Genomic DNA, 57671 nt, shown 5'->3' with positions numbered 1-57671 from the left:
TGTGGTAATTTAAATTGCACTTACACTGGTTTTGATATTTCAAGGGACAAACATTACCAATTGAGCAATAGAGTTGCATTTGCTTGGAAATTGAAACAACTTAATATTCCAGTAGTTTTATTGTATCTTGGATTTACTGGAGATGAATATTTTAAAGATTTTTTTAAAGACCACTCTCATTGGGAACAAGAATTTACAAATTATATAAAAGAAGTTATACCAGTTAATTTTATAAATAAAAATCAATCAGATTTTTTATTTATTCACTCATCTTTAGCTATTAAATAATGGAGAATTTAGTCAAAAGGATTAATGATATTATTGAAATTTGCTGGGAAAGTTTTTCTGCAAAAATTGGTTGTGGTTTAATTGAAATCAATAAGGAAGCTTCAATGCAATTGAACTTTGCTTATTTACTTAAAAATACAATTGATTTGGCTATTCATCATGAAGACGAAAAAATCACAATCGAACTAGAAACTACCATAAATGTTAATGGTAAAACTAAAGAATGTGATATTGTAATTAAAATTGAAAAAGAGGACAAAATTCTTAAGCTTCCAATTGAAATGAAGTGTTATAAAGAATTAGCTTCAAGTGGAGGAAAGCGTGGCGCTTTAGATATATTTTTTAAAGATGTTCATTCTGATATTGAGCTACTAGAATCCTATTCAAAAAAAGAAAATTTCTTGATGGGAATAATGTTGGTAATGACAGATTTTAGAACCGCTATATTTCCCAACAAAAAAAGTGGTAAATTATGGGATTATGATATTTCTCATGGAAGTGAGATAAAAGGAACTGTTATAAAAAATACCGCAATTGGTGGTATTCCTGTAAATATTAAAATTGATGGTAATTACAGTTTCGACTGGAAGGAATACAATAAATTTTATTTTTTAAAATTAGAAACTAACCTATAATGGCAAAAGGCATACATACAGAACTGACCTTTGAAAGAGCAATAGAAGAAGCTTTATTAGAAAATGGTGGATATACTAAAGGTTATTCAGAAGATTTTGATGAACAAACAGGGTTGTTTCCTACCTATATCATAAATTTCCTTAAAGAATCTCAACCTACTTTTTGGGCAAAACTTGCCAATATCCACAAAGATGAAGTAGATAAAAAAGTAATTCAACGCCTTATCAAAGAAATAGATTTACGTGGTGTTTTGGACGTTATACGCAATGGTTTTACAGATTATGGAGTAAAGTTCCAGATGGCATTTTTCAAGCCCGAAAGCACCTTAAACCCTGATGCAGAATTATTATACAACAAGAATAATTTATCAGTCATAAGACAGGTGAATTATGAACGTGTGGGCAAAAACTCGCTTGACATGGTATTTGCATTAAACGGACTTCCTATTGCCACTATAGAGCTTAAAAATCAGTTTTCTGGTCAATCGGTAGAAAATGCTAAAAAGCAATATGTGTATGACCGTGAACCCGATGAACCCATTTTTTTATTCAAGAAAAGAAGTTTAGTTCATTTTGCTGTAGATGCAGATGAATGTTATATGACAACCAAACTAGACGGAAAACGCACACGCTATTTGCCTTTCAATCTAGGAAATGATAACGGAGCTGGAAACCCTTTGAACAAAGAAGGCTACCGCACTTCCTATTTATGGGATAAACTTCCTGATGGAAACGCAGGAGTATGGACAAAAGACAGTTTCATGGACATCATAGGTAAATTTCTTCACCTTAGTGTGGAAGAATTTGAAATGAATGGAATTAAAAAGAAAAAGGAAAGTATCATTTTTCCGAGATTTCACCAGATGCAAGTAGTACGTAAAGCTACTGAAGATGCAAGAAACCATGGAGCTGGAAAAAATTACTTGATTCAACATTCGGCTGGTTCAGGAAAATCGAATTCAATTGCGTGGTTGTCCTATCGTTTATCCAGTCTTCACGATGATGCGAACAACCGAATATTTGATTCGGTAATCGTAATCACAGATAGAAAAGTTTTGGATTCACAGTTGCAAAATACCATCTATCAGTTTGAGCATAAAGATGGTGTGGTTCAAAAGATAGACAAAGACTCTCAACAATTAGCAGATGCTTTGACAGCTGGCTCTAATATTATCATTACTACTTTACAGAAGTTCCCTTTTATATTAGAAAAAATTGGAGAAATCCCAGCTCGGAAATATGCTGTGATTATTGATGAAGCTCACTCTTCTCAAGGTGGTGAAGCAACCAAAAAAATGAAAGAAGTATTGTCATCCAAATCACTAGAACAAGCTGAAAAAGATGAAGCTTACACAGGACTAGAAGAAGATGCTGAGGATGAGATAAGAAAATCAATGTTGGCACGTGGCAAACAAGATAATTTGAGTTTCTTTGGATTTACAGCAACACCAAAACCCAAAACAATTGAAGTTTTTGGTACAAAAGGAAGCAACGGAAAACCTGAGCCTTTCCATTTGTATTCCATGAAACAAGCTATCGAAGAAGGATTTATTTTGGACGTGCTTAAAAATTATACGACTTATAAAACCTATTTCAAGTTATCCAAAGAGATTGAAGACGACCCCAAAGTAAACAAGAAAAAAGCATCCAGAGCCATTGGACGTTTTATGTCGTTACATCCTCATAACTTAGCCCAAAAAACAGAAGTAATGGTGGAACACTTTAGACAAGTAGTTTCAAAAAAGATTGGAGGAAAAGCAAAAGCCATGGTAGTAAGTAGCTCCAGACTTCACGCTGTTCGCTACAAAGAAGAATTTGACAAATACATCAAAGAAAAAGGATATACGGATATAAAAACCATTGTTGCTTTTTCAGGAAAAGTAATTTATGATGCTTCACCTGAGGGAGTAACTGAAGTAGAACTAAATGGCTTTGCTGAAAAAATGCTACCAAAGAAATTTGCTTCTGATGAATACCAATTGCTATTAGTAGCTGATAAATACCAAACAGGTTTTGACCAGCCTTTACTGCATACCATGTACGTAGATAAAAAATTATCTGGAGTAAAAGCGGTGCAAACACTATCACGATTAAACAGAATGTGTGCTGGTAAAGAAGATACTTTTGTGTTGGATTTTGCCAATGAAACCGAGGATATTTTAAATTCGTTTCAACCGTATTATGAATTAACATCCATAATTGAAAATTCAGACCCTAACCATTTGTATGACCTGAAAGCACAAATAGATGCCTCACAAATCATTTGGCAATCTGAGGTAGATAATTTTTGCAATGTGTATTTTAAATCCGCTAAATCACTCACTGTATCAGACCAAAAGAAGTTGTATTCTTTTATAGACCCAGCAGTTGATAGATTTAAAAAGCTCCCACAAGAGCAGTCAAAAGAAAACACAATTGTAATAGAAATAACACAAGAAGACTTAAAAAACACGTTACAGGTTTTCACCAGAACCTATTCATTTTTGACTCAAATTATGCCCTTTTCGGATATTGATTTAGAAAAACTATTTACTTATACTCGATACTTAATCAAAAAATTACCTCGTACCAGTCAGGACGACAAATTCAAATTGGGTGATGAGGTTTCATTAGAATATTACAGACTTCAAAAAATAACCGAACAGGATATTTTGTTAGAGAGTCAGGGCGTTTATGAACTTGAAGGTGGGGGTTCAGCAGGAATTCGAATGAGTCAAGAGGAAGAAACGGCTTTATCTGAAATCATCAATGTACTGAACAAACGATTTGGAACTGAATTCAGTACAGCAGATAAGTTGTATTTTGACCAAATTTATGAAGAGTTGATTTTAGATGAAAACTTAGGTCTTCAAGCTAAATCCAATACAATGCAGAATTTCAAATACGGTTTTGAAGACAAATTCATGGACACCACCATTAGCCGTATGGAACAGAATCAGGATATTTTCACCAAAATGATGAATGACAAAGAGTTTGGAAACATCGTCAAGGATTATATGTTGAAGAAGGTGTATCAGCAATTTAGGAGATAGATTATATGTAAAATAACTTTTTATTTTTTCAAATTGAGAATCTTAATCAGCTTTTACTTTGTTTGATTTAGTTTTTAATTTTAAGATACGAGCTAATAAGTAATCGTTGTAAGTTGGATTAAGAATAGTTTTATAGGTGAGAATAAAAAGTAAGAATAAAGTTTATTTTCTTATTTTTTAGTCCAAATTACAACCCAATTTATGTGTGTTTTATCGATTATTGTTGCAGTCGAATTATTAGTTGTGTTTAAATTTATTGTAGCGATATTTCCATTAAGAGTATAAGTTCCTTTTTGATTTCCTGCGGAATAATAAAAAGTAAAATCGCTATTGAATTGAATTGTTAATTTTTGCCCCCCTATTTCATCATTTTTCCAAATTCCAATAAACGCATTGTTTCCACTTGTATTTGTTCCATTATCGTCATTTGAGCAAGAACTTAGAAATAAAAATAGGCAAAAAATTATTACTTTTTTCATAATAGTTAAAGTTTAAGATTAATATGCGACAACATTATAACTAAATAATTAATAATCTTTACGGAAACCCGTAAAGAGCTATAATAAATACAACAATACATACACTTTTTAAGATTGCCAACGCTTTTGAAATCGAACCAAAAGAGCTTCTAAATTTTAAGATTAAAAATTAAACCTGTGTTTTCTTAAAAGGTCTGAATATTGCTTTAGGTTCTTAAATACATTTTGTAAAATCGGATTCATCTTGTCGTAATCATAATCGTGCAGATAAAACGACAGCTCTAACATATAGTCTTTTAAAACACCTAGCTCCTCCGAATAGTCTCTATTCTGGACTCTTAATGTAGGATGGTTTTTCGAACTTAATTCTAATATTATATCATCGATAGCTTTATCTTTATAATCTATTCCTTTCTCTAAAAGCTCCTTATTGATTATCTCTGAAGAAGAATAAATATTGATTAAGTCTCCATCTTCATTTACATAGCTGTTGTTAATTCTATTCTTAATTAAAAGATTGAACTTTTCCTCCAGAGGAAGATTGATTTTTATGGATATTAACATGGTAGATAATTTAAGCAGTTGTAAGTTGTTGTTGCTGTTTCCAATGTGCTTTTAATTTTTCTGCATATTCTTTGGGTGTAATTTTAATATATCCTAAAAATTGTTTTTCGGTCAAATGTCCAGTAATTTTCATGATGGTAAGGGTGTCAATTTTACCATATAGGAGTGTGGCAAATGTTCTTCTGCAAATATGAGAGGACACTAATTCGTGTTTTGGGTATTTGCTAAAAGTTTTCCTGTGTATTGTTTCTTTCTTGCCATTAACCTTAATCTCTATTTCTGCCATTTTTGCTCCTTCGGTTTGCTCATCCAATCCCGCAATTTTTGCCACTTCTTTAACGTAAATATTAAATTTCTGGTCGCTTATCTGACGTGGAAAATTTCCGTTTCTTTTCTTTAGTATTTCTTGTACTTGTTTATGAATAGGAATAATTACTGGAAATTCAGTTTTTTCAGTTTCTTTATAAATGAATTCATCATCAATATGCTCTTTTGTTAGTTTTAAAAAATCTGAAATTCGTAATCCAGTTCGAAGCCCAATTATAAACCAATCTCGAGTATTGTCTAGATAATCTTGCTCAAATTTGGTGTTGAATATTAAATCAATTTCATCCTCTTTTAAATAAATATCCTTTGTTTTGTTACTGGGAGAATAAAATTCAGTAAGTTTAAATTCTTTGGCAACTCTTATTCCTTTTTTGTCTGCATTACTGCAAAATAATTTTATATCATCCACATATCCCCCAATAGTATTTTGATTGAGTTTTTGCTCATTTTCAAGATAAGAAATGAAATCGTTATGAAATGTTAAGTCAATTTCAGTGAGTTTTAATTTAGTACCTACGAATTTTTCAAAAGCAATTACCTTGTTTAATGTGGTGTTGTAGTGTTGTATTGTTCTTGGCTTTATTGGTGTTCCTTTGCGGTTTCTTTTGGTCTTAGATTCTTCAATAAAAGAAGTGATATAGTTTGTAAAAAACAGGTTTTCGTTAATTTCTTCATTTTTGGTTTCACGATTAAAGAAAATGTCTATTTTTTCTTTGAGCCATTTAGAATTTATCAGAATTAATTTTTCGGTAAGTTTGGTGTCTTCATATTCCTTGCTGATATAGGCTTTAAATTCTTTAAGCTTTACATTTATATCTTTGAAGCTAACTTCTTTTGTAGTCAGGATTTCTTGTTTTATATCGCTCCATCTTCCTTTGGGTACTTGTATGCTCGTAGAAGTTTCGATGTCGAATTGTTTTCCCTGTTTGAACCTAAAAAAAATTGTGTTCCAATCATTATTAGTCTTCAATCTAAACTTGCCAGTTGCCATAATTTATCTTTTTATCAAAGATAAGAATAATATTCTATTCCCCTAAAAACTACCCTAAATTTAGTTAATGAATGTTGATGTCGTGAAATTAATCTAAATTAACTTTGTTTTAAAGCACTGTATTTGTGGAGTTTGTGTGGATGTTTGAAACTTTGCTTAATTTAGTGAATTGTAAGGTGGTACTCCTATTATCCGCACAAAAAAAGCTTCTCAATCGAGAAGCTTTTTTTATACCAATTATTGAAAATTATTTGTTTTCAATCCACGCATTAATTTTATTTTCCAATAATGCTAATGGCATTACCCCAGATTCCAATACTTTTTCATGGAATTTTTTAATGTCAAATTTAGAGCCCATTTTAGTTTCCGCTTTTTTACGCAGCTCCATGATTTTTAATTGACCAATTTTATACGACAATGCTTGTCCTGGAATCGCCATATAGCGTTCGATTTCGGGAATAATACTGGCTTCACTTTCGGCTTCGTTTGCTAATGAATATTTGATGGCTTGCTCTCTGGTCCAACCTTTGGAGTGTAATCCCGTATCAACTACTAATCGTACCGCACGGTGCATTTCATTGCCCAGCATCCCAAAATATTGATACGGATCTTGATATAATCCCAATTCTTTTCCTAAACTTTCCGTGTATAGAGCCCAACCTTCGCCATAAGCGCCAAACCAATTGAATTTTCTGAAGTCAGGAAGACTTTGATTTTCTTGTTGCAGGGATATTTGAAAATGATGACCCGGAATCGCTTCATGCAAAAACAAATCTTCATCGCCATACATATTATAATTCGCTACATCTGGTATCGGAACATAGAAAATACCAGGACGTGTGCCGTCCGCAGTTCCTTGGTTGTACTCCGCACTGGCAGTTTTTTCTCTAAAAGCTTCCGTTCTTCTGATTTCAAATTTAGTTGTGGGTTGCAATGCGAATAATTTATCAACATTTGGTTTAATGCGCGCATAAATGCTTTGAAAATTAGCAATAACTTCTTCTGGTTTCGTGAAAGGTTTTAATTCTTTTTTGTTTCGAACCTCTTCAAAGAATTCCAATAAAGTGCCTTTGAAGCCTACTTGGGTTTTTACCTTTTCCATTTCTGCATTCAATCGGGCTACTTCTTTTAATCCCAATTCATGAATTTGTCCGGGAGTCATTTCGGTAGTGGTCCATTGTTTTACATATGTGGCGTACAAATCCTTTCCAAAAGGCAAACTTCCTATTCCACTTGTCGCTCTGGAGGCAGGAAGGTATTCATTGGTTAAGAAATCGGCCATTTTTTTATATTGTGGAATCAGTTTGGTATTGATTGTCGCAGTATATTTTGCTGTTAAATCTTCTTTGATGCCGTCAGGAAAAGAGGCAGGCATCAATTTTATAGCCGAGTAAAATAAATTATCTTCTATGTTTGGTGTCGCCATTTCTGCAAATTGTGGAATCAGTTTTACCGTTAACGATTTTGGTAATACAACACCTTTTGCGATTCCTTTTTTCATATACACCATCGCTGAATCTATCCAAACGGAATATTTGTCCATTCTTTTCAGGAAATTGGTATAATCTTTTTCAGTTTTAAAAGGTTGCGCACCGGTTCCTCCCGCAAATTGTCCCATCGTTAGGTGTGTACCCCAAAACTGATGAACAGGAAGCAAATTTATAGGTTGTTTCAATAGGTCTTTACCAATCTCAACTTCCCATTTAATAATTTCGTAACTGTTTTTTTCTTCTTCGGATAAGTCTTTAACAGCGATGTTTTGCAATTCAGATTGGTATTTGTTAAAGAAAGCTTCTTGCGATTTTCTGAAACTGTCCGTCATTTCAAATTGCAGCTGATCGTTGTATTGGTTTTGACCATTTTGAGTCGCATCCAGCGGATTCATAGCATTTTTGTCGTCAAAGTAATTTTTTGTCAGACTGCTGAAGTCTTGTTTTTTTTCTTCCGATTTACAATTAAACAGCAATAATGAAGTGGCTACGGATAGTAAAAGTGTGGTTATTTTTTTCATATGAATATTTGGTAATAGAGTGAGCTAATTTATTGTTTTTTTTTCAATTTCAAATGTAAGGGTAATTTTTCGTTTGTAAAAATATCTTTGTTTGTCATAAAATTTAGTTAACGCGCCATCGTACCCCTTGTTTTTAATAGATTTCTGCTAAATTTACTAATCTAATTAATTACACCTAAATGAGAAAAAAATCCTTTTTCATTTTGTTAGTCATTGGGAATATGCTAACAATTGAAGCACAAGAGAAAAAAGAAAACACGACTATGAATCCATTTTTTCAAGCTTACGACACGCCATTTAATGTGCCGCCTTTCGACAAAATTAAAAATGAACATTTCAAACCGGCTATTTTAGAAGGAATCAGTACCCATCAAGCTGAAATTAATGCAATTGCAAATAATATGCAGCCGACCACTTTTGAGAATACGATTCTTGCCATGGAAAATGCCGGGGAATTATTGTCGAATGTGAATACGGTTTTTTCTAATCTGAATTCGGCGAATACCAATAAAGAGATTCAGAATATTGCCAAAGAAATGGCGCCAAATCTTTCCGCGCACAGAGATAATATTTACCTGAACGAGAAATTATTCGCAAAAGTAAAAACGCTTTGGGACAAAAAAGAAACGCTAGGCTTAAATTTGGAACAAGCTAAAATTTTAGACAATGCGTACAAAGATTTCGTTCGAAGTGGAGCCAATTTATCAAATGCTGATAAAGAAATATTACGTAAAATAAACGGAAATCTTTCGCTGACCAGTTTGAAATACGGCCAAAATATTTTGGCGGAAACCAATTCTTACGAAATGGTTATTGATTCCAAAAAAGATTTAGCGGGATTGCCACAAGGATTAATTGATGCTGCTGCAGTTGATGCCAAAGCAAAAGGCGAAGAAGGAAAATGGGTTTTCACCCTTTCTAATTCCAGTGTGATGCCATTTCTTCAATACAGTGCTAATCGAGAATTGCGCAAGCAAATTTGGAATGCGTACCAAACAAGAGGCAATCAGGACAATGAATTTGATAATAAGAAGAATGCAGTTGAATTAGCAAATCTTCGTGGGCAAAAAGCACGGTTGTTAGGTTATAAATCACATTCCAATTATGTCTTGGAAGAATCAATGGCTAAAACTCCCGAAAATGTGAATAAGCTGTTGAATGATTTGTGGAAACCAGCTTTGGAAATAGCAAAAACGGAAGCCTCAGATATTCAGAAAACGATGGCTAAAGAAGGCATAAAAGGTGCGGTGCAACCGTATGACTGGAGATATTACACAGAGAAAATCAGAAAAGAACGTTTTGATTTAGACGAAGAAGAGTTAAAACCGTATTTTAGTTTAGAGAATGTTAGAAAAGGCGTTTTTCAGGTAACCGAAAAATTATACGGAATACAATTCAAAGCGTTGACTAACGTTCCAAAATACCATGAAGACGCAACCGTTTGGGAAGTGACAGAAAAAGATGGTACGCATTTGGGTGTTTTATACATGGATTTTCATCCGCGTGAATCAAAACGTGGAGGTGCTTGGATGACCTCGTACAGAAGTCAGAAAACGGTTGATGGAAAACGTGTTGCGCCAGTAGTTTCGATTGTTTGTAATTTTACAAAACCTTCAGCAAATGCTCCGGCACTTTTGACTTTTGATGAAGTAACGACTTTCTTTCACGAATTTGGACATTCGCTACACGGATTGTTGTCGAATGTGACCTACAAAAGTTTAGCGGGAACAAGTGTTCCGAGAGATTTCGTGGAACTTCCTTCTCAAATTATGGAGAATTGGGCAGCAGAACCGGAAGTGTTAAAAATGTATGCAAAGCATTATAAAACTGGCGAAATAATTCCAGAGGCGCTTGTAAATAAATTAAAAAAAGCAGGTACTTTTGATCAAGGTTTTGCTACAACGGAATATTTGGCGGCTTCGTTATTGGATTTAGAATACCATTCTCAAACCAAAGACATCACCGTTGATGCAAATACTTTCGAAAAAGCAGCAATGACAAAAATTGGATTAATACAATCCATAATTCCAAGATACCGCAGTACATATTTCAGTCATATATTCTCTGGAGGATATTCTTCTGGCTATTACAGCTACATCTGGTCAGGAGTTTTGGACACGGATGCTTTTGAAGCATTCAAGACAACTACTTTATTTAATCCTGAAAAAGCCAAATTATTCCGTGAGAATGTATTGGAAAGAGGAGGGACCGAAGATCCTATGGTTCTGTACAAACGTTTCCGTGGTGCTGAACCAAGTATTGAACCGCTGTTGAGAAAACGTGGTTTGAACAAAAAATCAGAACCGCTTAAAAAATTAAAAGGATAATTATAATTTTCTTTTAAAACGAAAACCCTACAACATAAATAATGTGTTGTAGGGTTTTTTATTGTTCTTCAAAAAGGTATTATCCGTGATATACTCGGGAAGCAATTATTTTATCTTCTCTGATGTCCAGTACTTCCGCCACCAGCAAATCCTCTTCGCCGGTAACTGTTCTTATATATTCCATGAAAACACGGTCTCCATTGGCAGTAACCGATTTTACTTTGTAATTCAAGCTTGGTAAACGCTCAAAAGCATCTTTCCACCATTCTCGCAAGGCTTCTTTGCCAATGACAAAACCGTTACTTTCCGGTTTGTACATTTTTAGTTTTGGACTAAAATGGACGGCATCTTCGTCGTACAAAGACAATAGTTTTTCTAATTCTTTATTATTGAAAGTTTCAAACCATTTAAATGCAATTGATTGTAATTTTTCGTGTGTCATACTAAGGTAGGATTGAATTTTGAATTAAAAAAATCCCATTTCGCTATGCGAAAGGGATTTCATTTTTATAATTTCAAAGAAAGATTAGACATTCTTCAAATTGATGATTTCTTGTTCAGTAAGCAATCTCCAGTTTCCTCTTGGTAAATTCTTCTTAGTCAAGCCAGCAAAAGAAACCCTGTCAATTCGCAATACATCATAACTAAAATGTTCAAAAATATTACGAACCACTTTCACGTTAGCGGATCGTAGTTGCAAACCGATTTCACTTTTAGCTTCACCATCAATGTAACTTACATCTTCCACAAAAACGCGGTGTCCGTCAAGAGTCAAACCTTTGTTTATTTTTTCTAAATCCTCAAATTTTAAGTTTTTGTCTAATGATACTTGGTATATTTTTGATGATTTTTGACTTGGTAACGTAAACTTACGAATCATATCCGTGTCATTCGTGAACAATAGCAAACCTGTTGTATTCTTGTCCATTCTCCCTACCGCACCAATTTTTGCAGTTGTAGAACCTTTTACCAGTTCTAATACATTACGATATTCCTGACCTTCGTCCATCGCAGTTGTAAAGTTTTTTGGTTTATTTAGTAAGATGTACACTTTTTTCTCCGGAGTCAAAGTGGCACCGTCAAAATTCACAACATCTCCAGGTTTTACCATATATCCCATTTCGGTAACAGGAATTCCGTTTACTTTCACAGTCCCGGATTGAATATAAATATCAGCATCACGACGCGAGCACGCACCAGAATTAGCAATGTATTTATTCAAACGAATTTCGTCTTTTACTTTCGGTCTCTTTGGTGCTTGATTTGGTTTTTTCTCTACTTTATCAGTAGCGATATCGGCAACTTTAGTATTTACTTTAACTTTTTTCGGCCCTTGAGCGCGCTTCTGCATGGCAGGTTTTGGCTTATTCGAACTTGGTCTTGAGCTAGCTGCTCTTGGACCACTTTTCTTATTATTGCCTTCCTTGTTATTCATAATATTCCAGTAATTTGTGCAAAGATACTATTTATATAGTTGACAATCAATAACAGCCAATTATAAAAACGCTAACTATCTAGTTAATAAGCTGATTAATATGTTTTACATTGTTTTTTTGGAGCTATTTCCCGCTTTCCACTTTATCTTTTTCTTTTTAAAGTAAAAAGAAAAAGGATGCCGTTGCAATCGGGGCTAAGCCAATCGGGGAATCCGTGAGCCTTGAAGGGAATGGTTTTTTATCCTCTTTATAATAGTAATAAAAGGCAAAATTATACCATCAACAATCTTTTTCCATGCCACAAAACACTTGGATTAATCAATACAATGCAAAAAACGCCAGTCACGATCAGAAATTTTAACGTGTTGTGAAGCAGCAGGAATTGTGTTTTTGTTGTCGATTTCCATAAGTATAGCAAAAAGAAAATCAGGATAATCAGGCAAGAATAAAAATAAATATCCATGTAACCCACTTCATAAATATCGATTAAAGCGTATACTGGAAGAATTGTCAGAATAGTCAAAAAGGTAATGATTTTTTTTGAAATTTTTTCTCCGTAAACAATAGGAATCGTTTTATAATCATTCGCTAAATCTCCTTTTAGATTTTCTAAATCCTTTACCATTTCCCGAATCAACAATAGCAAAAATAAAAAAGCAGCATGAGAAAAAATGACGCCTAATTGTCTTTTATAATTTTCAATTTCTTCAAATGGAATCCGAGTGTAAAAATACAACAGGATTGCAAAAAAAGGCAAAACAGCCAGTAAAGCAGCAGTCAGATTTCCTATTATTGGGTATTTTTTTATTTTGTGGGAATAAAACCAGATGAAAAATATATAGCCCGAAAAGAATAAAAATACGCGCCAAGAAACAAATAAAGCCATCAAAGCCACAATACAATTGAGCGTAAAATAGACATTTAGTTTAGTTTTTTGACTCACCAATCGATCCAGCATCGACTTATTTGGCCGATTGATTAAATCCTTTTGACTGTCATAAAAGTTATTGATGATATATCCCGAAGCAATCGTAAGGGATGAAGCGAAAACCAGAATGAATAATTGGAAGTCAAGCAGAATATCCAACGCTCTTTTTTCAGGAGCCAAAATAAATATGGCCGAAAGGTATTGCGCCAAAATAATGACGGGAATGTTATAGCCTCTAACCACAGAGAACAAACTTGCAATTTTCATTAGGAGAAGTTTGTGCTGCCTGCTTAACATTTAGATTTATTTAAGAATGTGATCCCAATAATAAGGATGCTATTTTAGCTTTTCTCCTCCCTCTACTTTGGAGAGGGTTGGGGAGAGGATGTTTAAAACTGATAAACGACCTCAAGTTTATAATCTTTTAGCGATGCTTTTGCTTTTTCTAAATCTTCGGTGAAACCTAAGATGTAACCGCCACCGCCAGAACCGCATAGTTTTAAATAGTAATCATTGCTGTCAATTCCTTGTTGCCAAATTCCGTGAAATTGTTCCGGAATCATTGGTTTGAAGTTATTCAAAACTACTTTTGATAATTTCTTGGTGTTCATGAACAATGATTTCATGTCTCCGCCAAGGAAATTTTCTACACAAGCATCTGTATATTTCACAAATTGATTTTTCAACATGGCACGGAAACCTTTGTCTTTCAAGTTTTCCATGAAAATATTCACCATTGGAGCCGTTTCACCTACAATTCCAGAATCTAATAAAAATACTGCGCCTTTTCCGTCAAAGCTTTGTGTTGGAATTCCGGTTGCTTCAATATTATCTTTAGAATTAATCAGAATCGGGATACTCAAATAACTGTTCAAAGGATCTAAACCAGAACTTTTCCCGTGGAAAAAACTCTCCATTTGAGAAAATATATTTTTTAACTGCAATAATTTTTCACGCGTTAAATTCTCGAGAACCGTAATTTTATTTTGTGCATATTTATCGTAAATGGCGGCTACAAGTGCGCCACTACTACCTACACCATAGCCTTGAGGAATACTGGAATCAAAATACATTCCGGTTTCCACATCGTTTTTCAACGTTGCTAAATCAAAAGTAACTAAATCGGATTGTTCATTTTGTAAGGTTTCTAAATACGTTACAAAACGTCTTAAGTTACCATTAGATTTAATGGCTTCTTCAGTTGGATTTTCATCCCTTTTAAGCGCGCCATTGTAAAAATTATATGGAATTGAAAGCCCTTTTGAGTCACGAATAATTCCGTATTCTCCAAAGAGTAATATTTTTGAATAAAATAAAGGTCCTTTCATATAGTATTGTAAATTAGCAATTTGGGGTTGATAATTAGGTATTTGTAAAGTGCTTTTTATAAATCAACTTGGTCGCCGCGATTTGCTTCTTGGATTCCCAGATCAATTTGTTCTTTTTGTTCGGGAGATAATTGTTTCCAAACATCTTTTTTCTCTGATTTCAAAATGTTTTTTACAGCCTCAATTATAACTTTGTCATTTGTTTTTAACAACATTTTTATCAATTCTAATTTCTCTGATTGAAGATCCATAATTTCAGCTCTTTAAAAAATAAAGATAGGAAAAAAATAAATCAAATCAACACAGCGCCATTTCCAATTTCGTCACAAATGTACTGACCATTTTGACAATAGCCAACTAATTCGTTCTTAATAAATTGTAAAACTTTTTCGGCTACATTTTCAGGGTATAAAACATGCACATTTGCGCCGGCATCCAGCGTGAAACAAACTGGAATTTTAGTTTTATTTCTAAATTTCCAAATCGCATTTATAATCTCCAACGTATTCGGTTTCATTAATATAAAATAAGGCATCGAAGTCATCATCATGGCATGTAAAGTTAAGGCTTCGCTCTCTACAATTTTGATGAATTCGTCCAGATTTCCACTTTCGAAAATTGAAATCAATTGGTCTAAATTTTCGTGCGCCTGTGCAAATCGCCTTTCGGCAAAAGGATGGTTGTGCATCAAATCATGTCCCACGGTACTTGAAACTTGTTTCTCACCTTTGTCAACTAGTAAAATAGTATCTTGAAAATTCTTCAAATTAGCATGTACCGCATTTGGAAATTCCACGCCAAATAAATCCGAACTTCCGGAGATATTTGCATGATTTCCCCACACTACAACTTGTCCTTTTACACTTCTGCAAGCGCTTCCTGAACCCAAACGTGCTAATAAAGACGCTTTCTGATAGAAATATTCATCGGTCATTTCAGGATTTAATACTTTTTCTAAACTCATCAAGTTCATCGCCAAAGCTGCCATTCCAGATGCTGATGAAGCAATTCCCGAACTGTGCGGAAAGGTATTTTCAGTGTCAATCGTAAAATGGTAGTCTTTCAAAAACGGCAAATAGATTTCGATTCGCTCTAGGAATTTTTGGATTTTTGGCTTGAAATCTTCTTTTGATTGTCCTTCAAAAAGTAAGTCAAAAGAAAAATCATCTTTTATGTTGAGCGCAGTTGAAGTATTTTTTTTGGCGAAAGCCAATTTCGTAATCGTTTTACAATTATTCAACGTAAAACTCACCGAAGGATTCGCAGGAATTTGATTGTCTTTTTTCCCCCAATATTTTACAAGGGCAATATTGCTGGGAGCGCTCCATTGAAAATTGCCTTCTTCAATCGAATGTGTATATTGTGATGGAATAAAATCGGTTGCTGAAATCATGAATGTATAAATTTATGCAAATATACTTTTTTTGGTTTATTTGTTTATTCGATTGGATAGTTAATCGTTAGAAAGATTTGAGTAAATTTGGCTCACATTAGAAAAATATAAAAATGAATAAAATCACCCGAATATTAGCTGTTGTTGTCACCTGTCTTGCCATTGGTTATTTCTCTGGAACGGTTACTCGTTCTGCTATTACCACTTGGTATCCTACTTTGATAAAACCAAGTTTTAATCCGCCCAATTGGATTTTTGCACCAGTCTGGAGTATGCTATATGTGATGATGGGTGTTGCTGCCGGATTAGTTTGGGACCGAATAGAAATAGAAAAAGAAGCTGTAAAAAAAGCATTGATTTTCTTTGCGATACAATTGGCACTAAATGCATTGTGGTCATATTTATTTTTTGGCTTACACAACCCGATGTTAGCTGGATTAGAAATTATTGTATTGTGGTTGATGATTTTTGAAACGTACATTCAATTTGCCAAAATCAATAAAATTGCGGGCTATTTATTTCTTCCATATTTGGCGTGGGTAAGTTTTGCCGCGGTGTTAAATGGAAGTATATGGTGGCTGAATAGAGGATAGTGTTCAGTCTTCAGTTTTACATTGATCAGTTTGCTGAGTAAAAAAAGTTGTATAATTTTTTAAAGCCTCATAACTTCTTAAATTCAATATTCTTGGTAGATAAAAAATCCATCAGCGATAAAATATTACTATTTTCTGTAAGTGTTTTCGATTTTGGGTCAGCATCACAAAATTGAAGAAAAAGGGCTATTTCTTCTGGTTTTAATTTTAAAGTTTCAACATAAAATTTTTGATCGCAGGTAGTTGTAGCCAATGCTTTAAATTCAATCTCAGTACCCTTTTTTTTAACTGCCTCTTTTTCCTTTAAGAATAGCTTTAGAATCATTTTGCCAATTCGAATCAGATCCATTCCGTTTTCAATACTACCATTGTATACGCCCGTTTTTAAACTTCTTGCTGACTTTTCTACAGCTAATTGGTCAATTTTTCCTTGTTCGTATGCTTTGTCAGTACTTAGTTTTATTGACGGCATTTTTGTAATTAATACTTCTTCTAATTCTTCCGGTTTAAGGATCAATGAAATTACAAGATTGTTTCTGATAATGGTATTTTGATCTATTACTATTTTTTTTATATCGTGGTTTTTTGAAATAAATATGAGTTCATCACCCGCTTTTACTACCAAATAAAACTCCCCAGCTAAGTTTGTAATGCTAACTTTTTTAGAACTGAAATTAGCAACTTCAACTTTTGCTACAGGAAATTGTTCGTGTACAACTTTGCCTTTAATTAATTTTTCAGTTTGTGAGAAACCAGATTGAAGTGTAAAAAAGACTATGGAAACAAAAAAGTAGTTTTTATTCATTCGTAATATTTTAATTACAAACATATTTAAACAATTCCAACAAAATGAAAATAGAATGGTAAAGTCTTGTTAATGAAAAACCAAAACACTCTTAATTAAAGTATTGTACTATAAAAACTTCGCTCTAAACAGCACTCGCCACAATAAACCCACTAGTCCACGCATTTTGAAAGTTGAATCCGCCTGTAATCGCATCAATATTTACGATTTCACCAGCAAAATATAAGTTTTCATGTAATTTGCTTTCCATGGTTTTGAAGTTGATTTCCTTTAAATCAATTCCGCCGGCAGTTACAAATTCTTCTTTGAACGTACTTTTTCCATTCACTTGAAAAGTGCCATTCGTCAATTGATTCACAAGATTCTGCAATTGTGTTTTAGACAAATCGGCCCATTTCGTCTCCGCTTCAATTCCTGAAGCGAGCACCAAACTTTCCCATAATCTATTGGTTAATTCGAAAGGAGATTTCTTTGAAACCGATTTTTTTGCGTGTTCTTGTTTTAAATCTTTTAGCTTTTTCTCTACATCCGCAGTATCTTCATCATTCAACCAATTTACAAAAATGGTAAACTGATAGTTTTTATCATGCAAGATGCGGGCTCCCCAAGCGGAGAGTTTCAAAATAGCCGGTCCGCTCATTCCCCAATGGGTAATTAACAATGGTCCTGTTGCGCTGAGTTTGGTGTCTTTTACTTTTACGGTTACTTGTGCCGCAACTCCGGGTAATTCTTTTATTCTGGAATCTTTGATATTAAAAGTGAATAGGGAAGGAACCGGGCTGACAACAGCGTGTCCAAAAGTCTGCAGCATTTCCCATATTTTAGGATTGCTACCTGTAGCTAAAACGAGCTTCTCGGCTATGTAATTTTCGCTTTGGGTTTCTATTTTCCAAAAAGCCTCTTTCTTGAAAATTGATTGTACACTTTGTCCTGTAAGTACTGTAATTCCCAGTTTTTGTGTGGCTGTTAGGAAACAGTCAATAATTGTTTGTGAGGAATTCGAAACGGGAAACATGCGTCCGTCAGGTTCAATTTTTAATTCTACGCCATGTTTCTCAAACCATTCAATTGTATCACCAGAACCAAATTGATGAAAAGGACCGCGTAATTCTTTTTCGCCACGCGGATAGAATTTCACTAATTCATTCGGTTCAAAACAAGCGTGTGTTACGTTGCATCTTCCACCACCGGAAATGCGAACTTTTTGCAACACTTCAGCTCCGCGTTCTAAAATCGCAACTTTCAGTTTTGGGTTTTTCTCTACAATACTAATGGCTGTAAAAAATCCTGCTGCGCCGCCGCCTACAATTATTATATCAAAATTTGAATTCATTTTTTTAAACCATTAAGTAAGTTAAGATTTTTAAGTTTAATCATCAGCTAGCCTTGTGAAATATTAGTTAATTAAAGGTTTGGAGGATTTTGTTATGTTGGTAGAGTTAAAATTAATAAGCAACCCTTGTGGAATACTCAGTAGTTTCATATATGTTAATAATTTTGCTTCATCAATTAGATGGAATTTTTCAACTGTTTTTAACTCAACAATAATACAATCGTTTACTAATAAATCCAATCGTAGTGGATGCGTTAGCTCTAAATCATAGTAATCGATTGCTACATTAAATTGTTGCTTAACATTATATCCATTTTTTTCTAGCTCATATTTTAAGCATTCTTCATAAATTTTTTCCAATAAACCGGGTCCTAGTTTTTTGTGAACTTTTATTGCATAACCAATAATTTGATAGGATAATTGCGTTACTTCTTTTTTTGTCATAAACTAAATTATTTACCTCGTTTCTTTATTAACTTAATTCACTTAATGGTTTAAAATAAAATCGGATTTGGAACAACGGCTATTATTATATCAAAATTCTGGTTCATATTCTATTTGGGAAATCAGTGATGATTCCGTTTACGTTGAATGTTTTTATTTTTTTAATATCTTCTAATTCATTTATAGTCCAAGGGAAAACCTGCAAGTCTTTTTGTTGCATTTTCGCCGTGTTTTCTTGTGTCAATAAATGAAAATGCGGGTGAATGGATTTAGCCTGAATGAATTTGGCGAAAGCCAAAGCCAAGTCTAAATCGGTTTCCGTTAAAACGCCAATTGGAATTTTATCATTTAAAAATGCCACTTGTTGCAGTGCATTCCAATCAAAACTGGAAACTAAAAAACGGTCGTATTTCCATCCTTTTTTGGTAACGTATTTTTCAAGTAGCGAAACTACTTTTTCTGTAACTTCATAACTTTTGAGCTCAATGTTGATAAAACAATTTTGGTTTACCAAATCAAAAACCGCTGCCAGCGTTGGAATTTCATGTGTTCCATTTATTCGAAAAGCTTTTAATTCGTGCAAAGATAATGCATTTACAAAACCTTTTCCATTGGTCGTTCTGTCAATAGTTTCATCGTGAATAACGATTATCTCGCCATCAGCACTCAAATGCACGTCGAGTTCAATTCCGTCCACTTGCATGTCTAATGCTTTTTGGAACGAAACGAAGGTGTTCTCAGGTTCGTATCCTTTTGCTCCACGATGTGCAATTTTTAGCATTTTATTTTATTTTTTGGTAAAGATAACCATAAAAAAACGCCTTCATTTCTAAAGGCGTTTGGTTGAAATTATTTTGAAATTAACCGATTGGATATAATTCAATTTAATTGATTTTTTTAACCACATAGGAACATAAATCATAAATTTTGAAAGCCGTTGCAGTTTTTTAAAGAAAACCATAGCTATGTATACCCAAGAATTGGGCTGTCCTACTCTTTTTCTATGTTTCTATGTGGTTAGTTTTTTTTTAATATTAATTGAAGTTTTATTAATTAAATTCGACGAGTTAAAATTATTTTTTCAATTCCAATAAAACGATGTCGAATTCAGAATCAATACTTACTTTTCCATTGGAAACTATGGCCTCTTTACCGGAATAGGTATCTCTGACTTTAGTTCCATCTTTAAAAATAGAAGCGACATCCAATTCTTTTTGTCCTGATGGTAAATCCAATGCAACGACCACCGCATCATAATAATTTTCTTTAGAGAATGTTCTGGAAAAAGTATAGGGTTGAGCCGAAATTTGCTTATGAATCCCTGCTCCAACGGCTGGATGATTTCTTCTGAACTGCCCTAATTTTTGCCAATGCAACAGCGTTTTTTGGGTTGCAGGATTTGATTTTATGGCTTCCCAATTCATGAACGAACGCAAGGTAGCATCGCCTTGTGTTCCCTCGATTATTAAGGAACGAGCGCTTTCATCCCCATAATACACTTGAGAAAGTCCGGGGCTCAGTAATAATTTGGTTCCACTTTCTATAGTTTTGGTGCGATTTCCATCAAAAGGTCCGCCATCATCATGAGATGACAAATAATTCAAAACGCTATATCCTTTCAAGTCATTGTTCAGCTTGTCAGAATATTTTGAGAATATAAATTCATAGTCTTTTTGCGCATCCCATTTAAATTCAAAATTGATCATGTTGTTGAAACCATTTTTGAAATAGTTTATCTTTTTGTCTCCAAAATCAAAATCTTGTCCTCCACTAATGCCATAATTGTAAACTTCGGCAATCGTGTAAAAAGGGTTGTTGTCTAAAACCTTTGTTGGATTGTTTTTCTTCCAAGTTTTAAAAGCATAATCACATTGGGTTTTAAAATCGGCCCAAACGGTTTCGTCTGTATGTTTTACGGTGTCGCCTCTGTACCCGTCAATTCCGTAATCTGCAATATAATCCGTTAACCATTTGATGATGTAATATTTTGGTGCTCTTGGATATCCGGTACGAGTAAAAAAGGAATCCAGTTCTTTCATTTCTTGTTCGTAACGCCCTTCTTTTTTCCATTTTTCGATTAAAAAAGGAGGTAACGCTACAGCTTGATTGCTTTCTGTTTTTATATCCGGAAGATTAGAAACCAATGTGCATGCGGTTGTGTTTTCAAACGATTTGTAATCACAATTGGGTCCTGTTCTCACCCAATCATTAGGCCAAACGGTATCTTCGGAGGTTACGGGACCGGTATGATTGATCACGCCATCAAGAATGATTCGGATTCCGTGCGCATGTGCTTTTTGAACTAATGCAGCCAAATCTTCTTTTGTTCCAAAGTTAGGATCTAAGTTCGTCCAGTCTCTTGCCCAATAGCCATGAAAACCATAACTCAAACCGGTTCCTTCATCAACACCATCGTGAATTTGTTCCACTACCGGTGTAAACCAAATGGCATTTATGCCTAATTTATCAAAATAACCTTCATCAATTTTTTGAGAAATGCCTTTGATATCGCCACCTTCAAAACCACGAAGTTTCCCCGTTTCTTTGGTTCTGTTGAAGTTCCTGTCATTTGAAGAATCACCATTATTAAAACGGTCTGTCATTAAAAAATAAACATTCGCTCCTTCCCAAACGAAAGGTGTTTTGTCATGCTGTGCAACCGTTTTTGTACTGGAACAACTACTCAAAATTGTCATGATTAAAAGTAAAAGGGGGATTGAATATTTTTTCATTTTTTTTAGCATTAGGGATTGTTTTGTTAGCTGTTTTTTGTGCTTTACATTACTTTAACTCTAAAATCAAAACCGATTTAGGTTCTATTGTAATTTTGTTTGTAACGTCAAAGGTAAGTTCAGAAATAACATCTTTTCCGGTTTTAAAATCTTTGATGTTTTCTTTAAAACGATTTGTGTTTACTGTTTTGCTTTCAGTACTATTGTTCATTAAAACCATAATTGTTTCATTTGTATTGTATCGGAAATAAACGTAAATGTTATTCTCCGGAATGTAATGTGTCATTTTTCCAAAATGTACCGCCGCTTTCGTTTTCCTCCAGTTAAATAATTTAGAAGTAAAATTAAAATAGTCATTCTGTCCCGAAGTTCTTCCTTCTTTGACGAAAGCATTGTTTTTATCGCCTTCCCAACCGCCGGGAAAATCTTTACGAATGTCCGCATCTCCTTTGTTTTTGTCGCCAGCCATACCTATTTCGCTTCCGTAATACAATTGTGGAATTCCACGAACGGTAGCCATAAGAGTCATTGCCATTTTGTATTTTCTAATGTCGTTTTCGTAGGTTTGATTGAAACGATTGGTGTCGTGATTTTCTACAAAAATCAACATATTATTGATATTTGGATACAGAAAATCATTCGTAAAATTGTCATATAATTTCACCATTCCTTTGTCCCATGAGCCGTCATCTTCATTAAAAACTTTGCTGGTTGCCTCATACAAGGTGAAATCCATTACACTTGGCAAATACGAGTTGTAATTTTGTATTTCAGCAATTTTACTGTCTTTTTGCCAATATGCCATTTGCGCTTGACTTTGCATCCAAACTTCCCCTACAATATTAAAATTTGGGTATTCATCCGTAATGGATTTTGTCCATTTTGCGATTCCTTTTGGATCTGAATAATTGTAGGTATCAACTCTGAAACCATCCAAATCAGCGTATTCAATCCACCAAATTGCATTTTGAATCAAGTACTTTAAAGTCAAAGGGTTTTTCAAATTTAAATCGGGCATTGTGGAAACAAACCAGCCGTCTATCGTGATTTTTTTATCAATTTCAGATGCATTAATGTCATGGATGACTGTTCTTTTATGATTGGTTTGTGTAAAAGTATCAAAATGATTGATCCATTCCTTTGTAGGTAAATCTTTCATCATCCAATGTTCAATTCCCCAGTGATTTGTCACATAATCCATCACCAGTTTCATATCTTTTTTGTGCATTTCGGCAGCCAATCGTACATAATCATCATTTGTTCCAAAACGAGGATCTATTTTATATACATCAGATTGACCGTACGTATGATATGAATAAGTAGCATCATTATCCTCATTAAGTGGCGTGGTCCATATCGTTGTAGCTCCTAACGATGCTATGTAATCCAAGTTTTTTATAATTCCTTCAATATCGCCACCGTGTCTTCCGCCCGGTAATTCTCTATTGTATTTTTCTTTGATCGAATTTTCGCTGTCGTTGTTTCTGTTTCCATTGGCAAAACGATCTGGCATCAATAAATACATCATATCCGAAGAGTCAAAGCTTTTGCGTTGCGCTGAATTTTCTCTTCTTTTCTTTAAACTGTATTTGTGTGTAAACGTTTCTTTGTTGTTGTTGTTGTTTTTAAAAGTAAAAACGAAATCAGATGCAGCCACTTTTTTGGTGTCAATGGAAACAAAAATGTAGTTGGGATTTTCCGTTCTTTTAACGTTGGTTATTTTTATGCCGTTAGAAACCGTGACTTGGTATTGAGAAATGTCTTTACCGTAAAAAAGAATCTGCAGTTCTGGATTTTGCATTCCTGCATACCAAAAAGGTGGTTCCACTTTGTCGATTTGAGCGTGTAACGTTACAGACATAAAAAAAAGGAATAAGGTTATTTTTTTTAGAAAACTCCCGTTTTGGAAAGGTAAATAAATAATTTTATTCATGGTATAATACATTGATTACATTAAATTTTAATGTGGGTTATAAAAAAGCACTGCTATTTCAGGGAATTATGTATTAAATAATTCGAATACGAATCAGTGTTATATAAACAATCCCAATGTGTATTGGGATTGTATTTTACTTGTTAAAGCGTGGATCAAATGATAAAATAACTTACTAGTTTTAGTAATTTATTCTAAACGGTAGCTAAACTTTTTTGTGTTACTAGAAGGGATTTTCCGTTTACTACGATTGCCAAATCGGTGTCGCCAACAATTGAGAATGTAGTTTCCTTATGATTGATTGCTACTTTCAAAATTTGGTTTCTAAAATTAATCTTAAACGAATAGCCTTCCCATTCTTTTGGGATTTTTGGAGAAAAATGAAGTGTGTCGTCCTTAATTCTCATTCCTCCAAAACCCTCTACAATGCTCATCCAAGTTCCGGCCATTGAGGTAATATGACAACCTTCTTCCACTTCTTTGTTATAATCATCAAGATCCAGACGCGAAGTTCTTAAATAGAATGTGTATGCCATATCCATTTTGTCTAAAAGTGCTGCCTGAATTGAGTGTACGCATGGCGAAAGCGAACTTTCATGAACCGTAAAGGATTCGTAAAATTCAAAATTATTTTTTAGTTCCTCTTTCGAAAAATGATCTTCAAAAAAATAAAAACACTGCAAAACATCGGCTTGTTTAATATACGGCGAACGTAAAATTCGGTCCCAAGACCATTTTTGATTGATGGGTCTTTGGCTTTTATCCAAATCAGCTACGCGAACCAATTCTTTGTCCAAGAAACCGTCTTGTTGCAAGTACACATTATGTTCTTCCGAAAAAGGGAAATACATATTTTCCGAAACTTTTTTCCAAGACTGTAATTCGGAATCCGTGATTTTTACTTTTTCGCTAATTCTTTTGTGATCCGAAGGATATTCCAGAGACACTTTTTGGATTTGTTCGTAAGTATATTCCAGACACCATTTGGCAATGTAGTTCGTGTAGAAATTATTGTTTACGTTGTTCTCATATTCGTTTGGACCCGTAACGCCAAGAATTACGTATTGGTTTAAATTAGTCGAAAAATTCGCTCTTTGATGCCAGAAACGTGCAATTGCGATTAATACTTCCAATCCTTTTTCAGGAATGTAGCTGTAATCGCCGGTGTATCTGTAAAAGTTATAAATGGCAAATGCGATGGCTCCGTTTCTATGAATTTCTTCAAAAGTAATTTCCCATTCGTTATGGCATTCTTCACCGTTCATCGTTACCATTGGATACAAAGCAGCGCCATTTGTAAACCCTAACTTAGCAGCATTTTCAATGGCTTTGTCCAATTGATTGTAGCGGTACGTCAATAAATTTCTGGCTACTTCCTGATCTTTGGTCGCCATGTAAAACGGAATGCAATAGGCTTCGGTATCCCAATACGTAGATCCACCGTATTTTTCTCCTGTGAAACCTTTAGGGCCAATATTCAAACGGGAATCTTTTCCTAAATAGGTTTGGTTCAACTGAAAAATATTAAAACGAATTCCTTGTTGCGCTTTTACATCCCCATCAATCGTAATATCTGACATTTCCCAAATTTTTGCCCAAGCATTAACCTGGTCCTGCAACATTTGATCATATCCTAAAGCTAAAGCGGACTGAATCACTTTCTCCGCTGCAGTAATGGTATTTTCATGGTTTAAAGAAACGGTGTAACCGCCAATTTTTTGGATCGATGATTTTTGGCCTTGCCCTACAATTACATCATAACTAAATTGAATTTTATCAGCAGTTGCATCAATATTAGAAGGAGAAATAGCCGTTTTTTCACCATTATTCAAAATGCTATTGTGCATGAATGTGGTTACTTTAAAATGTGTTTTAAATGTTTGTGCCGTTACAAAAGCTTCATTTCCTGATTTTTTCACATCCAATGGTTCCCAGAATTTTTCTTCCCAGTTGGCATCTTCATTTGTTACGCCAGCATCGATATATGGTTTGTAAACTATTTTTGAATCTTTGTTCAAAGGTGTAATTTCGTAATTAATCACGCCCACTTCGTCTAGGTTTAAAGAAAGGAAGCGACGTACACTGACGGAAATTTCCGTTCCGTTTTTCAAAGTAGCTTCAAAAGAACGATTGTACCAACCTTCTTTCATATTTAATTCACGACGAAAATTTCTAATCTCTGAACAGGTATTCAAATCGAATTTTTCACCATTTATTTCAATGTCAATTCCAATCCAGTTTGGCGCATTCAAAACTTTGGCAAAATTTTCCGGATAACCATTTTTCCACCAGCCCACTTTAGTCTTGTCAGGATAATAGATTCCGGCAATGTAACTTCCTTGAAATGTTTCTCCAGTGTAAGCTTCTTCAAAATTAGCACGTTGTCCCATGGCACCGTTACCAATACTGAACAGACTTTCAGACGATTTTACGCACTCGGCATCAAATCCTTCTTCTATGATAGACCAATTGTCTGGTTTTATATAATCTTGATTCATTCTTTTCTAATTTAAAAAATTCAATGATTTAAAAATTGAAAGATTGTTGTGGGTCGCATACAATCTGATCCTTTTTTGCTTTTTTGAATCTTGTTTTTTTATTCTTTAATTAATTCTTCTATAAAGTGGGTATCGATAGCTGTAAAATCTTTGAAGATGTGTTTTGCTTCGTGCAAAGTGCTTGCATCACCTATTCCTATACTGGTCATATTACCAATATTCGCCGCTTGAACTCCTGCTACTGAATCTTCAAATACTATTGAGTTTTCGGGAGTAGCGTTCAGTAATTTGGCAGCCATCAGGAATACTTCCGGATCTGGTTTAGCATTAGTCACATCATTTCCATCTACAACCGCGTCAAAATACGAGAGTAGTCCTGTTTTTTCCAGAATAGGTCTGGCGTTTTTACTGGCAGAACCCAATGCGATGGGTTGGTTGTTTTCTTTTAAAAATTTTAAAATTGGAAATACTCCCGGAAGAATTTCGCTTTCATCCATATCGACTAAATAGGATAAATAGTCTTCATTTTTTTGAACTAACCATCGGTTTTTATCTTCTTGTGAAGCGGTTACTTTTCCTAATTCTAATATAATATCCAAAGAGCGCACGCGGCTTACTCCTTTTAATAATTCATTATGTTCGTGCGTAAATTCGATATTTAATTCATTTGCGATTTTTTGCCACGCTAAATAATGGTATTTAGCCGTGTCAACAATCACTCCGTCCAGGTCGAATATAAATGCTTTTTTAGTCATTGATTGTAATTTTCGATTCATCATTAATTGTAAGTGCAATTATTCCGGCAAGAATCATTGAGAACCCTCCAATTAGCAGCGCATAAATTGGTTCACTGTTAAAAAATTGAGAGACCAAAAACCCTAAAATCGAGGCGGCAACTAATTGTGGAATAACAATGAAAAAGTTAAAAACCCCCATATAATATCCCATTTTATTTGATGGTAACGCTCCGGAAAGCATCGCATAAGGTATCGATAAAATACTAGCCCAAGCAATTCCAATTCCAATCATTGGCAACCATTCCATATTGAAAGTACTCGGATCTTTTATAAAATAAATAGAAATAAGTCCTAATCCTCCCAGCGTTAATGCCAAGAAGTGAGTAAATTTTCTGCTGGTTATTTTTGCTAATAAAGGAAGCAAGAAAGCGGCTAGTGCGGCTATCAGATTATAGTTTGCAAACATTTCTCCAACCTGATTTGCACCCGTATTGTAGGTTGCTGAAGTAGTGTCTGTTGTGCCATAAATATGTTGTGTAACGGCCAAAGTGGTATAAATCCACATTGAAAAAAGGGCGAACCAAGAGAAGAATTGAACCCATGCCAATTGTTTCATGATTTTTGGCATGAATTGAAAATCATTCATAATGGTTACAAAACCATTTTCGGTATTATTTGCTTTTTGCATTAATCCCGAAATAATCATAGCCAGACCACCCAATGCGATTAAACCAAGTGCCAGTACATATAAGTCTTTCTTTAATTCAAAATGGAAAATTGCAAAAGCAAATAGTATTCCGATAGCAAAGAAAATCAGTCCTTTATTTAAGTGTGATTTGCCGTTGTTTTGGTACCATTCCGTAGAATAGTTTTCTTTTTCAAAAGTGTCTTTTTTGTGGTTTTCAAATGCTGCAAGTTCTTCAGGCGAATATTCTTTAGAAGTAATTACCGTCCATAGAACTGCAATCAGAAAAGCAACTCCACCTATATAAAAGGAGTATTTTACAGAATCAGGAATAATTCCTAGCGGTGCGGTATTTTCGACACCGTAATGTGTTAAAATTAACGGTAATTTTGAAGCAAAATAAGCGCCAATTCCTATAAAGAAACTTTGCATGGCAAATCCCATGGTGCGTTGCTTTTCAGGAAGGTTATCGCCTACAAAGGCACGAAACGGCTCCATCGAAACATTGATCGAGGCGTCCATTATCCATAACATTCCTGCTGCAAACCATAAAACAGGTGAATTGGGCATGATGAATAAGGCTGCGGAAGCAAAAATAGCACCCGCTAAAAAATAAGGTTTTCTTCTTCCTAATTTTGTCCAGGTTCTATCGCTGAAATAACCAATTATGGGTTGAATGATTAAACCTGTCATTGGCGCGGCAACCCACAAAATAGGAATGTCGTCAATGTCTGCACCTAAAGTTTGAAATATTCGGCTAACATTAGAATTTTGCAGCGCAAAACCCATTTGAATTCCCAGAAATCCAAAACTCATATTCCAGATTTGCCAGAAACTTAATCTACGCTTTTCCATTATCGTAATTTAAAAAATTAAACGATAAGCGCTATGCTTATCAAAACTCATCTTGTTTTCGAAGTAAAAGTTAAGGTTTGATGTCGTAAATATAAAAATATATTTCAAACTATTGTTTTTCGAAAACAAATAATGAGAAATATTTCTAACTACAAGGTTGTAGTAATGAATATAATACAGCTGTTTTAAATATTAGTCGCAGTTTTCAGTCGCAGCTTTCAGAAAGCGACTGAAAACTGATAAATTTTAAGAAGTAGATTCTCTTTCGATCAAATGCGTTTCTATTACGTCGGTTTTATAATTTTCGTCTTCTTCATCTTCTGCGGATTCGAGTCTTTCAATAAGCATTTTTGCCGCTTTGTTTCCCATTTTTATTCCGTTTTGACTAACGGTGGTAATTGTAGGTGTTGAATATTTTGAAATGATGCCATCGGTAAAGGCAATAACAGCTAGATCTCGAGGTACATTAAGGCCTATTTTGTTGGCGGTTTTGATTATGGTAACGGCAAACAATTCATTTACTGCAAATACAGCATCAATGGCTTTGTCTTCTAATAATTTTCCAATAGTGATTTCGCAAGTATCAACATCTTCAATTTTGATTATTAGGTTTTCATTGAAAGGGATGTCATTGTCCAGAAGAGCTTTAATGTAGCCGTCAGTACGAAGTTTACCAACGCTCACGTAATCTACTGTGGTTACTAATGCAATTTTTTTTCTTCCTTTATCAATCAAGCTTTGAACAGCTTCATAAGCTGCGTATTGATCGTCTATAATTACTTTGTCGCAAAGAATATCATTGGTAACGCGATCAAACATCACGACTGGCATTCCTTGATTGATCACCTCAGTAATATGATGAAAATCACCTCTGAATTGGGTTTCTTTAGAAAGAGACATAATGAAACCATCAATACTACCGTTAGCAAGCATTTCCATATTCAAAACTTCTTTGTCAAAGGAATCGTCCGATAGACAAATGATTACGCTGTATCCATTTTCATTCGCCACGTGTTCTATTCCGTTAATCACGGTAGAGAAGAAATGATGAACAATTTCAGGGATAATAATTCCTATGGTTTTGGTTTTTCTGTTTTTTAAACTTAGTGCAATATTATTGGGTTTGTAATTGTAGAATTTAGCGAAAGCCTGTACTTTAAGTCTGGTTTCTTCGCCGATCTCGAGGCTGTTTCTTAATGACTTGGAAACGGTAGAAATAGAAACGTCTAATTCTTTTGCAATTTGTTTAAGCGTTATTTTCCTTTTCATGTGAAGAAGTAGTAAAATTTTATTTCGTAATAAAGATAAAATTAAATTTTACAAATGGTAATTAAAGGGATAAAAATTTAAATAAATCAGAAAGTTTTCAACACTATTACGTTTTCGTAACCCAATTAAAAAGGGCTGTCGTCGAAGGTGACAAAATTTACATAAATTTAACATTCGAAGTAATGGTTAAGCTTAAAAATTCAATAAAAATTAAATTAAATTAAACAAAAAGTATGAAAACAATTTATAAAAAGTTGTTAATTTTAGTACTGCTACTCCCTTTAAGTGTTCTGGCTCAGAATACTGTTGGTGGGACTGTTCTTGATAAAGTGTCAGGACAGCCTATTCCGGGTGTAAATGTAAATGTACAAGGTGCCACTAATGGTGTTTCTACTGATTTTGATGGAAAATATCAGTTGTCCAATGTAAAAAGAGGTGATAAAATCGTTTTCTCATACATCGGTTACACGAATACTGTTGTGGATTATGTTGCTCAAAATTCATTAAATGTATCTTTACAAGAAGATGCGAATCAATTGCAAGAAGTGATAATTCAAGTGGGTTACGGTACTGTTAAGAAGAAAGATGCAACAGGATCTGTAACGGTTTTGACTACAAAAGATTTTAATAAAGGGCCGGTAACGTCTGCGGATCAAATGATCCAAGGAAAAGTAGCAGGATTGCAAATCATCAATGGAGGCGGATCTCCAGGTGAAAGTGCTACAATAAGAATCAGAAGTGGTTCGTCATTGTCTGCGGGAAACGATCCTTTATATGTAATTGACGGTGTTCCGGTTAACAACGGCGGAATAGAAGGTGGTAAAAATCCTTTATCTACTATCAATCAAAATAATATTGAGTCCATTACGGTATTGAAAGATGCGTCGGCGACAGCTATATATGGCTCTCGCGCTTCGAATGGGGTAATTATCATTACTACCAAAAAAGGAAAAGCGGGTGAGATTCAAGTAAGTTACAATGGGAATTTACAAGTTTCTGAAGTTACTAATAGAGTTGATGCTTTATCAGCAACTCAATTTAAAGATTTTGTAGCGGCTAATGGTTCTGTTACTCAGCAAAAACTTGTAGGTGCTGCTGATACTAATTGGCAAGATGAAATTTATAGAACTGCGATTGGTACGGATCACAACATTGCTTTAAGTGGTGGTGTTGATAATGTAGTTTACAGAGCATCTGTTGGGTATGCTAATTTAAATGGTATCTTAAAAAGAGATAACATGGAAAGAAGTACGCTTGGTGTTAGTGTTACAGGAAATTTCTTGGACAAGCATTTAAAAATTGAAGTAAATAACAATACTTCTTTAATCAAAAGTAATTATAGTAATAGAGGAGCTATCGGTTCAGCAATTAATTTTGATCCTTCACAAGCAGTTAGAAATGCCGATGGTACTTATTTCCAATGGTATGCTTCACCAACGGAAATTAATCAATTGGCGGGAAGAAATCCGTTGTCTTTGATTAACCAACAAAATAATTTTGGCAATTCATACAGAAGCATTGGAAACATCCAAACCGAATATAAAATGCATTTTTTACCAGCATTGAAAGCGGTTGCTAATTTTGGTTACGACCAGTTAAGTGGTACTGGAAGCGGAGGAACTAACGCTGAGTTCCTAAATGGGCTTAATGGTTCAGGATATAATAATACCTACAAGAATATTGAATCCAGAAAGAACAAAGTAATGGATTTGTATTTGAACTACAACAAGAAAGTAGATGCGATTAATACAATAATTGATCTAACAGGTGGATATACTTACCAAGATTTTCAAGACTCAAAGAACAAATCTAATTATAACTTTCAAAACGATGTTACAACGATAGAGTCATTTACTCCTTCTCGTATTAACTTGCAATCCTTTTTTGCCAGAACTAATATTACTATTGCTGATAAATATATCTTGACTGCTTCTTACAGACGTGATGGAACTTCTAGGTTTACGCCGGATTACAGATGGAGTAATTTTCCTGCTGTCGCAGTAGCTTGGAAATTGAATGAAGAAAGTTTCTTGAAAGATGTAAGTAGTATTTCTACTTTGAAACTTAGAGGAGGTTGGGGTATTACAGGACAGCAGAATATTGGGATATATCCTTCTATTCCGTTATACTTGGCTTCAAATAATACAGCGCAATACCAATTAGGAAATACATTTTATACTACTTACAGACCACAACCTTATAACAGTAACTTGAAATGGGAAGAAACAACTACTGTTAATGCAGGTTTTGATTATGGATTGTTTAACAATAGATTTACGGGTAGTGTTGACGTTTATAAAAGAACTACTAAAGATCTACTGTTGAATACGTTTAATCCATCTTTCTTTGGATTTTCAAATAAAGACAATTATAATATTGGAAATATTGACAATAAAGGGATTGAATTGTTAGCCGAAGTTATTCCGGTTCGCACAGCTGATTTAGAATGGACAATTGGCGGGAACGTTACTTTTCAAGACTCTAAAATCACCAAGTTAACTACAACGCAACCGAATACTCCAGGTATTGATGTAGGAGGAATTGCTGGAGGAACAGGAAACTTTATTCAAAATCACCAAGTAGGTTATGCTCCAAATTCATTTTATGTATATGAGCAAGCTTATGGTGCTGACGGGAAACCAATTGATGAGGTTTTTGTTGACAGAAATAAAGATGGCCTTATTACAGAACAAGATAAATACCGTTTTCACAAACCAGCGGCTGATGTTTTTTACGGTTTCAATACAAGTGTTACCTATAAAAACTTTGACATGGGCATGAACTGGAGGGGATCTTGGGGGAATTATATGTACAACAATGTAGATTCTAATTTTGGAACGTATAATAATGTACTGTTAAGACAAACGGATTTATCTAATGGTGTTGCTAATCTTTTAGAAACAGGTTTTACTAAATCGAATGACCTTCAATTGCATTCTGATTATTACATCCAAGACGCTTCTTTTATAAGGTTAGATAATGTGAATGTTGGGTATACTTTTAATCAAAAGCCAAATTCAACTTCGTTAGTTAAATTGACATTATCAGCGCAAAATGTTCTACTCATTACTAAATATGAAGGGTTAGATCCAGAGATTTCTGATGGTATAGATAATAATTTATATCCAAGACCAATTACTTTCACGTTAGGTTTAAACGTTAATTTCTAATACAAATAATAAGAAAAATGAAAAAGACACAAATAAAATTATTGGGTATTTCATTGTTGATGATGGTGTTTTTGTTTCCGTCATGTACTAATGATTTGGTCCAATCGCCAGAAGCTGGTGACGCCATTGCGGTTGACCAATTTTTCAGCACACCGGAATCGTATAAACAAAATCTAGCTAAATTATATGCAGGTTTTGCAACTTCGGGACAATCAGGTCCTTCTGGAACACCAGATATATCTGGAATAGATGAAGGAGAAAGTCAGTATGTGAGAGGATATTGGTTGTTACAGGAATTAACTACTGATGAAGCGGTTATTGCTTGGAATGACGGAACAATAAAAGACCTTCACTCGCAAACATGGACTTCTTTGGATCGTTTTGTAACGGCTGTTTTTGCACGTTACTCTTTTCAGATTGTAAACTGTAATGAGTTTTTACGTCAAACTACTGATGAGAAATTGACTGCAAGAGGAGTAGATGCTACTTTGAAAGCGGAGATTGCTACTTACAGAGCAGAAGCGCGTTTCTTAAGAGCAATGACGTATTGGCATTTAATTGATATGTTTGGTGGCGGTTCTTTGGTAACGGAAGATTCTCCAAGTACGTTCTTTTACCCGGAATATGCTACAAGAGCAGAATTATATAAATTTGTTGATGAGGAGTTAACAGCTATTACTCCATTATTGAAAGCACCAAAAGCTAATGAGGCGTATCGTGTGGATCAAGCTGCTGCATGGATGTTGCAAGCTAAATTGTATATGAATTCAAAAGTATATACCGGTACGGATCATTATGCTGCTGCTGTTGCATTAATTACAAAAATCACGGGTTCAAGCTATAAATTGCACACTAATTACAATCAATTGTTTTTTGCAGATAATAATAAAAATGGTGCACAAAACGAATTTATTTTTGCAATAGGCTTTGACGGTCTTCATACACAAACGTATGGTGGAACTACTTTCTTAACGCACGCTCCTGTTGGAGGTAGCATGAATGCAGCTTCATTTGGTATCAATGGTGGTTGGGGCGGTATAAGAACCACCTCTGCATTTGTCGATAAATTTGACGCTAATACTATAGATACACGTGGACAATTCTATAAAGATGGTCAAACTAAAGAAATCAAAAACATTGGTAATTTCACTGATGGTTATGCGATTCAAAAATTTAGAAATGTTGATGTGAATGGGAAACAAGGTTCAGATAAAGCAGGGAATTTCTCTGATTCTGATTTTCCTATTTTCCGTTTAGCTGATGCTTATTTAATGTATGCTGAATGTGCTGTAAGAGGTGCTGGTGGAAGCTTAGCAACAGCAACTACTTATGTAAATGCATTAAGAACAAGAGCAAAAGGCGCTGCTGTAAATCAAGGAGATTTAAACTTAGATTTTATTCTTGACGAAAGAGCGAGAGAACTACACTGGGAAGGACACAGAAGAACGGATTTAGTTCGTTTCGGAAAATTTTCTGGAGGTAGTTATTTATGGCCATGGAAAGGAAATGTTGCTGGAGGATCTCCAACACAATCGTACAGAGATTTATTTCCTATTCCTGCAACAGCATTATCATCAAATAGTAAATTACAACAAAACCCTGGATATTAATAATTTAAAAAATAAATAAAAATGAAAAATATAACTAAATCAATAATTGCTTTATTTGCAGTAGTTGCTTTGTCTTGTAGCGTAGAAGATGTTCAGGACAGACCAGTTATCGAAGGAATAGATTCCCCGGTATTAACAGCTCCAAATTCTGGTGCTGCATATGTACTGTCTCCTACAAATGCAGCTGTTCAAGCAGAACGTTTTACATGGAAATCAGCCAATTTTGGAGGTGATGTACAAGTTAATTATGCAGTAGAAATCGACAAAAAAGGAAATGCATTCAAAACTCCTCAGTCTATTGGCTCTGTAATTTCAGCAAATCAAGTTTCTGTAAGTGTTGAATCTATGAATAAAGCTGCTTTATTATTAAAAGCAACACCTTTTGCTCCAAGTGAATTTGAAGTTAGAATAAAAGCGAGCGCTGGTGCACTTGCTGCAATGTATTCTAACATAATCGGAATAGTGGTGACGCCTTACACTACAGAAAATCCTAAATTATGGGTTCCTGGTGGTTATGCTGCTGCTTCAGGATATCCTAAAGATTGGGATCCCGCTACATCTCCACAACTTTCTGCTTCAGGATTTGGTAAAGTAGATTTTGAAGGATATATTAATTTTAATGATGCTAACGCTGAGTATAAATTCACAAGTTTTCCAGAGTGGAAAGGTGAATATGCTGCGGGAGCGACTGCAGGAACATTAGCGCTTACAGGTCCAAATCTTAAAATTCCTGCTGCAGGTTACTACTTAATTGTTGCTGACACTGAAAAGTTAACTTATAAAGCTACTGCAACAGCATGGGGAATCATTGGAGATGGAACTCCCGCAGGATGGGACAATAGTACTGCTATGACTTATAACAAAACGACTAAAGTATGGACTCTTACTGCTAATCTTACTCAAAAAGAGATGAAATTTAGAGCAAACAATGCTTGGGATTTAAATCTTGGTGATACTGGAGCAAATGGTACAATGGAGTATGGCGGAGATAACATCAAAGTTCCTTCTGCCGGAAATTACACCATTACCCTAGATTTAAGTTCTCCAAGAAATTACAAATATTCGCTTACAAAAAATTAGTATTTTTTTACTGTTAATAGGGCTATCTCAAGGATAGCCCTTTTTTTATAAAACCAAAAAGCTATGAAAAAAACTATACTTTTATTATTAATTTTCTGGTCACTAGTCTCTTCGGCCCAGCAACAAACAGTAATTAGCACTATAAGTCCTAACCCTTTTGAAGAAACAACAGCGATTACAATAACTATTAGCGGAAGTTCTGTAGATGAAACTGCCTGGGGAATTTCTGATCATTCTTTGTATCTGTGGGCTTGGTCTTATGATACGAATGATGCCAACAGTTTAAATTGCCCAACGAATGGTTCATGGACAGCATCTAATGAAGCTAATAAATTAACGTATACCGCAGGTGCGGATATCTATAGAATTACATTTACCCCAAATGCTTTTTACAATAGAAATGGAATTGGCAGAATAGGTTTTCTTGTCAAAGCAAAGGATGGAACTGGTGATAAAAAGTCCCAAGACAACTTTGTTGAAGTTGGAGCATATCAAGTTAGCTTAACAACTCCAGTTGAAAATAGCGCAACAATTATTGCTTCAGGTGGAAGTTTAAGTATTGCGGCTACTAATACGGGTGGAAATGCAAGCTATGTATTGAAAGCAAACGGAAACAATATAAATACCAATACAAGTACATCCAGTTATAGTTTCAACCATACAAATATTACCGGGAATCAAAATTACGAATTGCAGGTAACTCAAGGAACAACTGTAATCACTAAAAAGTTCAGTGCAATTGTTAATCCAAATGTGGTTAGTGAGATTATGCCGGCTGGATTATTGGACGGAATCAATTATAATACGGTTGATGCGACAAAAGCAACTTTAGTGCTGGATGCGCCGTTCAAAGATTTTGTATATGTAGCAGGAAGTTTCAACAACTGGCAACCTACAAGTTCTTTCGCAATGAAAAAGGACCCTGCTTCGGGCAAGTTTTGGTTAGAATTAACTGGATTGGTTTCGGGAACTAATTACTCATATCAATATTGGGTAGTTGACGCAACGCCTATTGCAGGCACGCCTTCTTTAGTAAAAACTGCCGATCCGTATTCCACTTTGGTTTTATCCCCTTTTGATGATCCGGGGATTTCATCTGTAAATTATCCAAATATCCCCGTGTACCCTGCAGGTCAGGAACGTGAAGTTACGGTATTACACACTGGGAAAACGGCTTATGCCTGGAGCGCGGCAACGACTAATTTTATTAAACCGGCTAAAGAAAAACTGGTAGTTTATGAACTGTTAGTGCGTGATTTTGATGCTAACAGAAGTTATCAGGACTTGATTAATAAAATCGACTATTTTAAAAATTTAAAAATAAATGCGATTGAGTTGATGCCTGTAATGGAGTTTGAGGGTAATGAAAGTTGGGGATACAATACCTCTTTTCACATGGCTTTAGACAAATTTTATGGTACTTCTGATAAGCTAAAGGAGTTTATTGATTTATGCCATCAAAACGGAATTGCCGTTATTCTTGATGTTGCGCTGAATCATGCTTTTGGCAGAAATCCAATGGTTCGTATGTGGATGAATGATGCGGACGGCGATGGTTGGGGTTCTCCTTCTGTTGAAAATCCGTATTTCAATACCACGGCTATGCACAGTTATAGTGTAGGAGAGGATTTTAATCATCAACAGCCCAGAACACAAAACTATGTGCAGCGTGTCATTAAACAATGGGTAGAGGAATATAAAATTGATGGTTTCCGTTGGGATTTAACCAAAGGATTTACTCAAAATTGTCCCTCTAATGTTGCTGGTGGTCAGGATGCCTGTACCGGGGTTAAACAACAAGATCGTGTTGATGTTTTAAAAAAATATGCCGATTATTCTTGGAGTTTAGATCCAAATCATTATGCTATTTTTGAACATTTAGGGAATGATGATGAAGAACAGCTTTGGGCTAATTACAGACTCAATGAAGCACCAAGTAAAGGAATCATGATGTGGGGAATAATGACCAGTCAATACAATGAATTGTCTATGGGTTACACCGCAAATATTTCTCGCATGAATAGTTCTAGCAGAGGTTTTGTCGCTCACAGGCTGCTCGGTTATGCCGAAAGTCATGATGAAGAACGACTGATGTATAAAAATTTGCAATTTGGAAATACTTCTAATCCTGCGCATAATGTAAAAACATTAAATGTTGCCTTATCTCGAATGTCAGCGGTTGGAGCCGTTTCTTTGTTGGTTCCGGGACCAAAGATGATCTGGCATTTTGGCGAATTAGGTTGGGAAAATTCTATTTTTGCCTGTAATAATGGAACGGTAAACACTCCGTCAGATGCAACAGCGGGTGATTGTAAATTAGATACTAAACAACAACCACAATGGGTCAATAATTGGCTTGGAGATACCAATCGAAATAAAATTTACAACGATTGGTCCAAAATGATTACGATGAAATCTGCAGAACCAGTTTTTTCAGGAACTGCAATCATCTCCAATTCAAGTTCATTATATCCAAATATCCAAATTACCAATAGTGCTTTGGCTTCAAGCCAGCTTAAAGATGTTTTGATAATAGCCAATTTCAATGTAACTACTCAAAATGTAGCTACTGGTTTTCCGTACGCAGGTACTTGGTATAATTTGATGGATAATACAACGATTACAGTTATCAATGTAAATGAACCGATATCAATTGCGGCAGGTGATTACCGAATCTACGGTAACAAAACAGCTTCTTTGGCGATAGCAGATTTCGAAAAGGCACCAACGATTGTTTTGTATCCAAATCCTGCATCTAATTATTTTACGTTGAATGAAACGACGTATAAAGTGCAGATTTTTTCTATCACAGGACAACTAATAAAAAGTTTTGATGCGAATCAATCTGCGGGCTATCAATTTTCGGTTAGTGATTTGAACCAAGGTCTTTACATTGTGAAAACATTTGATGAAAATAATGGAATCAAGGTATTGAAACTATTGAAAAATTAAGAATACGTTGAATTAGTGAAAAACGGCTGTTCCTAAAAAGACAGCCGTTTTTGTATAAAAAAACTGCTCCAGAAATGAAGCAGTTTTTCAATAACAAACTAAAACTAAAAACTAAATTTTACCGTCTTTGATTTCATCTACAATTTCAGGATTCAATAATGTTGACGTATCGCCAAAATTAGAATAATCACCTTCAGCAATCTTACGCAGAATCCTACGCATGATTTTTCCCGAACGGGTTTTTGGTAAACCGGAAACAAACTGGATTTTATCTAGTTTGGCAATTGGTCCAATATGATCGGATATGTGTTGGTTAATCTCTTTACTTAGGTTTTCTCTATCGCGATATTCTCCGGTTTCTTTTAAAATTACAAAACCGTACAACGCATTTCCTTTGATGTCATGCGGGAAACCTACAATGGCTGATTCTGCAACTGCAGGATGCTCATTGATGGCGTCTTCTATAGGTGCAGTTCCCAAATTGTGTCCAGAAACGATAACTACGTCGTCTACACGACCAGTGATTCTGTAATAACCAACTTCATCACGCAAAGCGCCATCGCCAGTGAAATATTTACCTGGAAAGGCAGAGAAATAAGTCTCTTTATACCTTTGGTGATCGCCCCAAATGGTTCTGGCAATTCCTGGCCAAGGAAATTTAATACACAAACTTCCGGTAACCTGATTGCCTTCAATTTCGTTGCGTTTTTCGTCCATCAAAACGGGTTGAATTCCTGGTAAAGGTAACGAAGCGTAGGTTGGTTTTGTTGGGGTTACAAAGGCAATTGGCGAAATCATAATTCCTCCGGTTTCTGTTTGCCACCATGTATCCACCACAGGACATTTTTTGTCGCCTACGTGGTTGTTGTACCAGTGCCAAGCTTCCTCGTTGATTGGTTCTCCTACTGATCCAATTACTTTCAAAGAAGTCAATTGGTACCTTTGCACGTATTCGATGCTTTCTTTAGCCAAGGCTCTAATCGCTGTTGGCGCCGTGTAAAACTGGGTAACTTTATGCTTTTCGATGGTTTGCCAAAAACGACTGAAGTCAGGATAGGACGGAACGCCTTCAAAAATTACCGTCGTAGCTCCGTTCAATAACGGCCCGTAAAGAATATAAGAATGTCCGGTAATCCAACCAATATCAGCGGTACACCAGAAAATATCATTGTCTTCATAATTAAAAACGTTCTTAAACGTATACGCAGAATACACCATATAACCCGCCGTAGTGTGTACCATTCCTTTTGGTTTTCCTGTTGAGCCGGAAGTATAAAGGATGAATAAAGGATCTTCGGCATCCATGATTTCAGCGACATTATTATCCGAAGCTTGGTCTAAAAGAGGCTGCAACCATTGGTCACGACCTTCTTTCATGTTGATAGTTGAGTTGATTCTTTTAGCCACCAAAACGTTCTCCACACAAGGACAATTCAATAAGGCTTCATCGACGATACTTTTTAAATCGATGGTTTTGTTTCCGCGATACCCACCATCAGAGGTGATGACCATTTTGCATTCGCTGTCGTTTATTCTTGCTGCTACTGCCGAAGCGGAAAATCCTGCAAAAACAACCGAGTGGATTGCTCCAATTCTGGCGCAGGCCAAAGTGGTAATCGCTAATTCAGGAATCATTGGTAAGTAAATACAAACGCGATCTCCTTTTTGTATGCCTTGTCCTTTTAAGACGTTTGCCATTTTGCAGACACGTTCGTACAATTCATTGTAAGTGATATGTAGCGCTTGTTCTGTTGGGTCATTTGGTTCAAAAATGATAGCTGTTTTATCTCCTTTTTTAGCAAGATGCCTGTCGATACAGTTTTTTACAATGTTTACTTTAGCATTGGTAAACCATTTTATTTCGGCTTCAGCCATATTGAAATCAACGACTTTGTCCCATTGCTGGTACCATGTAAAATTCTCAGCGGCTACTTTGTCCCAAAATTTTCTAGGCTCACGAACTGATTTTTTGTAATGTTTAAAGTACTCTTCTAAATTATTAATTTTATAGTAACTCATGATTTTGGTAAATTTTAAATATTATAAACGCCTATTTTATACTTTTGTAATGTTGCAATGATTTCTTCCACAATGGATTCGTCATCAATGGTGGACGGAATTTGGAATTCCTCACCATCTGTAATGCTGCGCATCAGTTTTCGAAGGATTTTCCCCGAACGTGTTTTTGGTAATCGCTGTACAATTACTACATTTCTCAACGAAGCAACAGCCCCAATTTGCTGACGAACCACTTTAATAATTTCTTGTTCCAATTGATAATGTTCGATTTCATCTCCTGATTTGGTTACCACCAAAGCCAAAGGAATTTGGCCTTTTAACTCATCGTGAATTCCAATAACGGCGCATTCAGCAACAGATTGGTGGGAAGCAACAACTTCCTCCATTTCAGCAGTTGATAATCGATGTCCCGCTACATTTATGACATCATCCGTTCTTCCGGTGATGAAAATATAACTGTCTTCATCTTTATAACCACCATCGCCAGACAAATAATAACCATCAAATTTGCTGAAATAACCGGCTTTGAAACGCGCTTCGTTTTCCCAAATTCCCAACATATTTCCCGGAGGCAATGGCAGTTTTACGACAACTAAACCTTCTTCATTTGCGTTTAATTCTTCACCATTTTCATTAAAAATTCGAATATCATATCCACAAACTGCTTTTGTGGCAGAGCCGGATTTCACCGGCATTTTTTCAATACCAAGAGAATTAGCAATCATTGGCCAGCCTGATTCTGTTTGCCACCAATGGTCAATTACAGGAATAGGAATGTGTTGTTGGTACCATTCTAGAGTGGCATTATCACAACGTTCTCCCGCCAAAAATTGATTTTTAAGATGGCTTATATCATATTGTTTGATGAATTCTCCATCAGGATCTTCTTTTTTGATAGCTCTGATGGCGGTTGGAGCCGTAAACATGGTGCCCACTTTATGCTCTGAAATTATTCGCCAAAACGTACTTGCATCGGGAGTTTTTATCGGTTTACCTTCAAAAATTATGGTAGTATTTCGGTTTAATAACGGTGCGTAAAGAATATAGCTGTGACCAACTGCCCAACCCATATCCGATGCTGCCCAAAAGGTCTCATCTTCTTTCACATTGTAAATGTATTTCATCGAAAATTTCAATGCCACGGCGTATCCACCGGTATCTCTTACAATTCCTTTTGGTTTTCCCGTAGTTCCGGATGTGTACAAAATATACAGCGGATGATTGGAATTCACAGGAACACAAGGCGTTTCTTCTGAACCATAAACCAAGGCATCATAATCTACATCGTATTTCTTAAACGGAATTCGGGCGCCCAATTTTCTGTTGAAAACGATTACTTTTTTTGGTCGGTGTGAAGCAAGTGCTATGGCTTCATCCACTAAAGGTTTGTACGCAATTAAACGGTCAACTTCAATTCCGGAGGAAGCGGTGATAATCACTCTGGGTTTGCAATCGTCAATTCTAATTGCCAATTCATGTGGCGCAAAACCTCCAAAAACAACCGAATGAATCACGCCAATTCTCGCACAAGCCAACATCGCAAATGCAGTTTGAGGAATCATTGGCATATAAATTATAGCGGTGTCGCCTTTTTTTAATCCCAGTGATTGCATACCTCCTGCGAGTTTTGCCACTTCTGTTTTTACTTCCGAAAAAGTGTATTTTTTCACGGTTTGTGTTACCGGAGAATCATAAATAAAAGCGACCTGATCTCCACAACCATCTTGAATGTGTTTGTCTAACGCCAGATAACAAATGTTCAATTCTCCATCTTTGTACCAAAGTGGATATCCATTTTCATCTTTTGACAAAATCATTTCCGGCTTGTTGTACCACTCAATTGCATCAGCCTGTTCTGCCCAGAATTTTTCTGGGTGCTCAATGCTGTTCTCATAAATTTCCTTGTATGTCATTGTGTTGAATTTGTTTCTTATTGCATTAATTCATGAACTTGATCGACCAGTTTTTTAACTGAAAAGGGCTTTACAACATATAAATTGGCGCCTAATGAAAGTCCTTTTTCAATATCTTTTTCCTTGTTTTTTGCCGAAAGGAAAATAACCTTACAATGCCTCAGCCGTTCGTCTTTTTTTATTTGTTCCAATGTGGCAAAACCATCCACCATGGGCATCATGACATCCAGAATAATGACATCCGGAAGTTGTTTTTTTAAAATATCCAGTGCTTCCTGACCATCACGCGCTATGAAAACTTCAAAATTGTTCTTTTTGAAAGTATATTCCAGCGACATTACAATGTTTGGTTCGTCATCTACAATTAAAATCTTCTTCATTTTTTTAACTATTTTCTGCTGTATTATAATTGGGTAATGTAAAGATGAAAGTGGCTCCTTCTTTTACATTATCTTCGGCCCAAATTTTACCTTTGTGATGTTCAATAATTTGTTTACAAATGGCTAAACCTAGTCCGCTTCCTATTGGTTTTTTTACGTTTTGATTTCGGGATTGATAAAATTTATCAAAAATAGCTTCAAAATCTTCCTTTTTAATTCCCTTGCCGTTGTTGTGTATTTTGACTTCGATATTGTCTTTATTTTCATCAATGGAAATCACTATGTTCCCATCTGTTTCCGAACAGAATTTTATAGCATTCGATACTAAATTATGAATGACCTGAATGATTCTCTCTTCGTCATAAAAAGCTTTTATTTCTTTGGATGCATCCTTAAATTCAATATTGATATTTCTATTTTTTATTAATTGTTGGAGAGAATCCAATGTGTTTTTGATTGTTTTTGTAATGTTGTTTTTGGACAAATAAATCTTTTGTTTTCCGGTTTCAAATTTTTCTAAATCCAAAATTTTGTCAATCAGGCGGTTTAATCGATCGGACTCTGAAATGATGTTTTGTAAAAACTGCTTTCTTAATTCTTCGGGAATGTCATCATCGTCATGAAGGATTTCGCTTGCTGCACGGATGGCGGTTATCGGAGTCCTCAATTCATGGGTAACAGTGTCAAGAAATTCATCTTTTTGAATATCTTTATTTACTAATTCCTGATTCGCATTTTTGAGTTGTTCCGATATTTTTTTTAATTCATTTGAAGTGTCGGTCAACTTCTTGTTAATGATTATGTTTTCTTTGGATTCCTCCAAAATTCGTAACACTTCCGGCAAACTGATTTTGTCTTCTTTGATTACGCTCGATATTAATATTTTGGCGGAAGCCGTACCAATGTGTCCCGTTAATAAATCCTCTGCAAATTTTATAAATCGGGCATCAGCAGTAGTGATATTTTTATCAATGTTGTATTTTAAATTAAAAATAGTCAATGCGCGCTTGGTTCTTTCTTCGCCAAGAAATCGCTGTAATACTTTTTGAATATCAGAGATGTATGCCGTTCCTTTCCAAACAAAAGCATTTTCATGATTGGTGATGTATTTGTCAATATCCACAAACATTTCGGCATAATTGCGTTCTCTGTAATTGCCTTTGAAACTCACTGAAACCGCAGAATAACTTAGAATATTAACCAATAAACTCCAAAAAACGGCATGCGGTATGGGGTCTAAATAATCCAAACCAAAAAGCTGAAACGGTTTTAGCAATTCAATTCCCCAGGGTCCTTCCTGAATAAATAGACTGGTAGATTTTGTAATTCCAATAGCGTACGGAATTAGCAACGTGTAAAAACAGGTTAAAAACCCAAGAATAATTCCGGTTAGCGCACCATATTTAGAGCCTCTTTTCCAGAATAATGCACCAAAAAAAGAAGGTGCCAGTTGGGCTATAACGACAAAGGAAACCAGTCCGATGGAAACTAATGAGTAATTCAGAATAAAAATTCTATAGATGGCATACGCCAAAATGATAAGAGAAAAAATCCCTATTTTTCGGCTGTTTACAATTCGTTTGCTGTTTTTTACCTGTGAAGAATTTTCCAAAGAACCAATGAAACCATACGGTATCAATAAGTTGTTGCTCAACATGGTTGCTAATGAAATTGAAGATACGATAATCATCGAAATGGCTGCCGAAAATCCGCCTAGAAACACTAAAACAGTCAATACGTTATTGTCAAAAAACTGTGGAATCAGCAAGGAGTAGGTGTCTGAATTATGACCTTTTCCTTCAAAAAGGATATTGCCACCCCAAGCAATTGGGAAAACAAAAAGATTGAAAAGTAGCAGGTACAACGGAAAAAGCCAAATCGCTGTTTGGATGTGCGTTTCTTTATTGTTCTCGACAATCGCAGTGTGGAATTGTCTTGGCAAAAGGAAAATAGCAAACATGGATAGAATACAAAGATAGAACCAGTTGATTCCGTTTGTAATCCCGCCAATCGTATTTTTCTTGTCAAAATCTTTAAGGACAGCCGCTTTTTGATAAATGTCATCAAAGCCGTCAAAAACAAAATAAGTAACATAAATGCCTACTATTAAAAAGAAAACCAACTTTAAGATGGATTCCATAGCCACGGCGGTTACTATTCCGCGTCTTTTTTCGGAAGCGTCTACATATTTAGTACCGTAATAGGACGCAAATAAAGCCAGCGCCATGCAAACATAGGTTGTTGTGTCAGTGAAAATATTGGAACTTGCCTGCGTTTTGGTAACAATATGAAAAGTGTCTGAAATTGATTTTAGCTGTAAAGAAATATAAGGTAAGATTCCAAAAATACAAATCATGGTTACTACTGCTCCCAGAAATCTGCTGTTTCCGTATCGTAAAGAAATAAAATCTGCAATGCTGGAAATTTTATTTACTCTCGAAATTCGGATAATTTTCTTGAGAATAATCATCCACGTTGGGATAATTAATATGGGGCCTAAATAAATGGGTAAATAACTCAAACCGGATTCTGCAGCAACACCAATACTTCCGTAATAGGTCCAGGCTGTACAATATACGGCTAATGAAAAGGAATAGATGTAGGGATTATTTGTCCATTTTGAATGGCTTCTTTTTTCGGACCAATAGGCAATGTAAAAAAGAATCGACAAATAAAGCACCAATATTAATAAGAGTCCAATGCTATTCATAATATCTTTTTACGATTAAGTACGATATCGCGATTGAAAACAGCCATGCCGAGAAGATATAAATATAGATAATTGGAAATCCAAAAAGTGGTTGCGAACTGTCAAACAACAGTAGGAGCGGTACGTTCAAAGCTAATAGCATTAGCATTGAAAGGATAACCAACTTTTGTTCATGTCTCTTTTTCATAAGAAGATGCGGTTTGCTTTTCAGCAGAATGTTCTTTCGCCTTTTTTTATAATTCTGTTTTAGAATCTAAGGCTTGATTAAAAAAAATAAACAACCTCTGCAAATTAATGCAGAGACTGTCTATTTTGGTAATGGTTTGGTTAACTGTCTTTTTCATCGTAATCTCCCATTAAGGAGAAGTACCCAAAGGTTCCCAATCCTAAAACAATTAATGGGGTTAGTATAAAGAGTATAATTATTCCGAAAACTAAGTCTTCTTGTTTTCCGGACATCAATTTTGGTATTCCAAAAGTGAAGATGCAAAAATAGGCTGCGGCAGCTGCTAATGCAATCCAAACTAGTCCTAATATTCTTTTTAATTGATTCATAGCTGTGTTTTTATTCGTGAGCGTTTTTATCTTTATTTTTAATGTAAACCATTCCAACTACAAAACTGACTGCAGCAATAACAATTGGATACCAAAGTCCTTCAAGATAAAATTCCGGATGGCCTAGGTCTTTCGCATTGGTAACAAAATAGGTTGAAATAGCAGGAAGTAAACCCCCAAAGATTCCATTTCCTACGTGGTATGGCAATGACATGGATGTGTACCTGATTTTTACAGGGAACATTTCAACTAAGAATGCGGCAATAGGACCGTAAACCATAGTCACGAAGATCACTTGTATGAATACTAAAAATATTAAAGCCCAATTGTCACTAGAATTAATTTTTACAGTTGTTTTAGTGTCAACCTTCGCTTTACCATCCACCACGATTGCTACACCGTTTTCTAAATGTACGGTTTTTATTTCTTGAAAAGTAGTTCCATCCACATACTCTTTGCTGGTAGTGTAGATTGAATCCATAGTCTGTTTTTTGGTTTCCTTTAATTCAGCCAGTATAGTTGTTTTTTCCACCATTTCAGTTTTGTTTTTTACTGATGTGGTTTCGTACATTTGTTTGTAGATAGGCCTGTATAATAAGATAGCCAATAACATTCCGCCCATCATAATGTATTTTCTACCTACTTTATCACTCAACCAACCAAAAAACACGAAAAATGGGGTTCCAAGAATTAAAGCAACTCCTAATAAAGTATCCACTTGAGATGAGTCAATGGACATTACTGTTTTCATGAAATTCATTGCATAAAACTGACCGGTGTACCAAACAACACCTTGTCCCATTGTAGCTCCAAATAAAGCCAATAATACAAATTTCATATTGTAACGATTTCCAAAACTTTCTTTCAAAGGATTTGTACTTGTTTTTCCTTCGCTTTTAGCTTTGGCGAAAACAGGTGATTCATCCATGTTTTTTCTAATCAAATACGAAACTCCAACCATAACTATGGATAACCAAAACGGAACTCTCCATCCCCATTCATCAAATTGTTCTGGTGTTAAGATATTTCTTGTAGCAAGAATTACCATTAAAGAGATGAACAAACCAACTGTTGCGGTAGTCTGAATCCAAGAAGTCCAATATCCTCTTTGTCCTACTGGCGCATGTTCGGCCACGTAAGTCGCTGCTCCACCATATTCACCACCCAGTGCAAGACCTTGTAATAAACGAAGAATTAATACTAATAAAGGAGCCATAAATCCAATGGTTTCATAACTCGGAATACAACCTATCAAGAATGTAGCACCACCCATTAAAAGTAAAGTAACCATGAAGGTGTATTTCCGCCCAATTAAATCTCCTAATCTTCCAAAGAAAAGGGCTCCAAATGGTCTAACTACAAACCCTGCTGCAAATGTTGCCAAAGTTGACAGGAAAGCAGCTGTTGGATTATCCGAAGGGAAAAATTTAGTTGAAATTACAACTGCTAAACTTCCAAAGATGTAAAAGTCATACCATTCGATCATTGTACCCATTGAGGATGCGGAAATGACTTTCCAAATTCCTTTTGTTGATTTAGTACTCATAAATTGTGTTTTTTTAAAATTAGTTTATAGATAGATTTGTAGTTGTACTATGAAGTCTCCTAATGATCCTGAGCGGTTTGTTAAAGAGGTGTATACTGGTCTAGTTGAATATTGTGCCGTTATTTTGGCATGGTGTCCATCTAGGAAAAAGTTAGATCCTACATCAAACTGTGTGCTTGATTGTTCCAAAGCATCAAAGTTTTTATAGGTAACAGCACCAAAAGGCTGGATACGAATTTTAGGTTTCGCTTCTTTACATGGCAATAAAACACCTGCTTGTGTGTACCAAATATTTCCAGATCCCATCGTTGGCTGTGCATTTCCAGCTCCCGCTATAGCTCTACTCCCTGTGAAATTTGGATCTACTGAGCCAATATTCATAATCCCAACATTACGCAAATAATTAGGACCAAAATCATAATCATATAATACACTGTAACCTGTAACGGCCATTTTGTTTTCTTTTTTTCCAATAGGCATATCAAGAAAAATATCGGCAGAGAAAAGTTTGATGTCATGTTTGTTGATCGTGCTGTTTACAGAAGTTTTTGTGGCATCAGGTGCAGTGTAAAAACCAGCACCAATGTTGAATACTTTTTTAGTTCCTAAATAGCTACCTACTTTAAAAGGCAATACATTAGCTTCTTGATCTAAAAATTGATACTCAAAATAACCCGCTTTAGACCATTTTGTATTTCCACTATTGTCGACCGCTACTGCATTCGATGCATTCATGGTGTTTGTAGGTGTTAAGTTGGTAGCATAAGGTTTGTTGTAACTCAAGCGGTATTCTAATTTGCCATATTTCCCTTTAGCAAATAAACCCACTTGTCTGGCAAATTGATCGGAGTTTTCAATTAGCGGCCAGTTAAAAATTGGTGCATCTATGGTTAAGAAGTTTAGCGTTGAAGCCATCGTTAGTCTAGACAATCCCATGTAGTAGTGCAATCCAGCACCGAGTGTGAAACTAAATTTCTTGTCTTTTTCTGGCAATACTACTGCATATTCATTCCATGCGTCATGAAAGAATAAGCCAGGTTTTTTTCCGGCACCGTAGCCACCAGTACCTGAGGTTCCTGCTGCGCCACCGTTAATAAAAGTTTGGTTGTTGATTCCAAAATGGGTTAAGATCATGTATCTTTTGGATACTTGAGCATAAGCTAGAAAACGCAAACGTCGATTACCAATGTCGGTTGCAGTTGATGTTGGCTCTCCTCCAATCATGGTTCCAGGATTCATCTCTGCAGAACGAAACCAGATTTGGTTCCACGCAATCACTCGCATGAATTTAGACCCGTCATCGTTTAAGTTGAATTTTAGTCCGGAGCCGTAATCGGTGGAGCCTTGTGAAAAACCTTCTAACGACAATAACAATATTGCCGCTGTAAAAAACATTTTTTTCATAAATAAAATTTTGGTTATTAAATGGTTGGTTAATAAAGTGCCAAATTCTATTATTTTATTGTGAAAAAAAATTTAGATATATTTATGTGTAAAGTATATAGTTAATCTTTAAATCGCTCCCATTTTATGAGCATAAACTTATCGCCAAGCTCCGTTATAATCATTCCAGCCCCGGATAATAGTTCTTTGTTTTTTATATATTCAATAAGTTCTAAATGGCTTAAAATCTTATAGGTAGGGTGGTAGTTGGCGTGTGATGGTTTTTTTATGTTAAAGGTTTTTACCCAATTGCTTACCGTAACATGAGAAACCCCTATAATTCGTTCTATTTCACGAAAACTTAAGCCTTCGAGATAGAGCTGTAATGCTTTGGTAACATAATAATCATCTATCTTTTTTCCGATTTTATTGACCGTAAAAAAATAATTGCATTTTTTACATAAGTACCTTTGTTTACTATTGATTATACCGCTTTTTATAATGTGGTTGCTTTGGCATTTCGGGCAGGTTAAAATCTCCATATATATAAATTTTGCATAAATATAGTAATTTAGCAACTATTGTTATTTGAATTTCGCAAAAATATTAGAAAAAAAATACGAACCCTTTATTTTTGTTCAATTATTGGTGCGTTTTTAGTAAAGTAAAGTACTTTATAGAAACGGTTTGATTTTTAGAATCCAAGGCGGTTTTGGTGAAATAATTTTTCAAAACAAATCAAAAGATGCGCTTTTTTTGAAATTAAAGAAAAGGTTTGGGGCTGTCACGGTGGTTTAAAAACTGAAAATTCTCGGCTGTCTTTGGTGTAAATTTTTTATTTGGGAAGATGTAAGGTATTTTAGAAAATGTGTCAGAGTGGAGGAGTTGCTGATGATTTTTTCAATAAAAATTCTGCTTTTCATTTTCTTTATAAATTTTTCAAGAAAAGTGGCTTCTTTTTTATTCGTGCAATTAAAGAGAAGAACTACTTCCCAATCATTAGCAATTTTTGTAAATGAGTCTGAGTAGAAATGATCATTGTGTTTTATAATTCTTTCATCAATATTGTGCGTTTCTCGATTTAGAATTTATTAATTGAATCTAAGGAATACAAAGATGATGTATTTTCAAAAATAGATTAAAAACAAAAAACCCGAATATTTCTATTCGGGTTTTGTGGTACCTCCAGGGATCGAACCAGGGACACATGGATTTTCAGTCCATTGCTCTACCATCTGAGCTAAGGTACCTCGCTATTGCGGGTGCAAATATAGAATGATTTTTAGTTTATCCAAAACATTTTTAAAAAAAAATCAATTCGTACCTTCGCAAGATCAAAAACCAAATTATGATTTTAGTTATCGATGTTGGAAATACCCGAATTAAAGCAGCTGTCTTTGAGGGCGCTACCCTTTTTGAAATTTTTGTTTTTTCGAAAATAGAACTTCAGAAAAATATTCAAAATATTTTAAAAAATTTCGAAAACATTACTGATATAGTTGTTTCGTCTGTTGGAGATGTAGAAAAACAGTCATTTTTAGAATATAATAATGGTTTAAATGTACATTTTCTGTCTCATGAAGATTTTTTCCCGTTCCATAATTCTTATGCGACTCCTAAAACTTTAGGTATTGACCGGATGGTTCTGGCTGCAGGAGCCACGTTTCGTTTTCCTAATCAGAATCGATTGGTTATTGATGCGGGAACTTGTATTACCTATGATTTTATTGATGATAAAAATAATTATTTAGGCGGAGCGATTGCGCCAGGATTGCGATTACGCTATGAATCGTTGCATAATTTTACGGCGAAACTTCCTTTGTTGTCATTAGAAAGTCCAAAAGATCTAATCGGAACATCCACCTCTGAATCGATTCATTCTGGTGTAGTAAATGGTTTCGTTTATGAGATTGACGGTTTTATCGATGAATATAAAGCAAGATATTCAAATTTTATAATAATTTTAACGGGTGGCGACACAGATTTTTTGGCTAAACGATTAAAAAATACCATATTTGCCAATTCAAATTTTCTGCTGGAAAGTTTGAACCAAACATTTCAATATAAAATCAAAAATGATTAAAAAAATTCTAATAAGCGCATGTTTGCTTTTATCATTAGTGTCTTTTGCACAGGAAGGAACAGCGTCTCCATATTCTTTCTACGGAATTGGAGATGTACGGTTTAGAGGAACACTTGAAAACCGCTCTATGGGAGAAATCGTTATCGAACAAGATAGTATTCACATGAACTTACAAAATCCGGCGAGTTTTGCAAATTTAAAGCTGACTACCTTTACTTTGGGTGGTACATACGCTACTACAAAATTGAAAACCGATGCTGAATCATCAAACGCGCGTAGATCAACCTTAGATTATCTTGCAATAGGTTTGCCTTTAGGTAAATTTGGAGTTGGTTTTGGTTTGATTCCTTATTCTTCTGTTGGGTATAAAATTTCATCTGTGTCAGAAGATCCAGCACAAAACAACAGACGATTTAATGGATCAGGTGGTTTGAATAAAGCTTTTTTTGGTGTAGGTTATAAAATAGTCCCCAATTTTAGTATTGGTGCCGATGTGAATTATAATTTCGGAAAAATTGAAACTAATAATTTTGAGTATATTACTGATATTTCTATTGGTACACGAGAATTAAATAAGGTAGATTTATCAGGCGTAAATTTTAACCTTGGGATGATGTACCAAACTAAAATCAACAAAAAAATATCTTTTTTCAGTAGTTTAAATTACTCTTTAGAAAGTACATTAAAAGCTGAAAACACCAGAAATATAGCTACGGCACTTTATAATTCAAATTTTGATTTGGCCATTGTTGACGTTCTTGATGATGTAAAAACGGAAAAGAACTTGAAAATACCAAGTAAATATAGTGCGCAAGCAGGTTTTGGTGAAGCCAGAAAATGGTTAGTAGGTATTGGATACACATTTCAAGAGGCGGGTTCTTTAAATAATAATTATAATTCTCTTGACAATGTTAGTTACGAGAAACATTCAAAATACAGTATTGGGGGTTATTACATTCCAAATTACAATTCATTTTCAAATTATGCCAAAAGAATTACTTACAGAGGTGGTTTCAGGTTTGAAAATACGGGCTTAGTAATTCATTCAGAACCAATAGAAGATATGGCGTTAACGTTAGGAGTTGGATTGCCATTGACTGGAACATTCTCAAATGTTAATATTGGTCTTGAATTTGGTAAAAGAGGAACTACTGCTGCAAAATTAGTTGAAGAGAATTATGCAAATGTAAGTGTTAGTTTTTCACTAAACGACAGATGGTTTGAAAAACGAAAATTCAACTAGAAAAAGATTTTTTACTAAAACTTCTTTGTAAGTTCAACGTATGACTTTATTCAAAAAATATTATCTTAAATGGGTTGTCACAGTTTTTGCTGTGACACTCTTTTTTGGGTGCGAAAGTAATTTTAAAGAAGTACAAAAAATTAACTTTTCTGAATTTGTTCCAAGTAGTGATGCGGATATGGTGAATCTTAAATACACAGATTCAGGACGGATAACCGCCATTTTGGTTAGTAAGAAAATGCTGGATTATGCCAGTGTTGAATTTCCTTTTACGGAATTCCCTAAAGGAATAGACGTTACTTTGTACGATAAAAAAGATAAAAAAACCTTTATTAAGTCGAATTATGCCATTTCTTACAAAGGCACGAATATTATTGATTTACAGGGAAAGGTAAAAATATTCACAGAACAAGGTCAAACGCTGGAAACTGAGCAGTTGTATTTTGATCAAAAAAACGAGTGGTTTTTTACCGAAAGAAGGTTTAAATTTACGGACCCAAAAGGAATCTCTAACGGACAGGGAATTGATTTTAGTAAAGATTTCAAAGTGATTTATTCTCAAAAAATAACGGGCGAAGTAGAAACGAACGATTAAATACAATATTATGAATTATTTAAAATACACACAATACGTTTATCTTGTTTTTGGCGCCTATTTCATTTATGATGGTGTCACTAAATTGAATGACCCCGCATCAGGGAATTTTTGGCTGAGTTTCATGATAGCCGGATTGGCGATATTCATGTTTTTCTTTAGAAGAAAATTTGCCAAAAAATTCGAGGACCGTAATAAAAACTCTTAATTGATGGAAGTTAGTATTATCATATCGTGTCTAATACTAAGTGCTTTTTTTTCGGGAATGGAGATAGCCTTTGTCTCCTCCAATAAAATATATCTTGAAATTGAAAAAAAACAAGATAACTTTCTATCAAAAATACTTACAAAACTTACTGAAAAACCATCAAACTTTATTGTAGCCATGCTTATTGGAAACACAATAGCAATGGTGGTCTATGGTTTTTTTATGAGTCATGTTGTGATGGGATGGTTAGTAGCTTTGGGCTATCATTTATCAGATTGGGTGAATCTGGTGTTACAAATCCTAATTTCGGCGCTAATTATTCTGATTACTGCAGAGTTTCTTCCTAAAGTTTTTTTTCAAATTTATGCAAATTCTTTTATTAAATTTTTTGCGGTCCCAGCTTATCTTTTTTATAAACTATTCTATTTGATTTCTACTTTTTTCATTGGGATTTCTGATTTCATATTGCGGAAATTCTTAAAAACGGAAGGCGATACTATACAGTTGTATTTTAGTAAAATAGAACTTGGCAATTATATTACGGAACAAATGAGTAGTGTAGAGGATAATGAATTAGTAGATTCTGAAATATTGATGTTTCAAAATGCATTGGAGTTCTCTGGTGTGAAAGCCAGAGATGTGATGAGTCCCCGTACCGAAATAATAGCAGTTGAGGTTTTTGATTCCATCGAAGAACTGAAGCAACTGTTCATTGATACGGGCTATTCCAAAATCGTGGTGTACCAAAAATCGCTTGACGATATTATTGGTTACGTACATTCCTTCGATCTATTTAAAAAACCAAGTAACATTAAGGAAATTGTGATTTCGGTAGAATTTGTTCCTGAAACGATATTTATAAAAGACGCGATGAATTTGCTGACCAAAAAGCGAAAAAGTGTAGCCGTTGTTTTGGATGAATATGGCGGAACGTCAGGGATTATTACTATTGAGGATATTGTGGAAGAACTTTTTGGTGAAATTGAAGACGAGCATGATTCCGATGAAGAGTTGATAGAAAAAGAACTGGGCGAAGGTGTTTTTATTTTCTCGGCCCGCCTGGATGTGGAATATTTAAATCAAACCTATAAACTTCAGATTCCCGAAGGAGATTCTTACGGAACGCTGGGTGGTTTCATTGTCGATTTCACAAAAGAAATCCCCCAAAAAGGAGCCGTAATTACCATAAACAGCTATCATTTTGTCATTGAAGAAGCTACAAATAAGAAAATTGAATTAGTAAAAATGAGCTTGCAAGAGTGATTTTTATTATGAAAATAAAAATTCTTGCAAAATAAAACGCTACTACTATAATTATTAATTAGATAATTGTATTTTCGCAAACTGAATATATAAATTAACAACAATAAAATGGCAGTTTTACAAAAAATTAGACAACGTTCGCTTCTTCTGATACTCGTTATTGGGTTTTGTTTATTAGCATTTATCATAGGTGATATATTCAACAGTGGTGGTTTCAACAGTACATCAAAAGATGTAGGAAGCATCGATGGAAAAGATATTTCATTCGAGGATTTTAGAGTTAAAGTTAGTAATGTTGAAAAAGGTGGTCAAGGGATAACTTCAACTGAAGCAGCTAACAGAGTTTGGGAGCAAGAAGTTTCTATCGCTTTGTTGACGTCTGAATTTGAAAAATTAGGACTTAGAGTAGGGGAAAAACACTTATTGGAAGTTTTAAAATCAGATCAAAATATTGGTGGGAATCCACTGTTTTTGAATGCTGCAGGTGTTTTTGATGTTGCCAAATTCAAACAATATTTCAAATCTAATCCTGAACAAGCTCAATTTTTAAAAGATAGGGAGAAAGATGCGGATTTAAATGCTAAATATCAAATCTACAATACATTGATCAAAGCGGCAGTTTTTACAACTGAAAGCGAAGGTAAAATGAAATACGAGATGGAAGCAAACCAAGTCAACTTTGCTTATGTTGCCGGATTATATTCAACCATAAAAGACAGTGAAGTAAAAATCTCTGATTCGGAGATTGTAGATTTCATGAAGAAAAATGAAAAGAAATACAAAGCAGACGAATCCCGTGAAGTAGAATATGTTTTGATTGAAGACAAAGCATCACCAGCGGATGAAGCGGATGTAAAATCGAAAATTAATGCATTGTTATCTGGAAGTGTAGTGTACAACCAAGCGACAGGTAAAAACGATACTTTAGCAGGATTTAGAACAACTACGAACGCAATTGACTTTGTAAATTCAAATTCAGATGTTCCTTACGATTCAACTTACATTGCCAAAAAAGATTTACCGGCTGTAGATGCTGATAAATTGTTTAACCTTGCTCCAGGTCAAGTTTATGGTCCATATATTTTCGGGAATTACTACTGTATTTCTAAATCTATGGGAATGAAGCTAGGTGTAAATGCTAAAGCAAGTCATATTTTAATTGGTTATGAAGGAACTCAGGTTCCTAATCAAAAAGAAAAAAGGACAAAAGAACAAGCAAAAGCAAAAGCAGAAAGTATTTTGGCGCAAGTAAATGCCAATCCGGATAGTTTTATGATGTTGGCTTTTACAGCTTCGGATGATTCATCAGCACAACAAGGTGGTGATTTGGGTTATTTTGGTCCAAACCAAATGGTGAAGCCTTTCAATGATTTTGTTTTTAGTAATGGGATTGGTAAAGTTGGTTTAGTTGAAACTGATTTCGGTTTTCATATTATTAAAATCACTGATAAACAAGACGGAATTCGTTTGGCTACTGTAGCGCAAAAAGTACAAGCTTCAGAATCAACTTCTGATAAAATATTTACACAGGCAACTAAGTTAGAAATGAATGCTGCTGATAAAGACTTTAATAAAGTTGCAAAAGATATGGGACTTAAAGTTGCTCCGGCTGTTTCTGTAAAAGGAATGGATGAGAACTTTGGAACATTAGGAAATCAAAGAACTATCGTGAGATGGGCTTTTGAAGACGGAGTTAAAGAAGGATCTGTAAAAAGATTTGAAGTAGCTAACGTTGGTCACGTGATTGCAAAATTAAAAAGTATTGATAAATCTGGTTTAGTTGCCGTTTCTGTAGCGAGACCTTATGTAGAACAAATACTAAAAAACAAGAAAAAAGCGGAACTGATCAAAGCTAAAATGACGGGTTCTTCAATTGAAGCAATTGCGAAAGCAGTAGGAGGAACGGTACAACAAGCAACGGGTCTTACTATGGAAAATACAATGTTGCCAAATGTTGGTCCAGAGCCAAAAGTAGTTGGAAATGCATTTGCATTAGCGGCAAACAAATTATCTGCTCCAATTGAAGGAAATACTGGAGTATATGTTGTTAAAAATACAAGTATTGTAAAAGCGCCAGCAGTAAAAAATCATGCGCCATACGTTGCTAAATTGAAAGCACAAAGCGCTTCAGATGCGAACAGAGTTGTTCCTGCATTGAAAGCTAACGCTAAAATTGAAGATAACAGACAAGATTTTAATTACTAGTTAAAGAGTAATTAATCACAATAAAAAATCCCGATGCATTCTTGAATGTATCGGGATTTTGTTTTTAATGTAGTTTTTGTCGAAAGCTATGTAATTATAAAAACTAAGATAATATCATTTCATCGTAAGGAATTACAGTATTGTATCCTTTTAATACAAAATAGTCAGTTGGATTTTCAGTTGCAATCGCCATTACAAAATCGCCTCCCCAAGCTCCCAGACTTTTTATCACACCATTAAAATCAGGAAACAAAGACTCTTTTATCGTTTGTGTTTCCAGAATAATGCTCATTTGTATTTCGTGCTTTTGTATTGCTGCAGCAAAAGATTGAATTGTAGTTGCATTCAAAACTTCAGAAGTTATCACGTCATTTATAGCAATCGTACTTGGCAGATTATTCTTTTTATTCATATTGTACGCTGCTATTGCGCTTTTGCTGCTTTGCTTTTTATTCAAATATATAAAGTAAATATTGTCTGTAAAATCCGGATTAAAGCGTACTTTTTCAACAATAGGATTACCTTTTTCCAAATGATATACAATAGGAGCGTCGTTTTGCGCGCAGGCAATATCGTAACCACTGCCTCCAAAACTGTTTTTAAGCAATGTAAAAGCATCGATTTGCAACCATTGGGCAATATTATTTATCAGAGTCGACGACGTTCCCAGACCCCAGCTTTTCGGAAAACCAAGTTCAGTGGTGATTGTGTAGCCGTTTGAATTTAAAATAAAATCCGGATTTAATTTGAATGCTTCATGCAAAATGGTCGTAAGTGTAGACTTTACCGACTCATTTTCAGTTTGAACTTCCTTCACGATGTCAGAAAATAAAAGGGTGTCTTCAAACCAAATGCTGCCATCAAAATCATAACTTTTCCAGCTGATTTCGTTGTTTTTCCCATCTTCTACAATGAGGTTTTGTCCTTTCTTTGTGGGTAATGCAAAGGCTTTTGCTCCATCAAGAACCAGATATTCTCCTGTGATTAAAAGTTTTCCGTTACTGTAGAATGTTTTTGTCATTAGTCTTATTTTAATCCCTGTCAGGGTTTAAATCCCTGATAAGAATGTCGGAAATCAATGTTATTTTCTTAAGTTTTCAATAAAAGTGACCACGGCGCTATGCGAAATAGTA

At 34.9% G+C, this 57671-nt stretch carries 45 protein-coding genes and 1 tRNA gene (2 of these 46 running past the window's edge); 15 read left to right on the top strand and 31 right to left on the bottom strand.

Features of this window, described 5'->3' with window-relative positions; genetic code table 11:
• The 3 genes in view from BMZ76_RS07225 to BMZ76_RS07215 are tightly spaced (each overlapping or abutting the next) and all read left to right on the top strand, a layout consistent with a single transcriptional unit that may run on beyond the window.
• On the top strand, positions 1-288 hold the final stretch of the coding sequence (locus BMZ76_RS07225; RefSeq protein ID WP_091204409.1) for a hypothetical protein. The gene continues 435 nt to the left of window position 1, outside the view; the window shows 288 of its 723 coding nt (coding positions 436-723); its start codon lies off the left edge, out of view; its stop codon occupies positions 286-288.
• The gene (locus BMZ76_RS07220) at positions 288-923 is read left to right on the top strand and encodes a hypothetical protein (RefSeq protein WP_091204407.1); all 636 of its coding nucleotides are present in this window, start codon (positions 288-290) and stop codon (positions 921-923) included. Before BMZ76_RS07225 ends, BMZ76_RS07220 begins: the two co-directional genes overlap by 1 nt.
• Entirely contained in the window at positions 923-3955 is a 3033-nt protein-coding gene (locus tag BMZ76_RS07215) for a type I restriction endonuclease subunit R (protein ID WP_091204404.1), read from the top strand. Before BMZ76_RS07220 ends, BMZ76_RS07215 begins: the two co-directional genes overlap by 1 nt.
• A gap of 170 nt (positions 3956-4125) precedes the next feature.
• Here BMZ76_RS07215 and BMZ76_RS07210 read toward each other — a convergent pair whose 3' ends face one another.
• The 4 genes from BMZ76_RS07210 to BMZ76_RS07195 all read right to left on the bottom strand — a co-directional run bounded on the left by BMZ76_RS07210 (position 4126) and on the right by BMZ76_RS07195 (position 8327).
• Positions 4126-4434, bottom strand: coding sequence for a hypothetical protein (locus tag BMZ76_RS07210; protein WP_091204401.1), 309 nt, complete (start codon positions 4432-4434; stop codon positions 4126-4128).
• 162 nt (positions 4435-4596) lie between these two features.
• On the bottom strand, positions 4597-4998 hold the full coding sequence (locus BMZ76_RS07205; protein ID WP_091204397.1) for a hypothetical protein: 402 nt from the start codon (positions 4996-4998) through the stop codon (positions 4597-4599).
• Between the two features lie 10 nt (positions 4999-5008).
• A complete protein-coding gene (locus tag BMZ76_RS07200; protein ID WP_091204394.1) occupies positions 5009-6316 on the bottom strand; it encodes a site-specific integrase in 1308 nt (435 codons plus the stop codon).
• Between the two features lie 247 nt (positions 6317-6563).
• Positions 6564-8327, bottom strand: a complete 1764-nt coding sequence (locus tag BMZ76_RS07195) for a DUF885 domain-containing protein (protein ID WP_091204392.1) — start codon at positions 8325-8327, stop codon at positions 6564-6566.
• 179 nt (positions 8328-8506) lie between these two features.
• Between BMZ76_RS07195 and BMZ76_RS07190 the strand changes: the two genes are divergently transcribed.
• Complete coding sequence (locus BMZ76_RS07190; protein ID WP_091204389.1) at positions 8507-10654, top strand: M3 family metallopeptidase; 2148 nt, start codon at positions 8507-8509, stop codon at positions 10652-10654.
• Between the two features lie 79 nt (positions 10655-10733).
• On the opposite strand, the gene BMZ76_RS07185 is transcribed toward BMZ76_RS07190, so the two are convergent.
• From BMZ76_RS07185 to BMZ76_RS07160, 6 genes are all read right to left on the bottom strand, one after another.
• A complete protein-coding gene (locus BMZ76_RS07185) occupies positions 10734-11096 on the bottom strand; it encodes a nuclear transport factor 2 family protein (protein WP_091204386.1) in 363 nt (120 codons plus the stop codon).
• An 84-nt stretch (positions 11097-11180) separates the two neighbouring features.
• A complete protein-coding gene (locus BMZ76_RS07180) occupies positions 11181-12089 on the bottom strand; it encodes a pseudouridine synthase (RefSeq protein ID WP_091204380.1) in 909 nt (302 codons plus the stop codon).
• Positions 12090-12361: 272 nt separating this feature from the next.
• Positions 12362-13315 (bottom strand): geranylgeranylglycerol-phosphate geranylgeranyltransferase, encoded by a 954-nt coding sequence (locus BMZ76_RS07175; RefSeq protein ID WP_091204378.1) that lies wholly within the window; start codon positions 13313-13315, stop codon positions 12362-12364.
• A gap of 92 nt (positions 13316-13407) precedes the next feature.
• On the bottom strand, positions 13408-14346 hold the full coding sequence (locus BMZ76_RS07170; RefSeq protein ID WP_091204376.1) for a mevalonate kinase family protein: 939 nt from the start codon (positions 14344-14346) through the stop codon (positions 13408-13410).
• A gap of 56 nt (positions 14347-14402) precedes the next feature.
• Positions 14403-14597 (bottom strand): hypothetical protein, encoded by a 195-nt coding sequence (locus BMZ76_RS07165; RefSeq protein ID WP_091204374.1) that lies wholly within the window; start codon positions 14595-14597, stop codon positions 14403-14405.
• 41 nt (positions 14598-14638) lie between these two features.
• The gene (locus BMZ76_RS07160; protein ID WP_091204372.1) at positions 14639-15739 is read right to left on the bottom strand and encodes a diphosphomevalonate decarboxylase; all 1101 of its coding nucleotides are present in this window, start codon (positions 15737-15739) and stop codon (positions 14639-14641) included.
• A 113-nt stretch (positions 15740-15852) separates the two neighbouring features.
• On the opposite strand from BMZ76_RS07160, the gene BMZ76_RS07155 reads away from it, so the two are divergent.
• Entirely contained in the window at positions 15853-16332 is a 480-nt protein-coding gene (locus BMZ76_RS07155; RefSeq protein WP_091204369.1) for a TspO/MBR family protein, read from the top strand.
• Between the two features lie 67 nt (positions 16333-16399).
• Here the strand turns inward: BMZ76_RS07155 and BMZ76_RS07150 are convergent, their stop codons facing one another.
• From BMZ76_RS07150 to BMZ76_RS07105, 10 genes are all read right to left on the bottom strand, one after another.
• Entirely contained in the window at positions 16400-17137 is a 738-nt protein-coding gene (locus tag BMZ76_RS07150) for a hypothetical protein (protein ID WP_143071061.1), read from the bottom strand.
• A gap of 124 nt (positions 17138-17261) precedes the next feature.
• A complete protein-coding gene (locus BMZ76_RS07145; protein ID WP_091204365.1) occupies positions 17262-18470 on the bottom strand; it encodes a BaiN/RdsA family NAD(P)/FAD-dependent oxidoreductase in 1209 nt (402 codons plus the stop codon).
• A 63-nt stretch (positions 18471-18533) separates the two neighbouring features.
• Entirely contained in the window at positions 18534-18914 is a 381-nt protein-coding gene (locus tag BMZ76_RS07140) for a GxxExxY protein (RefSeq protein ID WP_091204363.1), read from the bottom strand.
• Between the two features lie 103 nt (positions 18915-19017).
• Positions 19018-19695 (bottom strand): glycerophosphodiester phosphodiesterase, encoded by a 678-nt coding sequence (locus tag BMZ76_RS07135; RefSeq protein WP_091204361.1) that lies wholly within the window; start codon positions 19693-19695, stop codon positions 19018-19020.
• 292 nt (positions 19696-19987) lie between these two features.
• The gene (locus tag BMZ76_RS07130) at positions 19988-21646 is read right to left on the bottom strand and encodes an alpha-amylase family glycosyl hydrolase (RefSeq protein WP_091204358.1); all 1659 of its coding nucleotides are present in this window, start codon (positions 21644-21646) and stop codon (positions 19988-19990) included.
• A gap of 49 nt (positions 21647-21695) precedes the next feature.
• Positions 21696-23579: a glycoside hydrolase family 13 protein gene (locus tag BMZ76_RS07125; RefSeq protein WP_091204465.1), complete on the bottom strand. Its 1884-nt coding sequence runs from the start codon at positions 23577-23579 to the stop codon at positions 21696-21698.
• Between the two features lie 194 nt (positions 23580-23773).
• Positions 23774-26077 carry a glycoside hydrolase family 65 protein gene (locus BMZ76_RS07120; protein ID WP_091204355.1) on the bottom strand — a complete coding sequence of 768 codons (2304 nt, stop codon included), beginning with the start codon at positions 26075-26077 and terminating at the stop codon, positions 23774-23776.
• Between the two features lie 98 nt (positions 26078-26175).
• Positions 26176-26832, bottom strand: a complete 657-nt coding sequence (gene pgmB / locus BMZ76_RS07115) for a beta-phosphoglucomutase (protein ID WP_091204462.1) — start codon at positions 26830-26832, stop codon at positions 26176-26178.
• Positions 26825-28354, bottom strand: a complete 1530-nt coding sequence (locus tag BMZ76_RS07110; protein WP_091204353.1) for an MFS transporter — start codon at positions 28352-28354, stop codon at positions 26825-26827. The genes pgmB and BMZ76_RS07110 overlap by 8 nt, the downstream gene beginning before the upstream one ends.
• Before the next feature lie 246 nt (positions 28355-28600).
• Positions 28601-29623 carry a LacI family DNA-binding transcriptional regulator gene (locus BMZ76_RS07105; protein ID WP_091204351.1) on the bottom strand — a complete coding sequence of 341 codons (1023 nt, stop codon included), beginning with the start codon at positions 29621-29623 and terminating at the stop codon, positions 28601-28603.
• Between the two features lie 233 nt (positions 29624-29856).
• Here BMZ76_RS07105 and BMZ76_RS07100 point away from each other — a divergent pair, with 233 nt between their 5' ends.
• From BMZ76_RS07100 to BMZ76_RS07085, 4 genes are all read left to right on the top strand, one after another.
• Positions 29857-32793 (top strand): SusC/RagA family TonB-linked outer membrane protein, encoded by a 2937-nt coding sequence (locus BMZ76_RS07100; protein WP_091204348.1) that lies wholly within the window; start codon positions 29857-29859, stop codon positions 32791-32793.
• A 17-nt stretch (positions 32794-32810) separates the two neighbouring features.
• Entirely contained in the window at positions 32811-34403 is a 1593-nt protein-coding gene (locus BMZ76_RS07095; protein ID WP_091204345.1) for a RagB/SusD family nutrient uptake outer membrane protein, read from the top strand.
• A gap of 21 nt (positions 34404-34424) precedes the next feature.
• Entirely contained in the window at positions 34425-35483 is a 1059-nt protein-coding gene (locus tag BMZ76_RS07090) for a SusE domain-containing protein (protein WP_091204343.1), read from the top strand.
• A 63-nt stretch (positions 35484-35546) separates the two neighbouring features.
• Complete coding sequence (locus BMZ76_RS07085; protein ID WP_091204341.1) at positions 35547-38435, top strand: alpha-amylase family glycosyl hydrolase; 2889 nt, start codon at positions 35547-35549, stop codon at positions 38433-38435.
• 111 nt (positions 38436-38546) lie between these two features.
• Here the strand turns inward: BMZ76_RS07085 and acs are convergent, their stop codons facing one another.
• From acs to BMZ76_RS07030, 9 genes are all read right to left on the bottom strand, one after another.
• Positions 38547-40454, bottom strand: coding sequence for an acetate--CoA ligase (gene acs, locus BMZ76_RS07080; protein ID WP_091204339.1), 1908 nt, complete (start codon positions 40452-40454; stop codon positions 38547-38549).
• A 14-nt stretch (positions 40455-40468) separates the two neighbouring features.
• Positions 40469-42367, bottom strand: a complete 1899-nt coding sequence (locus tag BMZ76_RS07075; RefSeq protein ID WP_091204337.1) for an acetate--CoA ligase — start codon at positions 42365-42367, stop codon at positions 40469-40471.
• 17 nt (positions 42368-42384) lie between these two features.
• Complete coding sequence (locus BMZ76_RS07070) at positions 42385-42747, bottom strand: response regulator transcription factor (RefSeq protein ID WP_091204335.1); 363 nt, start codon at positions 42745-42747, stop codon at positions 42385-42387.
• A gap of 4 nt (positions 42748-42751) precedes the next feature.
• Positions 42752-45457 (bottom strand): sensor histidine kinase, encoded by a 2706-nt coding sequence (locus BMZ76_RS07065; RefSeq protein ID WP_091204332.1) that lies wholly within the window; start codon positions 45455-45457, stop codon positions 42752-42754.
• Between the two features lie 327 nt (positions 45458-45784).
• Positions 45785-46012 (bottom strand): DUF6814 family protein, encoded by a 228-nt coding sequence (locus BMZ76_RS07055; RefSeq protein ID WP_091204459.1) that lies wholly within the window; start codon positions 46010-46012, stop codon positions 45785-45787.
• 10 nt (positions 46013-46022) lie between these two features.
• Positions 46023-47558 (bottom strand): MFS transporter, encoded by a 1536-nt coding sequence (locus BMZ76_RS07050; protein WP_091204327.1) that lies wholly within the window; start codon positions 47556-47558, stop codon positions 46023-46025.
• Between the two features lie 24 nt (positions 47559-47582).
• Positions 47583-48962: a porin gene (locus BMZ76_RS07045; RefSeq protein ID WP_091204324.1), complete on the bottom strand. Its 1380-nt coding sequence runs from the start codon at positions 48960-48962 to the stop codon at positions 47583-47585.
• A 101-nt stretch (positions 48963-49063) separates the two neighbouring features.
• Positions 49064-49483: an IS1/IS1595 family N-terminal zinc-binding domain-containing protein gene (locus BMZ76_RS07040; protein WP_091204322.1), complete on the bottom strand. Its 420-nt coding sequence runs from the start codon at positions 49481-49483 to the stop codon at positions 49064-49066.
• A gap of 635 nt (positions 49484-50118) precedes the next feature.
• Positions 50119-50191: transfer RNA gene (locus tag BMZ76_RS07030), tRNA-Phe, on the bottom strand.
• 98 nt (positions 50192-50289) lie between these two features.
• Here BMZ76_RS07030 and BMZ76_RS07025 point away from each other — a divergent pair.
• The 6 genes from BMZ76_RS07025 (at position 50290) to BMZ76_RS07000 (ending at position 56538) form a co-directional block, all read left to right on the top strand.
• Positions 50290-51024 carry a type III pantothenate kinase gene (locus BMZ76_RS07025; RefSeq protein ID WP_091204320.1) on the top strand — a complete coding sequence of 245 codons (735 nt, stop codon included), beginning with the start codon at positions 50290-50292 and terminating at the stop codon, positions 51022-51024.
• On the top strand, positions 51017-52267 hold the full coding sequence (locus tag BMZ76_RS07020; RefSeq protein ID WP_091204318.1) for a BamG family beta-barrel-assembly machinery protein: 1251 nt from the start codon (positions 51017-51019) through the stop codon (positions 52265-52267). Before BMZ76_RS07025 ends, BMZ76_RS07020 begins: the two co-directional genes overlap by 8 nt.
• A 40-nt stretch (positions 52268-52307) precedes the next feature.
• Complete coding sequence (lptC, locus tag BMZ76_RS07015) at positions 52308-52862, top strand: LPS export ABC transporter periplasmic protein LptC (RefSeq protein ID WP_091204316.1); 555 nt, start codon at positions 52308-52310, stop codon at positions 52860-52862.
• A gap of 10 nt (positions 52863-52872) precedes the next feature.
• Positions 52873-53070, top strand: a complete 198-nt coding sequence (locus tag BMZ76_RS07010; protein ID WP_091204314.1) for a hypothetical protein — start codon at positions 52873-52875, stop codon at positions 53068-53070.
• A gap of 3 nt (positions 53071-53073) precedes the next feature.
• A complete protein-coding gene (locus tag BMZ76_RS07005) occupies positions 53074-54333 on the top strand; it encodes a hemolysin family protein (RefSeq protein ID WP_091204457.1) in 1260 nt (419 codons plus the stop codon).
• Positions 54334-54441: 108 nt separating this feature from the next.
• Positions 54442-56538 (top strand): peptidylprolyl isomerase, encoded by a 2097-nt coding sequence (locus BMZ76_RS07000; RefSeq protein WP_091204310.1) that lies wholly within the window; start codon positions 54442-54444, stop codon positions 56536-56538.
• Positions 56539-56641: 103 nt separating this feature from the next.
• Here the strand turns inward: BMZ76_RS07000 and BMZ76_RS06995 are convergent, their stop codons facing one another.
• The gene (locus BMZ76_RS06995) at positions 56642-57559 is read right to left on the bottom strand and encodes a GYDIA family GHMP kinase (protein ID WP_091204307.1); all 918 of its coding nucleotides are present in this window, start codon (positions 57557-57559) and stop codon (positions 56642-56644) included.
• Between the two features lie 60 nt (positions 57560-57619).
• On the bottom strand, positions 57620-57671 hold the 3' end of the coding sequence (locus BMZ76_RS06990; protein ID WP_091204305.1) for a hydroxymethylglutaryl-CoA reductase, degradative. Its footprint extends 1265 nt past the window's final position; the window shows 52 of its 1317 coding nt (coding positions 1266-1317); the start codon falls outside the window, past its right edge; its stop codon occupies positions 57620-57622.

This window comes from Flavobacterium xueshanense, assembly GCF_900112975.1.
Lineage (GTDB): Bacteria > Bacteroidota > Bacteroidia > Flavobacteriales > Flavobacteriaceae > Flavobacterium > Flavobacterium xueshanense.
This window is presented reverse-complemented; position numbering and strand designations above follow the sequence as displayed.

What these genes read in the sequence shown, in the direction of transcription:
- BMZ76_RS07085 (WP_091204341.1), top strand. Translation starts at nt 35,547, where the DNA reads ATGAAAAAAACTATACTTTTATTATTAATTTTCTGGTCACTAGTCTCT.
- BMZ76_RS07145 (WP_091204365.1), bottom strand. Translation starts at nt 18,470, where the DNA reads ATGAATTCAAATTTTGATATAATAATTGTAGGCGGCGGCGCAGCAGGA.
- BMZ76_RS07190 (WP_091204389.1), top strand. Translation starts at nt 8,507, where the DNA reads ATGAGAAAAAAATCCTTTTTCATTTTGTTAGTCATTGGGAATATGCTA.
- BMZ76_RS07140 (WP_091204363.1), bottom strand. Translation starts at nt 18,914, where the DNA reads ATGACAAAAAAAGAAGTAACGCAATTATCCTATCAAATTATTGGTTAT.
- BMZ76_RS07100 (WP_091204348.1), top strand. Translation starts at nt 29,857, where the DNA reads ATGAAAACAATTTATAAAAAGTTGTTAATTTTAGTACTGCTACTCCCT.
- BMZ76_RS07170 (WP_091204376.1), bottom strand. Translation starts at nt 14,346, where the DNA reads ATGAAAGGACCTTTATTTTATTCAAAAATATTACTCTTTGGAGAATAC.
- BMZ76_RS07135 (WP_091204361.1), bottom strand. Translation starts at nt 19,695, where the DNA reads ATGCTAAAAATTGCACATCGTGGAGCAAAAGGATACGAACCTGAGAAC.
- BMZ76_RS07105 (WP_091204351.1), bottom strand. Translation starts at nt 29,623, where the DNA reads ATGAAAAGGAAAATAACGCTTAAACAAATTGCAAAAGAATTAGACGTT.
- BMZ76_RS07215 (WP_091204404.1), top strand. Translation starts at nt 923, where the DNA reads ATGGCAAAAGGCATACATACAGAACTGACCTTTGAAAGAGCAATAGAA.
- BMZ76_RS07205 (WP_091204397.1), bottom strand. Translation starts at nt 4,998, where the DNA reads ATGTTAATATCCATAAAAATCAATCTTCCTCTGGAGGAAAAGTTCAAT.
- BMZ76_RS07125 (WP_091204465.1), bottom strand. Translation starts at nt 23,579, where the DNA reads ATGAATAAAATTATTTATTTACCTTTCCAAAACGGGAGTTTTCTAAAA.
- BMZ76_RS07055 (WP_091204459.1), bottom strand. Translation starts at nt 46,012, where the DNA reads ATGAATCAATTAAAAAGAATATTAGGACTAGTTTGGATTGCATTAGCA.
- BMZ76_RS07130 (WP_091204358.1), bottom strand. Translation starts at nt 21,646, where the DNA reads ATGAAAAAATATTCAATCCCCCTTTTACTTTTAATCATGACAATTTTG.
- BMZ76_RS07050 (WP_091204327.1), bottom strand. Translation starts at nt 47,558, where the DNA reads ATGAGTACTAAATCAACAAAAGGAATTTGGAAAGTCATTTCCGCATCC.
- acs (WP_091204339.1), bottom strand. Translation starts at nt 40,454, where the DNA reads ATGAGTTACTATAAAATTAATAATTTAGAAGAGTACTTTAAACATTAC.
- BMZ76_RS07220 (WP_091204407.1), top strand. Translation starts at nt 288, where the DNA reads ATGGAGAATTTAGTCAAAAGGATTAATGATATTATTGAAATTTGCTGG.
- BMZ76_RS07005 (WP_091204457.1), top strand. Translation starts at nt 53,074, where the DNA reads ATGGAAGTTAGTATTATCATATCGTGTCTAATACTAAGTGCTTTTTTT.
- BMZ76_RS07200 (WP_091204394.1), bottom strand. Translation starts at nt 6,316, where the DNA reads ATGGCAACTGGCAAGTTTAGATTGAAGACTAATAATGATTGGAACACA.
- BMZ76_RS07110 (WP_091204353.1), bottom strand. Translation starts at nt 28,354, where the DNA reads ATGGAAAAGCGTAGATTAAGTTTCTGGCAAATCTGGAATATGAGTTTT.
- lptC (WP_091204316.1), top strand. Translation starts at nt 52,308, where the DNA reads ATGACTTTATTCAAAAAATATTATCTTAAATGGGTTGTCACAGTTTTT.
- BMZ76_RS07025 (WP_091204320.1), top strand. Translation starts at nt 50,290, where the DNA reads ATGATTTTAGTTATCGATGTTGGAAATACCCGAATTAAAGCAGCTGTC.
- BMZ76_RS07070 (WP_091204335.1), bottom strand. Translation starts at nt 42,747, where the DNA reads ATGAAGAAGATTTTAATTGTAGATGACGAACCAAACATTGTAATGTCG.
- BMZ76_RS07120 (WP_091204355.1), bottom strand. Translation starts at nt 26,077, where the DNA reads ATGAATCAAGATTATATAAAACCAGACAATTGGTCTATCATAGAAGAA.
- BMZ76_RS07065 (WP_091204332.1), bottom strand. Translation starts at nt 45,457, where the DNA reads ATGAATAGCATTGGACTCTTATTAATATTGGTGCTTTATTTGTCGATT.
- BMZ76_RS07210 (WP_091204401.1), bottom strand. Translation starts at nt 4,434, where the DNA reads ATGAAAAAAGTAATAATTTTTTGCCTATTTTTATTTCTAAGTTCTTGC.
- BMZ76_RS07185 (WP_091204386.1), bottom strand. Translation starts at nt 11,096, where the DNA reads ATGACACACGAAAAATTACAATCAATTGCATTTAAATGGTTTGAAACT.
- BMZ76_RS07000 (WP_091204310.1), top strand. Translation starts at nt 54,442, where the DNA reads ATGGCAGTTTTACAAAAAATTAGACAACGTTCGCTTCTTCTGATACTC.
- BMZ76_RS07175 (WP_091204378.1), bottom strand. Translation starts at nt 13,315, where the DNA reads ATGTTAAGCAGGCAGCACAAACTTCTCCTAATGAAAATTGCAAGTTTG.
- pgmB (WP_091204462.1), bottom strand. Translation starts at nt 26,832, where the DNA reads ATGACTAAAAAAGCATTTATATTCGACCTGGACGGAGTGATTGTTGAC.
- BMZ76_RS07155 (WP_091204369.1), top strand. Translation starts at nt 15,853, where the DNA reads ATGAATAAAATCACCCGAATATTAGCTGTTGTTGTCACCTGTCTTGCC.
- BMZ76_RS07010 (WP_091204314.1), top strand. Translation starts at nt 52,873, where the DNA reads ATGAATTATTTAAAATACACACAATACGTTTATCTTGTTTTTGGCGCC.
- BMZ76_RS07040 (WP_091204322.1), bottom strand. Translation starts at nt 49,483, where the DNA reads ATGGAGATTTTAACCTGCCCGAAATGCCAAAGCAACCACATTATAAAA.
- BMZ76_RS06995 (WP_091204307.1), bottom strand. Translation starts at nt 57,559, where the DNA reads ATGACAAAAACATTCTACAGTAACGGAAAACTTTTAATCACAGGAGAA.
- BMZ76_RS07095 (WP_091204345.1), top strand. Translation starts at nt 32,811, where the DNA reads ATGAAAAAGACACAAATAAAATTATTGGGTATTTCATTGTTGATGATG.
- BMZ76_RS07150 (WP_143071061.1), bottom strand. Translation starts at nt 17,137, where the DNA reads ATGAATAAAAACTACTTTTTTGTTTCCATAGTCTTTTTTACACTTCAA.
- BMZ76_RS07165 (WP_091204374.1), bottom strand. Translation starts at nt 14,597, where the DNA reads ATGGATCTTCAATCAGAGAAATTAGAATTGATAAAAATGTTGTTAAAA.
- BMZ76_RS07020 (WP_091204318.1), top strand. Translation starts at nt 51,017, where the DNA reads ATGATTAAAAAAATTCTAATAAGCGCATGTTTGCTTTTATCATTAGTG.
- BMZ76_RS07090 (WP_091204343.1), top strand. Translation starts at nt 34,425, where the DNA reads ATGAAAAATATAACTAAATCAATAATTGCTTTATTTGCAGTAGTTGCT.
- BMZ76_RS07180 (WP_091204380.1), bottom strand. Translation starts at nt 12,089, where the DNA reads ATGAATAACAAGGAAGGCAATAATAAGAAAAGTGGTCCAAGAGCAGCT.
- BMZ76_RS07195 (WP_091204392.1), bottom strand. Translation starts at nt 8,327, where the DNA reads ATGAAAAAAATAACCACACTTTTACTATCCGTAGCCACTTCATTATTG.
- BMZ76_RS07075 (WP_091204337.1), bottom strand. Translation starts at nt 42,367, where the DNA reads ATGACATACAAGGAAATTTATGAGAACAGCATTGAGCACCCAGAAAAA.
- BMZ76_RS07160 (WP_091204372.1), bottom strand. Translation starts at nt 15,739, where the DNA reads ATGATTTCAGCAACCGATTTTATTCCATCACAATATACACATTCGATT.
- BMZ76_RS07045 (WP_091204324.1), bottom strand. Translation starts at nt 48,962, where the DNA reads ATGAAAAAAATGTTTTTTACAGCGGCAATATTGTTATTGTCGTTAGAA.